Origin of the sequence: Bacillus sp. SDLI1, from assembly GCF_001553895.1 — a bacterium.
Lineage (GTDB): Bacteria > Bacillota > Bacilli > Bacillales > Bacillaceae > Bacillus > Bacillus siamensis.
In genome coordinates this window covers 2,752,607-2,810,277 of the sequence record NZ_CP013950.1, presented here as the reverse complement: position 1 = coordinate 2,810,277, position 57,671 = coordinate 2,752,607, and the positions used below count along the sequence as shown (strand labels likewise).

The 57,671-nt window shown below is 46.9% G+C and carries 59 protein-coding genes (2 of these 59 running past the window's edge); 9 read left to right on the top strand and 50 right to left on the bottom strand.

All coding sequences use genetic code 11. The features are described 5' to 3' along the window. The 8 genes in view from hisIE to AUL54_RS13520 are tightly spaced (each overlapping or abutting the next) and all read right to left on the bottom strand, a layout consistent with a single transcriptional unit that may run on beyond the window. Positions 1–519, bottom strand: partial view of a bifunctional phosphoribosyl-AMP cyclohydrolase/phosphoribosyl-ATP diphosphatase HisIE gene (gene hisIE / locus AUL54_RS13555; protein WP_060964179.1) — the 5' portion only. Its footprint begins 102 nt before the window's first position; the window shows 519 of its 621 coding nt (coding positions 1–519); the start codon lies at positions 517–519; its stop codon lies beyond the left edge, outside the window. Next, positions 516–1,274 (bottom strand): imidazole glycerol phosphate synthase subunit HisF, encoded by a 759-nt coding sequence (hisF, locus tag AUL54_RS13550; RefSeq protein WP_060964178.1) that lies wholly within the window; start codon positions 1,272–1,274, stop codon positions 516–518. Before hisF ends, hisIE begins: the two co-directional genes overlap by 4 nt. Then, the gene (hisA, locus tag AUL54_RS13545) at positions 1,271–2,008 is read right to left on the bottom strand and encodes a 1-(5-phosphoribosyl)-5-[(5-phosphoribosylamino)methylideneamino]imidazole-4-carboxamide isomerase (protein WP_060964177.1); all 738 of its coding nucleotides are present in this window, start codon (positions 2,006–2,008) and stop codon (positions 1,271–1,273) included. The genes hisF and hisA overlap by 4 nt, the downstream gene beginning before the upstream one ends. Beyond that, the gene (gene hisH / locus AUL54_RS13540) at positions 2,005–2,643 is read right to left on the bottom strand and encodes an imidazole glycerol phosphate synthase subunit HisH (protein WP_060964176.1); all 639 of its coding nucleotides are present in this window, start codon (positions 2,641–2,643) and stop codon (positions 2,005–2,007) included. Before hisH ends, hisA begins: the two co-directional genes overlap by 4 nt. Then, the gene (hisB, locus tag AUL54_RS13535) at positions 2,644–3,228 is read right to left on the bottom strand and encodes an imidazoleglycerol-phosphate dehydratase HisB (protein WP_060964175.1); all 585 of its coding nucleotides are present in this window, start codon (positions 3,226–3,228) and stop codon (positions 2,644–2,646) included. Next, the gene (gene hisD, locus AUL54_RS13530; RefSeq protein ID WP_060964174.1) at positions 3,225–4,508 is read right to left on the bottom strand and encodes a histidinol dehydrogenase; all 1,284 of its coding nucleotides are present in this window, start codon (positions 4,506–4,508) and stop codon (positions 3,225–3,227) included. Before hisD ends, hisB begins: the two co-directional genes overlap by 4 nt. Beyond that, complete coding sequence (hisG, locus tag AUL54_RS13525; protein ID WP_045925879.1) at positions 4,505–5,146, bottom strand: ATP phosphoribosyltransferase; 642 nt, start codon at positions 5,144–5,146, stop codon at positions 4,505–4,507. The genes hisD and hisG overlap by 4 nt, the downstream gene beginning before the upstream one ends. Then, positions 5,139–6,311: an ATP phosphoribosyltransferase regulatory subunit gene (locus tag AUL54_RS13520; protein WP_060964173.1), complete on the bottom strand. Its 1,173-nt coding sequence runs from the start codon at positions 6,309–6,311 to the stop codon at positions 5,139–5,141. Before AUL54_RS13520 ends, hisG begins: the two co-directional genes overlap by 8 nt. Before the next feature lie 240 nt (positions 6,312–6,551). Between AUL54_RS13520 and AUL54_RS13515 the strand changes: the two genes are divergently transcribed. After that, complete coding sequence (locus tag AUL54_RS13515; RefSeq protein WP_060964172.1) at positions 6,552–7,277, top strand: C39 family peptidase; 726 nt, start codon at positions 6,552–6,554, stop codon at positions 7,275–7,277. A 16-nt stretch (positions 7,278–7,293) separates the two neighbouring features. Here the strand turns inward: AUL54_RS13515 and AUL54_RS13510 are convergent, their stop codons facing one another. The 4 genes from AUL54_RS13510 to hprK are packed head-to-tail and all read right to left on the bottom strand — an operon-like array spanning position 7,294 to position 10,254. Continuing rightward, positions 7,294–7,812: an acyltransferase gene (locus AUL54_RS13510; RefSeq protein WP_045925876.1), complete on the bottom strand. Its 519-nt coding sequence runs from the start codon at positions 7,810–7,812 to the stop codon at positions 7,294–7,296. A gap of 3 nt (positions 7,813–7,815) precedes the next feature. Then, the gene (gene ppaX, locus AUL54_RS13505) at positions 7,816–8,466 is read right to left on the bottom strand and encodes a pyrophosphatase PpaX (protein ID WP_060964171.1); all 651 of its coding nucleotides are present in this window, start codon (positions 8,464–8,466) and stop codon (positions 7,816–7,818) included. Positions 8,467–8,491: 25 nt separating this feature from the next. Beyond that, entirely contained in the window at positions 8,492–9,307 is an 816-nt protein-coding gene (lgt, locus tag AUL54_RS13500) for a prolipoprotein diacylglyceryl transferase (protein WP_016937807.1), read from the bottom strand. Between the two features lie 14 nt (positions 9,308–9,321). Then, positions 9,322–10,254 carry an HPr(Ser) kinase/phosphatase gene (gene hprK, locus AUL54_RS13495; RefSeq protein WP_013353746.1) on the bottom strand — a complete coding sequence of 311 codons (933 nt, stop codon included), beginning with the start codon at positions 10,252–10,254 and terminating at the stop codon, positions 9,322–9,324. 169 nt (positions 10,255–10,423) lie between these two features. On the opposite strand from hprK, the gene nagA reads away from it, so the two are divergent. Genes nagA through AUL54_RS13480 form a run of 3 tightly spaced genes read left to right on the top strand, consistent with a single transcriptional unit; the run spans position 10,424 to position 13,081 of the window. After that, positions 10,424–11,614, top strand: a complete 1,191-nt coding sequence (gene nagA / locus AUL54_RS13490; protein WP_060964170.1) for an N-acetylglucosamine-6-phosphate deacetylase — start codon at positions 10,424–10,426, stop codon at positions 11,612–11,614. After that, positions 11,611–12,336: a glucosamine-6-phosphate deaminase gene (gene nagB / locus AUL54_RS13485; protein WP_060965102.1), complete on the top strand. Its 726-nt coding sequence runs from the start codon at positions 11,611–11,613 to the stop codon at positions 12,334–12,336. The genes nagA and nagB overlap by 4 nt, the downstream gene beginning before the upstream one ends. A gap of 13 nt (positions 12,337–12,349) precedes the next feature. Further along, positions 12,350–13,081 carry a GntR family transcriptional regulator gene (locus tag AUL54_RS13480; RefSeq protein WP_060964169.1) on the top strand — a complete coding sequence of 244 codons (732 nt, stop codon included), beginning with the start codon at positions 12,350–12,352 and terminating at the stop codon, positions 13,079–13,081. Positions 13,082–13,214: 133 nt separating this feature from the next. On the opposite strand, the gene AUL54_RS13475 is transcribed toward AUL54_RS13480, so the two are convergent. The 6 genes from AUL54_RS13475 to AUL54_RS13450 form a co-directional block, all read right to left on the bottom strand. Continuing rightward, positions 13,215–13,790 carry a TetR/AcrR family transcriptional regulator gene (locus AUL54_RS13475; protein ID WP_060964168.1) on the bottom strand — a complete coding sequence of 192 codons (576 nt, stop codon included), beginning with the start codon at positions 13,788–13,790 and terminating at the stop codon, positions 13,215–13,217. Positions 13,791–13,955: 165 nt separating this feature from the next. Next, positions 13,956–17,825, bottom strand: a complete 3,870-nt coding sequence (locus tag AUL54_RS13470) for a metallophosphoesterase (protein WP_060964167.1) — start codon at positions 17,823–17,825, stop codon at positions 13,956–13,958. A gap of 93 nt (positions 17,826–17,918) precedes the next feature. Beyond that, positions 17,919–18,278, bottom strand: a complete 360-nt coding sequence (locus AUL54_RS13465) for a phage holin family protein (RefSeq protein ID WP_014418984.1) — start codon at positions 18,276–18,278, stop codon at positions 17,919–17,921. After that, positions 18,279–18,473, bottom strand: a complete 195-nt coding sequence (locus AUL54_RS13460; protein ID WP_003151448.1) for a PspC domain-containing protein — start codon at positions 18,471–18,473, stop codon at positions 18,279–18,281. A gap of 4 nt (positions 18,474–18,477) precedes the next feature. Beyond that, positions 18,478–19,575, bottom strand: coding sequence for a DUF4097 family beta strand repeat-containing protein (locus AUL54_RS13455; RefSeq protein WP_060964166.1), 1,098 nt, complete (start codon positions 19,573–19,575; stop codon positions 18,478–18,480). A gap of 25 nt (positions 19,576–19,600) precedes the next feature. Then, positions 19,601–19,927: a hypothetical protein gene (locus AUL54_RS13450; RefSeq protein WP_016937800.1), complete on the bottom strand. Its 327-nt coding sequence runs from the start codon at positions 19,925–19,927 to the stop codon at positions 19,601–19,603. Between the two features lie 200 nt (positions 19,928–20,127). Between AUL54_RS13450 and AUL54_RS13445 the strand changes: the two genes are divergently transcribed. Next, positions 20,128–20,367, top strand: coding sequence for a hypothetical protein (locus tag AUL54_RS13445; RefSeq protein ID WP_016937799.1), 240 nt, complete (start codon positions 20,128–20,130; stop codon positions 20,365–20,367). Between the two features lie 45 nt (positions 20,368–20,412). Here the strand turns inward: AUL54_RS13445 and uvrA are convergent, their stop codons facing one another. The 3 genes from uvrA to AUL54_RS13430 form a co-directional block, all read right to left on the bottom strand. Beyond that, positions 20,413–23,286 carry an excinuclease ABC subunit UvrA gene (uvrA, locus tag AUL54_RS13440; protein ID WP_060964165.1) on the bottom strand — a complete coding sequence of 958 codons (2,874 nt, stop codon included), beginning with the start codon at positions 23,284–23,286 and terminating at the stop codon, positions 20,413–20,415. Positions 23,287–23,293: 7 nt separating this feature from the next. Further along, the gene (gene uvrB / locus AUL54_RS13435; protein ID WP_049627486.1) at positions 23,294–25,279 is read right to left on the bottom strand and encodes an excinuclease ABC subunit UvrB; all 1,986 of its coding nucleotides are present in this window, start codon (positions 25,277–25,279) and stop codon (positions 23,294–23,296) included. A 174-nt stretch (positions 25,280–25,453) separates the two neighbouring features. Then, positions 25,454–25,690: a CsbA family protein gene (locus AUL54_RS13430; RefSeq protein ID WP_003151438.1), complete on the bottom strand. Its 237-nt coding sequence runs from the start codon at positions 25,688–25,690 to the stop codon at positions 25,454–25,456. A 298-nt stretch (positions 25,691–25,988) separates the two neighbouring features. Here AUL54_RS13430 and AUL54_RS13425 point away from each other — a divergent pair, with 298 nt between their 5' ends. From AUL54_RS13425 to AUL54_RS13415, 3 genes are all read left to right on the top strand, one after another. Then, positions 25,989–28,490: a PEP/pyruvate-binding domain-containing protein gene (locus AUL54_RS13425; protein ID WP_060964164.1), complete on the top strand. Its 2,502-nt coding sequence runs from the start codon at positions 25,989–25,991 to the stop codon at positions 28,488–28,490. 71 nt (positions 28,491–28,561) lie between these two features. Beyond that, positions 28,562–29,131 (top strand): TetR/AcrR family transcriptional regulator, encoded by a 570-nt coding sequence (locus AUL54_RS13420; RefSeq protein WP_060964163.1) that lies wholly within the window; start codon positions 28,562–28,564, stop codon positions 29,129–29,131. Positions 29,132–29,156: 25 nt separating this feature from the next. Beyond that, positions 29,157–30,494 (top strand): MFS transporter, encoded by a 1,338-nt coding sequence (locus AUL54_RS13415; RefSeq protein ID WP_060964162.1) that lies wholly within the window; start codon positions 29,157–29,159, stop codon positions 30,492–30,494. Positions 30,495–30,594: 100 nt separating this feature from the next. Here AUL54_RS13415 and AUL54_RS13410 read toward each other — a convergent pair whose 3' ends face one another. From AUL54_RS13410 to ctpB, 4 genes are all read right to left on the bottom strand, one after another. After that, positions 30,595–31,662 carry a DUF3810 domain-containing protein gene (locus AUL54_RS13410; protein WP_060964161.1) on the bottom strand — a complete coding sequence of 356 codons (1,068 nt, stop codon included), beginning with the start codon at positions 31,660–31,662 and terminating at the stop codon, positions 30,595–30,597. Between the two features lie 290 nt (positions 31,663–31,952). Further along, entirely contained in the window at positions 31,953–33,149 is a 1,197-nt protein-coding gene (locus tag AUL54_RS13405; RefSeq protein WP_060964160.1) for a cell division topological determinant MinJ, read from the bottom strand. Positions 33,150–33,223: 74 nt separating this feature from the next. Next, positions 33,224–33,577, bottom strand: a complete 354-nt coding sequence (swrA, locus tag AUL54_RS13400) for a swarming motility protein SwrAA (protein WP_012118562.1) — start codon at positions 33,575–33,577, stop codon at positions 33,224–33,226. A gap of 374 nt (positions 33,578–33,951) precedes the next feature. Then, entirely contained in the window at positions 33,952–35,310 is a 1,359-nt protein-coding gene (ctpB, locus tag AUL54_RS13395) for a carboxy-terminal processing protease CtpB (RefSeq protein ID WP_420913150.1), read from the bottom strand. Between the two features lie 209 nt (positions 35,311–35,519). On the opposite strand from ctpB, the gene AUL54_RS13390 reads away from it, so the two are divergent. Further along, a complete protein-coding gene (locus AUL54_RS13390; protein ID WP_060964158.1) occupies positions 35,520–36,926 on the top strand; it encodes a right-handed parallel beta-helix repeat-containing protein in 1,407 nt (468 codons plus the stop codon). Between the two features lie 46 nt (positions 36,927–36,972). Here the strand turns inward: AUL54_RS13390 and ftsX are convergent, their stop codons facing one another. The 25 genes from ftsX to degU form a co-directional block, all read right to left on the bottom strand. Then, positions 36,973–37,863 carry a permease-like cell division protein FtsX gene (ftsX, locus tag AUL54_RS13385; protein WP_016937789.1) on the bottom strand — a complete coding sequence of 297 codons (891 nt, stop codon included), beginning with the start codon at positions 37,861–37,863 and terminating at the stop codon, positions 36,973–36,975. Then, complete coding sequence (gene ftsE / locus AUL54_RS13380; RefSeq protein WP_003151418.1) at positions 37,856–38,542, bottom strand: cell division ATP-binding protein FtsE; 687 nt, start codon at positions 38,540–38,542, stop codon at positions 37,856–37,858. Before ftsE ends, ftsX begins: the two co-directional genes overlap by 8 nt. Positions 38,543–38,760: 218 nt before the next feature. Next, complete coding sequence (gene cccB / locus AUL54_RS13375) at positions 38,761–39,102, bottom strand: cytochrome c551 (protein ID WP_016937788.1); 342 nt, start codon at positions 39,100–39,102, stop codon at positions 38,761–38,763. Positions 39,103–39,137: 35 nt separating this feature from the next. Then, complete coding sequence (locus AUL54_RS13370; RefSeq protein ID WP_060964157.1) at positions 39,138–39,986, bottom strand: YitT family protein; 849 nt, start codon at positions 39,984–39,986, stop codon at positions 39,138–39,140. Between the two features lie 169 nt (positions 39,987–40,155). Beyond that, positions 40,156–41,257, bottom strand: a protein-coding gene (gene prfB / locus AUL54_RS13365; RefSeq protein WP_101605363.1) for a peptide chain release factor 2 whose coding sequence is annotated in 2 segments (ribosomal slippage) — positions 40,156–41,184 and positions 41,186–41,257 — 1,101 coding nt in all. Because the reading frame shifts where the segments join, the coding sequence is not laid out codon by codon here. A gap of 74 nt (positions 41,258–41,331) precedes the next feature. After that, entirely contained in the window at positions 41,332–43,857 is a 2,526-nt protein-coding gene (gene secA, locus AUL54_RS13360; RefSeq protein WP_047475776.1) for a preprotein translocase subunit SecA, read from the bottom strand. A 165-nt stretch (positions 43,858–44,022) separates the two neighbouring features. Further along, complete coding sequence (gene hpf / locus AUL54_RS13355; protein ID WP_060964155.1) at positions 44,023–44,589, bottom strand: ribosome hibernation-promoting factor, HPF/YfiA family; 567 nt, start codon at positions 44,587–44,589, stop codon at positions 44,023–44,025. Between the two features lie 194 nt (positions 44,590–44,783). Next, complete coding sequence (locus tag AUL54_RS13350) at positions 44,784–45,161, bottom strand: DUF8042 domain-containing protein (protein WP_060964154.1); 378 nt, start codon at positions 45,159–45,161, stop codon at positions 44,784–44,786. 9 nt (positions 45,162–45,170) lie between these two features. Continuing rightward, the gene (gene fliT, locus AUL54_RS13345) at positions 45,171–45,515 is read right to left on the bottom strand and encodes a flagella biosynthesis regulatory protein FliT (RefSeq protein WP_060964153.1); all 345 of its coding nucleotides are present in this window, start codon (positions 45,513–45,515) and stop codon (positions 45,171–45,173) included. Beyond that, on the bottom strand, positions 45,515–45,916 hold the full coding sequence (gene fliS / locus AUL54_RS13340; RefSeq protein ID WP_045926616.1) for a flagellar export chaperone FliS: 402 nt from the start codon (positions 45,914–45,916) through the stop codon (positions 45,515–45,517). Before fliS ends, fliT begins: the two co-directional genes overlap by 1 nt. Before the next feature lie 18 nt (positions 45,917–45,934). Beyond that, entirely contained in the window at positions 45,935–47,455 is a 1,521-nt protein-coding gene (locus tag AUL54_RS13335) for a flagellar hook-associated protein 2 (RefSeq protein WP_060964152.1), read from the bottom strand. Positions 47,456–47,703: 248 nt separating this feature from the next. Beyond that, positions 47,704–48,699 carry a flagellin N-terminal helical domain-containing protein gene (locus tag AUL54_RS13330; protein ID WP_060964151.1) on the bottom strand — a complete coding sequence of 332 codons (996 nt, stop codon included), beginning with the start codon at positions 48,697–48,699 and terminating at the stop codon, positions 47,704–47,706. A gap of 144 nt (positions 48,700–48,843) precedes the next feature. Next, positions 48,844–49,068 (bottom strand): carbon storage regulator CsrA, encoded by a 225-nt coding sequence (gene csrA / locus AUL54_RS13325; RefSeq protein ID WP_003151402.1) that lies wholly within the window; start codon positions 49,066–49,068, stop codon positions 48,844–48,846. After that, complete coding sequence (fliW, locus tag AUL54_RS13320) at positions 49,062–49,493, bottom strand: flagellar assembly protein FliW (protein ID WP_016937778.1); 432 nt, start codon at positions 49,491–49,493, stop codon at positions 49,062–49,064. The genes csrA and fliW overlap by 7 nt, the downstream gene beginning before the upstream one ends. Positions 49,494–49,522: 29 nt before the next feature. After that, on the bottom strand, positions 49,523–50,092 hold the full coding sequence (locus AUL54_RS13315; protein ID WP_060964150.1) for a DUF6470 family protein: 570 nt from the start codon (positions 50,090–50,092) through the stop codon (positions 49,523–49,525). Between the two features lie 90 nt (positions 50,093–50,182). Further along, on the bottom strand, positions 50,183–51,100 hold the full coding sequence (flgL, locus tag AUL54_RS13310; protein WP_060964149.1) for a flagellar hook-associated protein FlgL: 918 nt from the start codon (positions 51,098–51,100) through the stop codon (positions 50,183–50,185). Positions 51,101–51,112: 12 nt separating this feature from the next. Then, positions 51,113–52,630 carry a flagellar hook-associated protein FlgK gene (gene flgK, locus AUL54_RS13305; RefSeq protein ID WP_060964148.1) on the bottom strand — a complete coding sequence of 506 codons (1,518 nt, stop codon included), beginning with the start codon at positions 52,628–52,630 and terminating at the stop codon, positions 51,113–51,115. Between the two features lie 15 nt (positions 52,631–52,645). Further along, a complete protein-coding gene (locus AUL54_RS13300; RefSeq protein ID WP_060964147.1) occupies positions 52,646–53,128 on the bottom strand; it encodes a flagellar protein FlgN in 483 nt (160 codons plus the stop codon). 14 nt (positions 53,129–53,142) lie between these two features. Then, positions 53,143–53,409: a flagellar biosynthesis anti-sigma factor FlgM gene (gene flgM, locus AUL54_RS13295; protein WP_016937773.1), complete on the bottom strand. Its 267-nt coding sequence runs from the start codon at positions 53,407–53,409 to the stop codon at positions 53,143–53,145. 69 nt (positions 53,410–53,478) lie between these two features. Continuing rightward, a complete protein-coding gene (locus AUL54_RS13290; protein ID WP_047475784.1) occupies positions 53,479–53,898 on the bottom strand; it encodes a TIGR03826 family flagellar region protein in 420 nt (139 codons plus the stop codon). Positions 53,899–53,971: 73 nt separating this feature from the next. Next, on the bottom strand, positions 53,972–54,661 hold the full coding sequence (locus tag AUL54_RS21970; protein WP_201025265.1) for a phosphoribosyltransferase family protein: 690 nt from the start codon (positions 54,659–54,661) through the stop codon (positions 53,972–53,974). 5 nt (positions 54,662–54,666) lie between these two features. Continuing rightward, on the bottom strand, positions 54,667–54,951 hold the full coding sequence (locus tag AUL54_RS13280) for a late competence protein ComFB (protein ID WP_016937770.1): 285 nt from the start codon (positions 54,949–54,951) through the stop codon (positions 54,667–54,669). 57 nt (positions 54,952–55,008) lie between these two features. Further along, positions 55,009–56,394 (bottom strand): ATP-dependent helicase ComFA, encoded by a 1,386-nt coding sequence (locus AUL54_RS13275; RefSeq protein WP_060964145.1) that lies wholly within the window; start codon positions 56,392–56,394, stop codon positions 55,009–55,011. Positions 56,395–56,501: 107 nt separating this feature from the next. Continuing rightward, the gene (locus tag AUL54_RS13270; RefSeq protein ID WP_060964144.1) at positions 56,502–57,350 is read right to left on the bottom strand and encodes a DegV family protein; all 849 of its coding nucleotides are present in this window, start codon (positions 57,348–57,350) and stop codon (positions 56,502–56,504) included. Between the two features lie 97 nt (positions 57,351–57,447). After that, on the bottom strand, positions 57,448–57,671 hold the final stretch of the coding sequence (degU, locus tag AUL54_RS13265; protein WP_003219701.1) for a two-component system response regulator DegU. Its footprint extends 466 nt past the window's final position; 224 of the gene's 690 nt are visible here — the last part of the coding sequence; its start codon lies beyond the right edge, outside the window; its stop codon occupies positions 57,448–57,450.

Sequence of the window (57,671 nt, the reverse complement as noted above, 5' to 3'; positions counted from 1 at the left end):
CGCTTCCCATTTTAATTCTTCATGGTCGCGGTTTTTCGCGGCGATGATCACCTCTGCGGCTTCTTCGCCGACTTTTTTGAGAATTTTATCGACACCTTCCCGAAACAGATACGTTGTGTAGGCTCCCTCAGGCATCTCCGCCTGCCGTTTGGCGATTACGCTTTCCAGTTCGTTTAAGATGCCGAAACGATCCTGCGCGTCCGCTTTTTCCGGAGAAAAGCAGCTGTAGCTTCCCTTATGGCATGCAGGTCCTGAAGGCTCCGCAAGCACGACAAGGGCATCTTGATCGCAATCATAGCGGATGGCTTTCACCTTTTGGGTATTCCCCGACGTCGCTCCTTTATGCCACAGCTCCCCGCGTGAACGGCTGTAAAACCAGGTTTCTTTCGTTTCTATCGTTTTTTCGTAGGATTCACGATTCATATAAGCCAGTGTCAGCACTTCTTTGCTTGCCGCATCCTGCACGATGGCGGGAATCAGTCCGGCCTCGTCAAACCGCAGTTCATCTGCCTGTTTCATCTCACATTCACCCCGTGTTTCTTCATATAATCTTTCACTTCTTTTATAGATGTCTCTTTGTAATGGAAAATGGAAGCTGCAAGTGCGGCGTCCGCTTCACCGATCGTGAAGGCTTCAAGCATATGGCGCGCGCTGCCGGCTCCCCCTGACGCAATGACAGGCACCGGGACGGCACGTGAGACAAGTTTTGTAAGCTTATGGTTAAAGCCTGTTTTCTCACCGTCAGCGTCCATGCTTGTCAGCAGGATTTCACCCGCTCCCCGTTTGACGGCTTCTTTTGCCCAAGCCGTGACTTCCCACTCGGTTTTCTTTCTGCCCCCGTGTGTGTACACTTTATAGCAATCCGAATCTTCGTCATACTTTGCGTCGATCGCCGCTACGATGCATTGCGAGCCGAAAAAATCCGCTCCTTCCGTAATCAGCTCGGGACGGAGGACGGCCGCTGTATTAACGGATACTTTATCAGCGCCTGCGCGAAGCATTCGTTTCATATCGCTTAATTGATTGATTCCGCCGCCGACCGTAAACGGAATCGCCAGTTTTGCCGCAACCTGCTCCACGACGTCAGTCATCGTCTTCCGGCCTTCATGAGAGGCGGAAATGTCGAGAAAAACAAGCTCGTCAGCGCCCTCCCTGTCATAGGCTTCGGCCAGTTCGACAGGATCGCCCGCATCCTTCAGACCGAGAAATTGAATGCCCTTGACGACGCGTCCTTCTTTCACATCGAGACACGGAATGATTCGTTTCGTGATCATGCGTCCTTCACCCCGCTGAGCGCTTCAGCCAATGAAAATTGTTTTGTATACAGCGCTTTTCCGATAATGGCTCCCGATACGCCGGCGTCTTTGCAGCGGGCCAGTGCTTTGAGGTCGGCGACTGAGCTGACACCGCCTGAGGCGATGACGTTTTTCCCCGTTGCTTTTGCGAGCTGAACGGTGCTTTCAATGTTCGGGCCTGACAGCATGCCGTCAGTCGCAATATCCGTGAAAATGAAGGTTTCCGCTCCTTCCTCCGCCAATTCACGGCCCAGATCGGACGCTCTTACCGAGGATGTTTCCAGCCACCCTTCCGTCGAGACATACCCGTTTCTCGCATCAAGGCCGATGGCGATTTTGCCGCCGTATTGTTTCAGCATGCTTTTCACAAACGCCGGATCGGAAACGGCCGAGCTGCCGAGAATGACGCGATCAGCGCCTTGTGATAAGTAGCCGTATACATCCGCTTCAGAACGAATCCCGCCGCCGATCTCAACTTTGACATCAAGCTGCCGGACGATGTCCAGAACATGCCTGTCGTTTACTTTCCTGCCCTCTTTCGCACCGTCAAGATCCACGAGATGAATCCATTCAGCACCTTCTTGTGCAAATTGCGCCGCCATGTCTAAAGGTGAGTCTCCGTAGATCGTTTCCTTGCCGTAATCACCTTGAATGAGGCGGACGCATTTGCCGTTTCTCATATCGATTGCCGGATATAATGTAAAAGCATTCATTTCTTCACCTTCTGTTCCGCTGCCATTTTTGTAAATTGCGTTAAGATCGCCATTCCGGCCGTGCCGCTTTTTTCCGGGTGAAACTGCGCTCCGAAGACATTGCGTTTCCCGACGACCGCAGGAACTCGAACGCCGTACTCAGCGCTTGCCAGCAGATCGCCTTCTTCCATCCCGTCTATATAATAGGAATGGACAAAGTAAACAAAGCCTTCTCCCGCTTCCGAAAGCAAAGGAGATGTTTGGTGAACCGTCAGCCGGTTCCAGCCCATATGCGGCACCTTCAGCTTATTTCCTTCGGCATCCCTGTCTTTGAGTCTCACTGCTTTTCCGGCTAATAAACCAAGTCCTTTTGCAGAGCCGTTTTCGCTGCTTTCTTCGAAAATGAGCTGCATGCCGAGGCAGATGCCGAGAAGCAGCTTCCCCTCATCAACCATGCGGCCAATGAATTGATCGAGGTTCGTGCTGCGTAAATTGTCCATGGCGTCACTGAATGATCCGACACCGGGGAGAATAAAAGCATCCGCTTTTTCGAGCTCTTCCGGCCGATCTGAAACGACATACGGGACGCCGACGCGTTCCAGCGCCTTCGACACGCTGAATAAATTGCCCATTCCGTAATCAATTACACCGATCATTTACAGCATCCCTTTCGTAGACGGTACACCTTTGACGCGCGGGTCAATGGATGACGCTTCGTCCAGCGCTCTGCCAAGCGCCTTAAACACGGCTTCTATCATATGATGGGTATTCGTGCCGTAATGAACGATGACGTGCAGATTCATTCTCGCTTCGAGCGCCAGTTTCCATAAGAATTCATGTACCAGCTCGGTATCAAACGTTCCGACTTTCGCTTGCGGAAATACAGCGCGCATCTCAAGGTGCGGCCGGTTGCTCAGGTCTACGGCGACTTGGGCGAGCGCTTCGTCCATCGGCACAAGCGCTGATCCGTACCGTTTGATTCCTTTTTTATCACCGAGCGCCTCCAAAAAAGCCTGCCCTAAGCAGATGCCGATATCTTCAGTCGTGTGGTGATCATCTATCTCCGTATCGCCCTTTGCGTCAACGGTTAAATCGAATTGTCCGTGCTTTGTAAACAAATTAAGCATATGAGTCATAAACGGCACATCCGTGCTGATATCGGCTTTTCCTTCTCCGTCAATACCGAAAGCCAGCTTAATATCCGTCTCATTTGTTTTTCTGGCGCGTTCCGCTTTTCTCATCGGTCATTTCCTCCGTTTCTCGCTTCAATCGATCTCGCGTGCGCTTCAAGCCCTTCCAGTCTCGCAAAGGCGGCAATGCTGTCCGCGTGGGTTTCAAATGCCTTCCGGCTGTATGAGATGATGCTCGATTTCTTTTGAAAATCCGTGACATTCAGCGGGCTTGAAAACCGCGCCGTCCCGTTTGTCGGCAGAACATGATTCGGTCCTGCAAAATAATCGCCGACCGGTTCAGCGCTGTATCGCCCTAAGAAAATCGCTCCCGCGTGCCTGATGCTTCCAAGCAAAGCCTCCGGCGAATGCGTCATGATTTCTAAATGCTCAGGCGCCAGCGCGTTCACCGTGTCCACCGCATCCTCCATCGTTTCCGCGATGTAAATATGGCCGTGATCCCTGATCGACGCTTCGGCAATTTCTTTACGCGGCAGCGTCTGAAGCTGTTTATCCACTTCATCTGATACCGCTTCGGCAAGCTTCCGTGAGTCGGTGACAAGCACGCTTGAGCTGAGCATATCGTGTTCGGCCTGAGAAAGCAGGTCAGCGGCAACTTCTTCGGGCGCCGCCGTATCGTCTGCCAGGACTGCGATTTCGCTTGGCCCGGCTATCATGTCAATATCCACATCACCGAAGACTTCGCGCTTCGCCAGCGCCACAAAAATATTGCCGGGACCTGTAATCTTATCAACAGGCTGTATCGTTTCGGTTCCGTAAGCGAGCGCGGCAATCGCCTGCGCGCCTCCCGCTTTGTAAATTTCCTTTATGCCGAGCTCAGACGCCGCCGCCAGAACGCCCGGCGAAAGGCGGCCGTCTTTTCCCGGCGGACTGACGAGAACGATCCGCCCCACTCCCGCAGCGAGAGCGGGGATGACATTCATCAAAACGGACGACGGATAAGCAGCCGTCCCGCCCGGCACATATACGCCCGCGGAATCAAGCGCCGTTATCTTCTGTCCGAGCATTGTGCCGTCTTTACGATGGTAAAACCAAGAGGATTGCAGCTGGCGCTCGTGATATTCTTTAATATTGGCGATTGCCTGCTTGATCACTTCCAGCAGCTGATCATCAAGCAGACGGTACGCCTCTGCGATTTCTTCTGCGCTCACCGCCAACCGGTCCAGGCTGATGCCGTCAAATGTTTTTGTATAGGCTAAAACGGCTTTGTCACCGTTTTTTCTGACGTCTTCAATAATCGCCCTGACGGTTTTCCGCTGCTCTTCGGTTCCGCTGTCAATGGAACGCTTCAGTGAAAAACGCTCGCTTTTTTTTATTGCGGTTATTTTCATTTTGCCGTTTCTCCTTCCACAACCCTGGCCAGCCTGGCAGCCATTTCGTCGATGACGTCATCCTTCATGCGGTAGCTGACCGGATTGACGATAAAACGCGATGTGATGTCACAAATGTGTTCTGATTCAACGAGTCCGTTTTCCTTTAATGTCCGCCCTGTTGATACGATATCCACGATTCTGTCAGCAAGCCCGATTAAAGGCGCCAGCTCAATGGAGCCGTTCAGCTTAATGATTTCCACCTGCTCGCCCTGCTCTCTGAAATAACTTGACGCAACATTGGGATATTTCGTCGCAATCCTCGGGGCGACACCGTTCCAATCCGCTCCCGGAAGCCCCGCAACGGCGAGATGGCATTTGCTGATATTCAGATCGAGCACCTCATACACGTCACGCTCTTCTTCAAGCATGACATCCTTTCCGGCAATACCGGCATCAGCGACGCCATGTTCGACATAAGTCGTGACGTCCATCGGCTTCGCTAAAATAAAGCGGAGATTTTCTTCAGGAACGTCGATGATCAGCTTTCTTGATTCCTCAAACTCCTCGGGCAGCCTGTATCCGGCCTGCCGCAGCAATCCGGCCGCTTCTTCGAATATCCGCCCTTTTGGCATTGCCATTGTGAGTACCTTACCCATTTTGCTCTTCCTTTCTGGCACCGATAAAGTATGTGACGTTTGTGAATGATTTTGTCATATGATCGATATTTTCAACGCCCGCCAAATCCTGCAGGACGACCTTTCTGCCTCTTGCCCTTTCTTCCTCTGCGAATAAAATGGCCTGCGCCCGCTGCTCCTTGCTGAAAATAACGGCGTCCGCCTCGCTTGTTTCTTCCTGGATGCCGAGCGCTTCAATCAGCCTGTCGATACGGAGTCCGAAGCCCGTGGCGGGAGCAGGGCTGCCGAAATGGCCGAGAAGATTGTTATAGCGGCCGCCGCTTCCGATGACAAACCCGACATTTGCCGCATACACTTCGAATAAAATTCCCGTGTAATAACTCATATGGCTGACCATGTTCAGATCAAGCCGGATATGCTCGGCACACCCGTAATCTTCAAGAATGTCCCATAGGTCTTCCAGCTCCTGAATCACGCTTTGCCCGGAGATGCCGATGATCTCCTCCGCTTTGGCGCAGATCTCTTTTCCGCCCCGCAATTCCAAAAGTCCGAGCAGCCGGCTTTTGTCTATTGAAGAAAGCGGAAGCGATTTGACATGTTCTCTGTACCCCACATAATTCTTTTCAAAGAGAAAGCGCCGCAGAACATCCGCCCGCTCGGCATTGCCCAGCACCTCGACAAACAGCTCATCTGCGAGCCCTGCATGGCCGATCGCGATTTTAAATCGGTGCAATCCCGCGTTTTTCAACGCGCCGGCCGCGAGTGCAATCACCTCAGCGTCCGCACTTGTTGATCCGTCGCCGATCAGCTCCGCGCCGACCTGTTCGAATTCGGCCGGACGTCCGCCTTCCCGTTCTTGAGCGCGGTAGACGCTTGCCGCGTATCCCGCTCTGAGCGGATGATTATTTTTGTGCAGCTTAGACGCCGCCACCCGGGCAATCGGTCCGGTCATGTCAGGCCGAAGCACAAGCGTTTTTCCGTCCTGGTCGAGAAGCTTAAACAGCTGCTGTTCTTCAATGGCTGACTGGACACCCACTGTTTCATAGAATTCTAGGGTCGGAGTCTCCATAAACTGATAACCCCATTTATCAATTAAATCCGTCAGTGTGGAACGGACTTTCTTCTTTGCTTCGTATAAACCGGGAAGCGTATCTCTCATGCCATGCGGTTTCTCAAACATAAACATTCCCTTTTGCACCTCCGCTTTGTCTGAAGGAAAATTCCGAATCCTTTAGTTCGCTAATATGATAATATGTTAGCAGATAAAAGAATGGATTGCAATGCCCAATGTCCGCCTATTCTTTCCCATATTGATGACTAAATCATGAACAAATCTGTAAACATAACAGAACCATCTAATCATATTGAGCAGAAGTGCTATAATACATAGAATAGCTTCAACAGAAACAAGGGAGAAGAATTGATAATGAAGACGCTTGGAACATTATGTGTGCTGATTCTGACAGCCGTCCTTGTCTATCTGGGATATAACATCTATACAAACGATATTCATTTGAATCTTTTCAATCAGCAGTCCGACGAGCCTGATGAGAGAACACCGTTAAAAGGGAGCGCGTCACCGCTGAATGTCGTTCTGTACAGACAGATGGATTCACCCAGACTGTACAATGGCTGTGAGGTGACAAGCCTTGCTATGATTTTGAACAATGCCGGATATCATGTATCAAAAAATACATTGGCGGATCGAATCAATAAAGTTCCGCTCACATACAGCAGCGGGCTGAAAGGAGATCCGAATGAAGGATTTGCCGGAGACATGGAAAACGGCCCGGGTTTAGGCGTTTATCATGAGCCGATTGTTAAACTGGCCAAAGAGTATGCGGGAAACAAAGTATACGACCTGACGGGAAAAGACATTTCTGCTGTGTACCGCCAGCTTGAAAAGGGACGGCCGGTCTGGGTGATTATCACCACTTCCTTTAAACCGGTTGATCAAATGCAGACTTGGAATACGCCGAACGGAAAGGTCGACATCACGTACAGCATGCACAGCGTAGCCGTCACCGGTTATGATCACGATTATGTATACGTCAATGACCCTTACGGCTATAAAAACAGAAAAACGGACCGGACTGAATTCGAAAAAGCCTGGAAGCAGATGGGCAGCCAGGCCATTGTAATCAAGTCATAAAAAAACCCCGCTGACGTTAATCAGCGGGGTTTTCCATTCGTTTTTTCATTTCTTCGTGCGTATAGATCAGCTTCATCGGATTTCCTCCGACAAACGCCCCGGCCGGGACATCTTTATGCACCAGCGTGCCGGCTGATACAACGGCTCCGCTCCCGATAGTGACGCCGGGCAGAATCGTTGTGTTTGCCCCGATCATTACCTCGTCACCGATTGTGACATCACCGGTCCGGTACTCATGTATTAAATATTCATGAGCCAAAATCGTCGTATTGTAGCCGATGATGCTGTTTTCTCCGACAGTGATTTTTTCAGGAAACATAATATCCGGCATCACCATCAGCGCGAAAGAGGTTTGTTTTCCGACATTCATTTTCAAAAAGGTTCGGTACAGCCAGTTCTTCACGCTTAGAAACGGCGTATACCTTGCGATCTGGATGATGATGAAGTTTTTCATCACCTTCAGAAAGGGAACCGTCTGATATACATGCCACAATGAATTTGCACCTGCAACCGGATGGCGGTCTGTTTTTCTCACGGATCACTTCACTCCGGTGATGTGCAATAAATCACTCATTTTCTCAAGCATATAATCGGGTTCATACGCGGAAAGCGCCTGTGCGCCTTTAATCGTCCACGCCACGCCGGCTGTTTTTGTGCCGGCGTTTTTGCCCGCCATGACATCGTGATAATTGTCACCGACCATCATGGCCTCCGACGGATCGCACCCAAGCCGGCTGAGCGCAAGCCGCACAGGTTCGGGATCAGGCTTCGGATGCTTTACATCATCAAGCGTGACGACAGTATCGAAAAACCGCCCGATGCCTGTCAGCTTCAATCCCATATTGACTGTATCCCTCAGCTTTGTGGTGACAATACCGAGCTGATAGCCCGCTTTTTTCAATTCATCGAGCGTTTCATAAACCGTTTCGTACTCCTTGACAAGCTCATCGTGCTTCTCATGATTGAATGCTCTGTACATGCTGATCATGTCATCGCACTTTTCGGCATCAATGCCTGAAAATGTTTCGTACAGAGGCGGGCCGATAAACGGAAGCACATCTTCCCGTTTATACTGTCCCGGGCAATAATGATCAAGCGTATGAAGATAAGAAGCGATAATCAGTTCATTCGTGTCAATCAGCGTGCCGTCGAGATCGAATAAAATGGCGGTTAAACGTTTATCAGTCATCTTATGTCCTTTCCGATTTCAGACGTCAGTCCGTATCTGCATACCGCTTATCGGCATACCCTTTAACGCGTCTGAAAACCATTAAAATAATCGCAAGAACAATCAGCACAATGGAAATGACCTGCGCGATTCGAAGCTGGCTCGTGAGCATCAGGCTGTCCGTGCGCATTCCTTCAATAAAGTATCTGCCGATCGAATACCAGATGATATACGTTAAGAACAGATTGCCCCTGCGCAGGTTCACGCGGCGGAGCAGAAGCAGAATCACGACACCCGCAAAGCTCCACAGCGATTCATATAGAAACGTCGGGTGATAATAATGTCCGTCTATGTACATCTGATTAATGATGAAATCCGGAAGGTGAAGACTTTCCAAAAATGAACGGCTGACCGCTTCGCCGTGAGCCTCCTGGTTGATAAAGTTTCCCCAGCGCCCGATGGCCTGACCGAGCAGAATACTCGGCGCGGCAATATCCGCCAGCTTCCAGAATGAGATCCCTCTTACTTTTGAAAAAACAACGCCTGTTGCGATCGCACCGATTAATCCGCCGTGAATCGCGATACCGCCTTTCCAAATTTTAATGATTTCCCCGGGGTGTTCCGAGTAATAGCTCCACTCGAAAAGCACATAGTATGCCCGGGCGCAAATGATTGCGATCGGGATGGCGAAAAGAACAAGATCAATAAAAATGTCCTTTTTCAGCCCTCGCTTTTCGCTCTCCCTCATGGCCATCCAAAGCCCTAATAATGCACCCGCGCCGATAATGATCCCGTACCAGTGCACGGATAAAGGTCCGAGCTGCAAGGCAATCGGATTGATCGGTGTTCCTGCTTCGTTCATATTATTGCCAACTCCTATTCGTCTTGTTCGCCGTCTTCAATGACATCCGCCAGCTTATTCGTAAATTGCTCGGCGGCATTTAAACCCATCCGCTTCAATCTGAAGTTCATCGCCGCAACTTCGATAATAACGGCGAGATTTCGCCCAGGGCGGACTGGAATGGTCAGTTTTGTAATTTCCGTATCAATGATTTTCATTTTTTCCTCTTCAAGTCCGAGACGGTCGTATTGCTTCCCTTGCTCCCAAAGCTCAAGGTCCATGACGATTGTAATTCTTTTATTGCTTCTGACGGCGCCCGCTCCGAACAGCGTCATGACATTTATAATGCCGAGACCCCTGATTTCAAGCAGATGCTCAATCAGATCAGGCGCATTCCCGACGAGCGTATCCTGATCCTCCTGCCGGATTTCGACGCAGTCATCCGCGACAAGACGATGGCCGCGTTTGACGAGCTCCAGGGCCGTTTCACTTTTACCGACGCCGCTTTTTCCCGTTATGAGCACACCGACGCCGTATATATCCACAAGCACGCCGTGAATGGCGGTTGTCGGCGCGAGACGGCTCTCAAGAAAATTCGTCAGCCGGCTTGACAGCCTGGTTGTTTTCAGAGGGGATCTTAGCACCGGCACGCCGTTTTTCTCGGATGCTTCTACAAGCTCCGGCGGGATCGGCATATCTCTGGAAAGGATGATAGCCGGCGTCACATCGGTGCACAGCGATTCCATCCGCTGTTTTTTATCCTCCTCAGGAAGCTGATCGAAAAATGACAGCTCCGTTTTTCCTAAAAGCTGCACCCGTTCTCTCGGGTAATATGTAAAATAACCGGCGATTTCAATACCGGGCCGTGATAAATCACTCATCGTAATCGGGCGGTTAATCCCTTCTTCTCCGCTGATCAATTCTAAATGGAACTGCTCCATTACGTCTTTGGTCCGAACCTTTGCCAAGATATGTTCCTCCTGTTCTGGGATGTTCCGAGCTTTGAACAGTTATATTTTATCACTTTACCGTCTGAACCAAAACAGATTTATACAATTCCGGCATAACTGGTCTAGATAACTAGTCTGAAAAAGAGTAAAATAAAACTAACAACTAACCAGAAAGGCGTGTTTTAAAGTGGCTGAAAGCTTGTTAATCAGCGGTGCGGACATCGTAACAGAAGAGGAAATCATCCGAAACGGATTTCTCGGCATAAAAGACGGCATCATTTCTTACGCGGGTCAAACAAGACCGCAAGAAACGTATGAGAAGGAATGGAAGGCGCCCGCGGGTTCGTATGCGCTTCCCGGAATGATAGATATCCATATTCACGGCGGTTACGGCGCGGATACAATGGATGCCGATCTCGCGGCTCTTGATACAATGTCCGCCCGGCTGCCCGAAGAAGGAACAACCGCTTTTCTAGCGACCACGATCACACAGCAGCACGAAAACATTGAAAAAGCGCTTAAAAACGCCAAGGAATGGACGGACTCCTCACCGCAGGCTCATAAAGGCGCTGAGTTGATCGGCATTCATTTAGAAGGACCGTTTGTCTCTCCGAAAAAAGCGGGAGCACAGCCGAAACAATGGATTACGCCGGCCGATGCCGGGCTCTTTCAGAAATGGGAGCGTCTCTCCGGAGGTCTGATTAAAATCGTGACGCTTGCACCGGAAGAAGATCCTGATTTCAGCCTGATCCGTTATTTAAAAGACCGGAACATCATCCCGTCAATGGGACACACAGACGCGGGAGCCGATCTTTTAGAAAAAGCGGCGGATGCCGGAGCACTGCATATGACACACCTCTTCAACGCCATGAGCTCCTTTCATCACCGTGAGCCGGGGGGCATCGGTACGGCGCTCGCCTGCGGCCGCATCACGGCGGAGCTGATCACTGACGGCATTCATTCTCATCCTTTGGCTGTAAAGCTTGCCTATTTGGCGAAAGGAAGCCAAAACCTGATCATGATTACAGACTCCATGCGGGCAAAAGGGCTTAAGGACGGAGAATACGAATTCGGCGGACAAAGAGTCACCGTTTGCGGAGACAAAGCGCTTCTTTCTGACGGGACGCTGGCCGGTTCCATTTTAAAAATGAATGAAGGCGCGGCGCTCATGCGCAGGTTTACGAACTGCTCATGGCTGGATATAGCTAATATGACAGCGGCAAATGCAGCCCGCCGGCTCGGCATTTTTGACCGTAAAGGAAGCCTTGCGGAAGGAAAAGACGCCGACATTGTTTTGACGGACGGACAGTGCGCCGTGCTGGCAACGATCTGCCGAGGAAACACCGCATATATCTCAGGAGGAGCTGATTGGACATGAACGTCATCACATGCAGACATTATGAAGAATTAAGTGAAAAAGCCGCAGAGATGATTGCTGAAACAGTTAAACAAAAGCCGGATGCCGTTCTCGGGCTTGCGACGGGAGGCACCCCTGAAGGCGTATACAAAGAGCTTGTGCGGATGCACCGCTCCGAGGGCCTGTCATTCCGGGATGTCACGACGATCAACCTTGATGAATACGCCGGGCTTTCTCCCGAGGACAAAAACAGCTATCATTATTATATGAATACACATTTTTTTGCACATATCGACAGCCGAAAGGACCGCCGCTTTCTCCCTGACGGACGGGCAGACGATCTTGAGGCTGAATGCGAACGCTATGACCGATTGATTCAAACACTCGGCGGAGCGGATATTCAGCTTTTAGGCATCGGACACAACGGCCATATCGGCTTTAATGAGCCCGGAACGCCATTTGAATCCCGAACCCATGTCGTTGAGCTGAATGAAGAGACAAGACGGGCGAATGCGCGGTACTTTCCGTCAATCGACCAAGTTCCTGAAAAAGCCGTGACAATGGGGATCAGGACGATCTTGTCCGGCAAACGGATTTTGATCATTGCATCTGGAAAAAGCAAGGCCCAAGCGGTGAAGCAGCTTCTGGACGGGCGCGTCACTGAAGCATTCCCCGCCTCCGCCCTGCACGAACACCCGGATGTGACGGTCTTGATTGATGAAGAGGCTGCGGGCGGCGATTGAAAGGATTTGACCTATGCAGATTGATAAACAATCTCCGATTCCGATTTACTTTCAGATTATGGAACAATTGAAAACCCAAATCAAAAACGGCGAGCTGAAAGCGGATGCGCTGCTTCCGTCTGAGCGGGAATACGCCGAACAATTCGGCATCAGCCGCATGACGGTGCGCCAGGCGCTTTCCAATTTGGTGAATGAAGGATTTTTATACAGACAGAAAGGCCGGGGAACGTTCGTCAGCAAACTGAAGATGGAGCAGCCGCTTCAAGGGCTGACAAGCTTCACTGAAGATATGAGAAGCCGGGGCATGAAGCCGGGGAGCAGACTTGCCGAATACCAGCTGATTCAGGCGACGGAAGAGTTATCTTCTATCCTTGGATGCGGCTGTCAGGCAACGCTTCATAAAATCATCCGCGTCCGGCTGGCGAATGATATCCCGATGGCGATCGAAGCCTCGTACATCCCGTTTGACAAGGCGGGGAAATTGGATGCCTCCCATTTTCAATCATCCATGTATGAGCACATCGAAGCGTACAATCAGATGCCGATCTCACGCGCCAAACAAGAGCTTGAACCGGGAACAGCTTCCGAGGAAGAAGCCGAACTGCTCGGGATCCAGCCCGGCGCGCCCGTCCTCTATATCAAGCGGACCACTTATCTGCAGGACGGCACTGCCTTTGAGCATGTCAAATCCGCCTACAGAGGCGACCGCTACACATTCGTGCATTATATGGACAGGGTGAAATGAAACATCTCCAACCGTTACGGGTTGGAGATGTTTTTTTGATCTGCCATTTTCAAATCAATTCTCTATGACTCTGTCAAAACGGAGAGGCTGGGGTTTAGGTATCTATTTTTATAAAGAAAAGAGTACTAAAATGCTACCCTCTGTTTTGGACAATATACGGAACCTGCTTTGAAATCAGCAGCAGCGGTTCTTTGTTTTTGTGAGCCAGTGAAAACATGATTGCGCCTTCAATCATCGAGTTGATTGTCATCCCAAGCTTCTCCGCTTCCTCTTGTTCAAACCCATGCTCAAGAAATTTTGCCGCAAACACATCCGTCCACTTCTTGAACACCTCAACACATGTGCATCTTAACGTTTCATTGATCAGAGCGGTCTCACCCGCCAGCAATCCAACCGGCACGCCCTCAATATTCTGAGGATCATTAAACTGTTCAGCCGTTACATGAATAAAGTGCTGAATGGCTTCTACAGGGTCCCCGAATTCAGACATACTATTCTGTATTTTCTTTGCAACGCATCTTCCCGTATGTCTGATTGCCGCAATGGCGAGTTCTTCTTTTCCGTTTGGAAAGTGATGATACACAGACCCTCTGGGTGCTCCGCTCTCTTTTATAATTTGATTCAAACCTGTCGCATGGTATCCCTGAATCTGAAAAAGATATGCAGAGGTTTGAATAATTCTTTCTTTTGTCCCGGTTTTACTGTTCATTATGTTTCCTCCTGCATTTAAGAAAACCAATCGATTTTAGTATAGAAAAGGGACATAAAAAAGTCAAAAGCACTTATTACAGCAGGGCGCCGCCATTTCCGTACAGAAAAAATCCTGCTGACCGTCAGATTCCGTTCTGAGCGATCAGCAGGCGGTATTTCACTGTTATGGGTTGGAGACATGCCTGAAATCAAGCTGATCCGGAGCTGGAGCATACGGTGTATTTCCCGTTTTGAACATCCAGATCGGTGATATTGTTTTGCAGTTGTACGGATCTTTGACGACGGTGTACCAGTAATAAACCGATTCCGGCTGCAGGCCGTCCCAGACCCACTCTGCGGTTTTTCCGCTTTTTACGTGTTTTTGATGACCGAGCAGTTCGTTCGTATAAACGTTGCATTCAAAATAATCGGTCGCTACCTTTTTCATTTTCGGCTGTAAATCCATTTGAGCTGAAAATTCGTCTTTATCAGCGAACAGATCGGTGTCATAGTAATTGATGTCATCCGTATACGGCGAGTAGGAGAACATGTGAACCTGATTGGCGGCCTGATCGAATTGCATGATGCGCATATAGCCTTGTCCCCCTTCAGGACCATCCTGATAGTCAGTCAGAATTTGATGAACGAGGCGGTCCGGTTTTCCGTCGCCGTCATCGTCAAGGGCATCGGTTTTTTTCATGGCATTATGGTAATGGCCGCTTAATACCATCGCCACATTGCGATTCGGCTTAACGACTTTTTGATAGATCGTCTCCCCGATCGGGCTTCGGTTTCCGCTCACAAGCAAATACTCATGAAAACATAATATGGCGGTTCGGTCCGGATATTGCTTAAGCACTTGATTGATCCAGTCAATCTCTTGATCCGCAATGCCCCAGCCCATATAAATCATAATAAAATCGTTCCCGCTTGCCGACAGCAGATCATAATGCCCGCGGTTATTTTTGTATGACCCGCCGTAATGCATGTTCTTTTCAAAACGGCGGCTTCCGAAGAAATCCCCGAAGGTTCGGTATGTGCCGTCTTTATGGCCGACGTCATGATTGCCGGCAAGCACTCCGTACGGAATCCCCGCCTTATCAAGTGTCCGCATGGAGTGATCGGCGTTTTTCCACTGTTTCATCACCATTGAATCATCGACGATATCGCCGGTATGAAAGACATATTTGATATTGTGCTTTTCCTTATTTTCTTTGATCCACTCCGTCATTTTGTCAAAAATGTTCGGGTGCCCTTGTGCGTAATACTGTGTATCGGACATCCAGACAAATGAGTAATTGCCTTTTGCCGGGATTTGATCCTGAACGATGACATTCATCTTTGAGTTTTTCACCGCATCCGCTGCGGACACGGCGGCTTTTAACGTAAACGGCTTTTTATTTTTGGCAAGGACGCTGTCCGCCTCCTGCCAGCGGCTTGTCCGGTAATTCCAAATATACATGGTTACCTTTCGGCCGGGCAGAGAGCTTCCTTTCCAGACCGCTTCGGCCAGGTCCGTTTCGTCAATAGACGGGTCAACGGTTACTTCAAATCGGTGATAAGGGAAACGTTCCTTGCTTTCTGACGAGACTGTTTTTCCGTCATTTGCCGAGATACGGTTCATTTCCGGCAGTGTAAACGGCATTTCATTTTCTTTTATGCCTTGCGGCGGTTCTGTTAATGAGGCGTGTTTATACACTTTCACGCTGCCCGGATTCCGCGCGGTGTAACGGAATCCCCGGTAAAATGATACATTCATTTCATCCTTCGTCGGATCCTTTACCCGGACGGACAGCTTCGCTTTATGGGCGCTAATGTTTTGATCGGCAAGCTCCGGCTGATCCGGCTCCTCCCGTTTGATATGGAAGGTGCGGACGGACGTTGTTTCATTTCCGGCAAGGTCTGCCGCAGTGATGGTAAGCGTATGCTTTCCGGGCTTAAGATCGGCTGATGACGTATGATGCGGGAGCGTGATGCTTTCTCCGTCCAAAAACGCTTTGACTTCTTCCACCTTGCTCCATTTATCACGGATGTCCGCTTTCAGCTCAAAGTTACCTTTCAATGTCGCGCCTTCTTTGATACCCGGAACAATTTTCGGGCCTGTATTGTCCACCCGCACAGACTGACTGAGCTGCTCCTCACCGTCGCTTACAAAAATCTGGTGATAGCCTTCAGAAAGCTTCGCCGTATTCCATGGCAAAAGCCGCGACGTAAATAAATGATCCGGCAGGCTGAATGAGAAGGTCATGCTCTGATTCGCCCGCTTGCCGTCACCGATAAACAGCTGCTCATCAGGATCCCGCTTCCCGTCTTTGATCAACGTTCCGTCTGAAAGCACCAGGCGGGCATTTTTCACGATAAAATCATCCCGATTCTCCCCCGTGTCATACGGAGAAACCTTTGAGCCCGCGCGGATGGATACTTTCTGCGTTTTGCCCCCTTTTTGCAGCAGACGTTCCGGAAGCAGAACCGAGTACGTTCTGTAGCGATGAGCCGGATCGTCAAAAATGTGCAGCACCTCGTTTTCCATCATGACGGTGTTTTTGAAATAAAGATTGGTTTTCCGGGCATCGAAGGCGAAATAGACCTCTTTTTCCAGCGCCGGCCGGGTCTCCTGCCGCTTGCCGTCAATCCACAGCCTGATCTTATCCGCGCCGGCGTCAGATGTGGCTTTGAGCAGATAGGTGCCCGATATCGTATCTTCCGGTTCAATGTTCATTCTGAGTCCGTGTGATTTACTCGTCTGTTCAATGTCAATCATCTTGACAGGTGTTTTTGCTTCATTTTCGCCGTCACCGGCTGCGATATAATACTCCAGCTGATCCTGGCCGAGCAGTTCCGGAGAATAAATAATGTGACGGTATAAGCTGTCGTTGCGGTCTTTTTCAGCCAGAATTCGTTTGAATGGTTTGTTCTCATTGGTTCTGTAATAAAACGCCGCTGTTTTGACAAGGTTTTTGTCCCGGATGTCCGCTTTTAATTCAATGCTTTCTGCCGGCCGGACCGGCTTTTTGTCTGTAAGGTCTTCAATGACCGGTTTTTCCTTATCCGGTTTGATCACTCTTTTCTGCTGAGGGATCTGCGCCTGAAAAACGGAGCCCGGTGACGGCTTATGTTCGCTTGTGGAGATCTTGAGCAATTCTCCCGTTCCGTTCAGCGGATATTTGTACAGCAAAGAAGTCAGCCGGCGGAATGCGTGTTTTCGGTAGTGCGCTGAGGCGATGGTTTTTCCGGTGTTTGCTGACAGCACCACCGTCCGCGGGCGGGCGTTGGACATTCCGTCCGTCCCTTCGATGACGGCGAGATGTTTTCCCTCCTTCAGGCGGGTTCCGTAATAGCGGTTGAAATCATCTGCCGTCAGTTCTGATGCGGCATGTCTCAGCCAAAACACATAAGCGCCGCCTGACGGAATGACAATATCTTCTTTCGGCCTCCATATCACATCTGATTCCGGCCCTTCCTTCGGGTAGCGGTAGCGGATATGATAATCCTTAAAGTGAATGGGTCTGTCCGTCGTGTTATACACCTCGATAAATTCATAGGCATCAGCGCCGTCTTCATTTTTCGTATCAACGGCAAGCTCCGTAATCATCAGCTCGGGAATATGATTCAAATCGGCTTGATAGCCGTCCAGCTTCAGCCGCTTTTTCTCCGATTCCGCCCGCTGTCTGCCGTTGGTGAAAACGAGGTAATATTCCAATTCTCCATTCCAAATATCCCGTTTTGAAACCTGGGCCGTAAACAGCCGGATTGCGCCTGGAGCGGGCTCCATCGGCACCATCTTATATCCCAGCTCATTGCTTTGTTTATAAAAAAGAAACGCCGAAAACGCTTGATAATCGGCATTCTGTACATGAGCCTGTATGAACAGGTTTCTTTTCATTTCCGCCTTTACTTCGATTTGGGGAGGATTCTCCAGAAGCGGTATGTAATGAGGCGGCTGTCCGAATTCCTGCTGATTCACCGGGATTTCCGATTCTTTGCGCGCCGCACCCGCAGAAGGACTCACACAAAGCAAACCAATCAGAAAAAAGAGCGTCATCACAAGTTTCATCTCATTACCTCCCTATGCATTATGTTGCGTCAGGAGGCCTCCGCTTATGTAACCGCACATAAAAAAGCTGCCCCCTCGGGGACAGCTCTTTTCTTATCCTTTTCTAAGCGGCTCCAATATGCCTTTTTGAATCAGCAAGTGGAAAACGGAAAGCACGACGGATGCCCAAATGGCGGTGCCGAACCCGTCAATCTGAAAGCTGTCTCCCATTAAGGCAGCGGTCATCATTAACGTAATGGCGTTGATGACAAACAGAAAAAGGCCGAGGGTCACAACCGTGACAGGCAATGTCAATATGACGATGATCGGTTTGATCAGCACATTTAACACAGAAAGAATCACACTGGCGATGACAGCCGCTCCGATACTGCTGATATGGACGGAATCAAAATATCCCGCGATAACGATTAATAATAAAGCATTTACTAAAATGCTGACTGCCCATTTGATCATTTATTTCAAATCTCCTTCTAAAGGTACAACAAAACACCAGATAATATATACAATCGGCACGATTCCGCTCGTGACAAGCGCTAATACAACGGTTATGATGCGCAAAAGCGACGCATCCATATTGATATACTCCGCCAAACCGCCGACGACACCGGCGATTTTACGGTTTTTTTCTGAACGGTAAAGTCTTTTCATCCAATCACCTCTGAGTATGCTTGAGCTTAATGGCTCCTGTTAACGATTCTGAGAAAATCGAGAGATGCTGATCATGGCCTTGATTTGATTCCAGCATCAGTTCTTTTTGAATGGTATCATTCTTTTCCTTTAAAATCTCCGCATCAATCAGCTCGTGGCTGAGAGAACCGAGATTGCTTTTGAGCTCCGCTTTCACCGCCGAGTCATCAGGCAGGGCGATTTCCACATTTCCGGTCGTCGTTTTTGTGTAGATGGAGCGGCAGTGCGGCGCTGTCACGGTAAGGATGATATTGCCGTTAAAGCTTTGGACGTCAATAGATTCACTCGATCCGCGCAAATCAATCAAGCCGTTAATCGTTTCCGCTTCGATCGCGCCGCATTGATGGCCGGCCAGCTTGATTTGTCCGTTAGCCGTTTCCGCCGACGCTTTCTCAGCCGTCAGATGAGAGAATGACAGGACGCCGTTTGTCGTTTTCGCCGAGAATTCTTTTACATGTAAATGTTCCCCTCTGATCGGTCCGTTAAACAGCTTCACTCTTATCTTATCGTACTCTTTCTGAGGAACATAAAGCGTGACATTGGTTTTCATCGTTTTCTTTTCCGTGCGGACAAAAAATTTATTGCCCTTCATTTCACACTCAATGTGCTGGAGGAATGCGGTGCGCGCCGCCTCCTGACTGTCCGCCCGGTACACTTTCGCCTGGCACTCCGCTCTGACATCTTCATCCGCCCACGGTACGATATTGACGCTGCCGTTTGCAATCTGCATATCAATGGCTGAGAATTCACTGTCTTTAAATTGAAAAATATGCTGCACGTCGTGTGCGTGGCCGAAATTCAGATCCAGATCCGCTTCCTTCACTTTTTTGACAGCCGAATCAATCCAATCGAACAGCTTAGCACCGAGCGACGGCTTTTGGCTTTCTTTTGTCCCGCTTTTGAAATCTTCCGCAGATTCCTGGACCTCCGTTGATAATGCGGTGATCTGCTCTTCTTTTTCTTTATATTCATGATCCAGTTTTTCAATGAGCGTCAAAGCTTCCTGCGCCGTCAGCCTGCCTTCTTCCACAAGCTTTAAAATCCGTTCTTTCTCCTGTTTCATATAAAACTCCTCCCCCCGACTTTTCTTACACCTGGCGTAATACCTTTATTCCCTGCACGATATTCCAAATGACCATTCCGATGAGGATCAGAAAATAAACAGCTGCTCCTGCTATCATAACAAAAACCGGAACCATACTCTCCCCCTGAGCCGTAATCGCTCCTCCGACAACACCGGCAATCACAATCAGCAATCCCGCAAACGGAATGATGTGAGAAATCAGGGCGCGCATGGCATGCCGCTTCGTCTCTTTTTCATCGACGACGAAGTAAGCCACAATCGGAAGAATAAGAGGCGCGAAAAACACGCTGAAATAACAGATGGATGCGATGATCGCTTGGTTTCGATTCAATAAAAACACTCCCTGTGCGGTAATGTAAAAGGCCCTTCATTATACATACGTATGACGAATGGGCGGGTTTCATTTTCATGCTAAAGGACATGCTTCGTTATACGTAATTTTTCATTTCAGAGATTTCACTATAGAATCTTTTCCCCTAACCGATTACAATATGTAACAAAGCCTGACCGTATGCAAGGAGGACATACCAAATGGAGAAAGATCCCGGAAACGACCAAGTAACGGAAGAAAGTCTGCGAAAATTGATTCGCGAACAGAAAAGAATGAACAGCGAAATGCTGGCTGAACTGGAACAGATCAAGGCGGCGCCTCTTCCCATTTCTCATGATATTCAATATATAAAAGTGCTGCTGGACAGCAGCAGCACTCATATTCTGCAGGATTTAATGCATTTAAGCAGACAGCTTCCCCAACAGAAGAAAAGCCTGTAGCACAACAGCCCAAAACCGATCGGTTTTGGGCTGTTCTTGTATCTGTTAAGTGGCTGCCGTTTCTTTTTCGGCCAGCAATGCTTTCATCCGTTTTTTATCACGTTCCATTACCGGTTTCAGATAGCGGCCCGTATATGATTCTTTCACTTCGACAATTTCTTCAGGCGTCCCGGAGGCTACGATCGTGCCGCCGCCCGCGCCGCCTTCAGGTCCGAGATCGACGATGTAGTCCGCCGTTTTAATGATATCGAGATTGTGTTCAATAACCAAAACGGTATCTCCGTTATCGACGAGTCTTTGAAGCACAACCAAAAGCCTTGCGATATCATCAACGTGGAGGCCTGTCGTCGGTTCGTCCAGAATATACAGTGTCCGGCCGGTGGAGCGCTTATGCAGTTCGGAAGCAAGCTTGACGCGCTGCGCTTCTCCGCCTGAGAGCGTCGTCGCAGGCTGGCCGAGCGTCACATACCCGAGTCCGACATCGGCAAGCGTTTGAAGCTTGCGTTTGATTTTCGGGATATTTTCAAAGAAAGACAGAGCATCTTCCACCGTCATATCCAGAACATCAGAAATGCTTTTTCCTTTGTATGTGACCTCAAGCGTTTCCCGGTTGTAACGTTTGCCGTGACACACTTCGCACGGGACGTACACGTCAGGAAGGAAATGCATCTCAATTTTGATGATGCCGTCGCCGCGGCAGGCTTCACAGCGCCCGCCTTTTACATTAAAGCTGAATCGGCCTTTTTTGTAGCCGCGCACCTTTGCTTCATTTGTCTGCGCGAACACATCGCGGATGTCATCAAACACACCCGTGTAAGTTGCCGGATTTGATCTCGGCGTCCGGCCGATCGGCGCCTGGTCGATATCGATCACCTTATCGAGATGGTCGAGGCCTTTGATCTCTTTATGGCTTCCCGGTTTCGCTTTGGCTTTATGGAGCTTTTGCGCAAGCGCCTTTTGCAGAATTTCATTCACAAGCGTGCTTTTTCCGGAACCGGATACCCCTGTCACCGCCGTAAAAGTGCCGAGCGGGAATTTGGCGTTCGCTTTTTTCAGGTTGTTTTCCGTGGCGCCTTTGATTTCAATGTATCGGCCGTCAGGTTTTCTTCTCTCAGGAGGCATCGGAATGAATTGAGCTCCTGATAAATAACGTCCGGTCAGAGAATCCGCATCATTCATCACTTCTTCAGGCGTGCCCGCCGATATGACGCGGCCGCCGTGAATGCCGGCGCCCGGTCCGATATCTATCAGATAATCGGCAGCCATCATCGTATCTTCATCATGCTCGACGACAATCAGTGTGTTGCCGAGATCTCTCATGTTTTTCAGCGCGCTGATCAGACGGTCATTGTCACGCTGGTGAAGGCCGATGGACGGCTCATCAAGAATATACAGGACGCCTGACAAACGGGAGCCGATCTGCGTCGCAAGCCTGATACGCTGGGCTTCGCCGCCTGACAGCGTTCCCGCCGCCCGGCTCAGCGTCAGATAATCAAGACCGACTTTATCTAAGAAACTGAGCCGTTCTACAATTTCTCTTAAAATTAAATCTGCAATCTGCATATCTTTCTCAGACAGCGTCAGGTTTTTGAAAAATTCCAGCGCATCGCCGACGGAAAGTTCGGTAATGGTTCCGATGTGGCGTCCGTTGACCAAAACGGCCAGCGCTTCTTTCTTCAGCCGGTAGCCTTTGCAGGTCGGGCACGGCTTCTGTGACATATATTGCTCCATCTGTTCACGGATATAATCGGAGCTTGTCTCTTTATACCGTCTCTCAATATTGCGCAGCACGCCTTCAAATTCAATTTCATTCTCCCGCACTTGTCCGAAATCATTCTCGTATTTAAAGTAGATCCGTTCATTGCCGCTGCCGTACAGCACTTTATCAAGCTGATGCTTCGGCAGGTCTTTGACCGGAGTCTCCATATCAATGCCGTAATGGCGGCAGACCGCCTGAAGCAGCTGCGGATAATATTGGGAACTGATCGGCGTCCACGGAGCGATGGCGTGTTCTTTTAATGAGAGCTCAGGATTTGGAATGACGAGCTCCGGGTCCACTTCCAGCTTCAAACCGAGACCGTCACAAGTCGGACAGGCGCCGAACGGGCTGTTAAACGAAAACAGCCGGGGCTCAAGCTCTCCGATGGAAAAACCGCAAATCGGGCAGGCGTGATGCTCGCTGAACATCAGCTCTTCCTGGCCGATGACATCTATCATGACACGGCCTTCCCCTAAGCGGAGGGCGGTTTCCAGTGAGTCGGAAAGCCGGGCGGCAACGCCTTCCTTGACGACAATCCGGTCAATGACTACTTCAATGGAATGCTTTTTGTTTTTTTCAAGTTCAATATCGTCGGAAAGCTCGGCCATTTCTCCGTCAATCCGCACCCTTACATACCCTTGCTTTCTGATTTGGTCAAGGACCTTAACATGGGCGCCTTTTCTGCCTGAGACCATCGGCGCAAGCACTTGAAGCTTCGTCCGCTCAGGATATTCAAGAATCCGGTCAACCATCTGTTCAATCGTTTGTGACGTAATTTCGATGCCGTGCTCCGGACAGTGCGGCTTACCGACTCTCGCGTATAAGAGCCGGAGATAATCATAAATCTCCGTTACCGTTCCGACGGTTGACCGCGGATTGCGGCTTGTCGTTTTCTGGTCAATGCTGATGGCCGGAGAAAGCCCTTCGATCGCATCAACGTCCGGCTTATCCATCTGCCCTAAAAATTGGCGTGCATAGGCAGAAAGCGATTCGACATACCGCCTCTGTCCTTCCGCGTAAATGGTGTCAAAAGCAAGGGATGATTTTCCCGATCCGGACAGGCCCGTCACGACGACGAGCTGATCCCGCGGAATCGTTACATCAATGTTTTTTAAATTGTGCGCCCTTGCCCCTTTCACCTCGATCCGGTCAATTGCCATGTGTTCATCATCCTTCCGCTTTTAGCTCTAACAGTAAATCACGAAGCTCTGCCGCCCGCTCGAAATCAAGCGCTCTGGCCGCTTCTTTCATTTCATGCTCCATTTGCTCAACGACTTTCTGGCGTTCTTTCTTCGTCAGCTTCGTCAGCTTAGGCGCGGCTTTTGTTTTGTATTCTTCTTTATCCTCAGCGGCCTGCGTCGCGCGGATCACATCGCGGATTTCCTTATTGATCGTTTGCGGCGTAATGCCGTGGATTTCGTTAAAATGCTCCTGCTGTTCCCGGCGGCGCTTCGTTTCATTCATCGCGATTTCCATCGAATTCGTGATTTTATCGGCATACATGATGACCCGGCCTTCTGCGTTTCTCGCTGCCCGTCCGATCGTCTGAATCAGCGAACGCTCAGAACGGAGGAAGCCTTCTTTATCCGCATCCAGAATGGCGACAAGCGACACTTCCGGAATATCAAGACCTTCTCTCAGCAGGTTGATGCCGACCAGCACATCATATTTTCCGAGCCGGAGGTCACGGATGATTTCAATCCGTTCAAGCGTCTTAATCTCGGAATGCAGATAATTGACCTTAATCCCGATTTCTTTCAGATAATCGGTCAGATCCTCTGACATTTTTTTCGTTAAAGTCGTTACGAGCACACGCTCATTCCGTTCTATCCTCGCCTGAATCTCGCCGATCAGATCATCAATCTGTCCTTCAATCGGCCGGACGTCAATGAGAGGGTCGAGCAGTCCCGTCGGCCTGATGATCTGTTCGATCATTTCCGGCGTATGCTCAATCTCATACGGTCCCGGAGTAGCCGACACGTACACGATATTGTGCATATGTTTCTCAAATTCCTCGAATCGGAGCGGACGGTTGTCAAGCGCTGACGGCAGGCGGAACCCATGATCGACAAGCACCTGTTTTCTTGCCTGGTCACCGTTGAACATGCCGCGCACCTGCGGAATCGTCACATGTGATTCATCAACGACGATCATAAAATCGTCCGGAAAATAATCAAGCAGCGTATACGGCGTAGAGCCCGGAGGACGGAGCGTCAAGTGTCTTGAATAGTTCTCAATGCCCGAACAGAAACCCATTTCCCGCATCATTTCAAGATCATATCTCGTCCGCTGCTCAAGCCGCTGCGCTTCAAGGAGCTTGCCGTTTTCGCGCATGACTTTCAAGCGCTCCTCAAGCTCCTGTTCAATGTTCAGAATCGCTTTTTCCATCTTTTCCGCCCGGGTGACGAAGTGGGAAGCCGGGAAAATCGCGACATGATCGCGGTCGCCGAGAATCTCTCCGGTCAAAGCGTCAACTTCTCTGATCCGCTCTATTTCGTCTCCGAAAAATTCCACTCTGATACAATGTTCGTCACGGGAAGCCGGGAAGATTTCCACAACGTCGCCGCGCACGCGGAACGTCCCCCGCTTAAAGTCGATATCATTGCGGGCATACTGGATATCCACAAGCTTTCTCAGCAGCTCGTTCCGCTCAATCTCCATTTCCGGTCTGAGCGACACGACCATCTCCCGGTATTCTTCAGGCGAACCGAGACCGTATATGCATGACACACTCGCAATGATAATGACATCTCTCCGTTCAAACAGAGAGGATGTCGCGGAGTGCCGCAGTTTATCAATTTCATCGTTAATACTTGCGTCTTTCTCTATAAATGTATCCGTTTGAGGCACATACGCCTCCGGCTGATAGTAATCGTAGTAGCTGACAAAATATTCGACAGCGTTGTTCGGAAAAAACTCCTTAAACTCGCTGTACAGCTGTCCGGCAAGGGTTTTGTTATGGGCAATGACCAATGTCGGCTTATTGACTTCTTTAATCAGATTGGACACGGTAAAGGTTTTGCCCGTCCCTGTCGCACCCAGGAGAGTCTGATGTTTTCTGCCTTCCTGTATGCCTTTGACAAGCTTCTCAATCGCTTGCGGCTGATCTCCCTGGGGCTGATATTTCGAGACTAACTCAAAACGATCTTTCACAAAAAAGCCTCCGTTTCTTTACGAAATCTTCCTATTGATATAGTAACACAATGACGGGCAAAATCACTAAAAATACGAACTAAAGTTCGATGGTTTGTTTTTACCAAGTCAATTTTTGTATAAAAAACCTGCTTTTATGGCGTAAAAGCAGGCTTCCATTTCATATTCACCATGTCAGGCATTGTCTTTCTTTTTGTCTGCTTCTTTTTTGGCCATGTACAGCCCGCCGGCTACCAGTGATACGACATCCAATCCAACGATGAAATACGTTTCGGTGTAACCTTTTAAATAGGATGCGAAAAGCAGTGCGGCTGTGAGAGCGATCGCCACATAATGGTTAAAAGTGACCCGCGTAAAAAGGACGACCAGCATAAAAGGGAAACATAATGCAAAAACGGCTTTTGTAATCACAAAAACCCTCCTCGGGAATTCTTCATCTCATCTGATTATAGTAAAAAATGAAGAATCGGACAATCGTTCCCCTGCTATCACAATACCCTTTTTCAGCAGTCTTCAATCATCTGTCAGAAAAAATGCGAATGTAAATCTATTGAACCATTAATGAAATGAACCAAATTGCCTTTCTTCAGCCGAAAGGAGGAGAAGGATTAGGTCTTTGTGTCTTTGACAGTTTCTTCCTCCCTCTTTACAATGTAATGATAGTGTTTACTATCATTTTCTTGGATGAAGAAAAAGGGGGTTATACCGCATGTATTCAGTACGATTTCAAAAAGCGGAAGAATCGAGCCGCTCAGCAGGCGCAAAAGGAATGAACCTGATTAAACTGACGAAAAACGGCCTGCCCGTTCCCGACGGTTTTGTCATTCAGACAAATGCCCTGACGCGTTTTATGGAAGATAACCTGCTTCAGGCAGATGAGGAAGAGATGGAGCGCGCCATTTTAAACGGCACGTTTTCAAAAGAGCTCCGCGATGAGCTGATTGCCTCTTTTTATGAATTGAGAGAATCATACGCCTCTGTTGCCGTACGTTCCTCGTCTGCGTCCGAAGATCTTGAAGGCGCTTCTTTCGCGGGCCAGTACGAAACCTATTTAAATATCAAAACAGAAGAAGAGTTTCTCGGAAAAGTGAAAGAATGCTGGGCTTCCTTCTTTTCGGCGCGGGTCAGCGGTTATAAAGAGAAAATGAACAATGACACTGCAGAACCGTTAATGGGTGTTGTCGTCCAAGGGCTGATCAATTCTGAGGTGTCAGGGGTCATTTTCAGCCGAAACCCCGTCACACATGATGACGGAGAACTGATGATCAGCGCGAGCTACGGTCTCGGAGAAGCAATCGTGTCCGGAAGCGTGACGCCCGACACATTTATCGTCAATAAAGACACATTCCGGATTGACAAAGAAATCGGCTTAAAAGAAATGTATATCGTTTCCCAAAAGGAAGGCGTGACCGAAAAAGAAACGTCCGCTGACATGAGAAACCGCTTCTGCCTCGATGACGAGAGCATCAAAGAGCTTGCCATGCTGACGATTAAGACGGAAGAACTGTACGGTTATCCCGTGGATCTCGAATTCGGATTTGCCGAAAATAAGCTGTATCTGCTTCAGGCCAGACCGATTACAACGATCGCGCAGGATCAGAAAGCGGCAGACGAAGAACGGGAATTTATCATGACGCCTCGGGACCAGAAAGATTTTTGGATCAATATGGAGTCCAATATAGAAGGCCCCATCAGCCCGTTATTCGCCTCTCTCATTGTGCCTGCTTTAGAATACGGCCTCAAAGAAGGCACGAAGACATTCCCTGTGATGGGCATCGAGATTGAGCGTGTCAAGCTCCACCAGGGCCATGTTTTTTCCAGACAGCATAAGACGGACGATAACCTGCCCGCAGAACAGTTAGAAGCGCTTTTTCCCGTTTTGGCTGACCGCATGTATGATATTATTCATGAAACCTTTCTGCCTTTTTATCAAAAGCTTGACGGACTGGCGCATAAGAATCATACACCGGAGACTGCCCTTGAGGCGTTCCGAAACCTGCAAGAATTTTATTTAAAAGGATATGAAGAACATTTCAACATTGTCTTTCCGCAGATTGCGTTAAATATGACACTGGAGTCCATGTACGGACAGGTTGAGAAAGACAACGCCTCCCTTCTGTATGAAATGCTGGCCGGCGTCATGAATAAATCACTGGAAACCGACAGACAGCTCTGGCTGCTTTCCGGACAAGTAAAAGACAATCCTGAACTGCTGCGCGTCTTTACAGCTTCCCAGGCCGGCGAGCTTCATCAGACGCTTCTGCAATCAGATGAAGGAAAACGCTTTCTTGAACAAGTTGGCGAATTTTTACAAGAATACGGCTGGAGATCAGTAAAAAGCCATGATCTGATCGAAGAAACGTGGGCGGAAAATCCTTATTTCGCTTTGGCTAACATTCAAAACTATGTCCGGAACGGCTACGATTTTGACAGTGAGTTTCATAAAACGATAGAAAAACGCAAACAGCTTTACGCCGCCTTCATGAATCGAATTGAAGATGACGGCTTCCGGGAGACGTTTGACCGTTATTATCAGTGGGCGTTATCTGCATCCGTCATCATAGATGATCACCATTTTTATATCGATGCGATGCTGGACGCCAAAGCGCGCCTTTGTCTCTTGAAAATCGGCGAGCTGCTGCAAAAACAAGGCGTGATCGATGACCGGGAGGATATGTGGTACTTATACAGCGATGAAGTCGAGAAAGCGCTGGTGACGCCTGTTCCGCTGAAGGAAAAAACCGCTGAACGGAAACAGCTTTTCCAGCAATATCAGCTGCTTGAAGCGCCCGCTTATCTCGGCACACCGACGCCCGAACAGCTGAAAGCCGCTGAGCAGGTTACAGGCTCCATCACAGAAGATGAAAAAAACACTGAACATCATATTTACGGACTTGCAGCGTCAAGCGGAATCGCAAGCGGCCCGGTGAAAGTCATTCGTGACGCAAGTGATTTTTCCCGTTTTTCATCAGGAGATGTGCTTGTCTGCAAAATGACGACACCGCTTTGGACCAGTCTGTTTCAGGATGCAAAGGCCGTCATTACGGATACGGGCGGCATCCTCTCACATGCGGCGATCATCGCAAGAGAATACGGGCTTCCCGCTGTTCTCGGCACACGTGTCGCGACTGACAGGCTCAATGACGGAGATATCGTCTCGGTAGACGGCACAAACGGACAGATTACGATAGTCAAACGCGCTTCATGCTAGGTTTCCCTCTTTATTGACGGGCAGGGCGGGTGTATACTTGTCCTGCCAGTATTTACGCGAGGTGAAACAAGTTGAGAACGACGAACAAGAGAATTCTTGACGCTGCGATGAATCTTATCATTCAAAAAGGATACCGCGCCGCGACAACAAAAGAAATCGCAGAAAAAGCGAATGTAAGCGAAGCTACGATTTTTCGTAATTTTAAAAACAAACAAGGACTAATGAAAGCCATGATTGAGCAGCACACGCCGGTTCCGGAAAGCGTGATCACCAAGGCGGAAGGCAATCTGTATGAGGATCTTCTTCATTTCGCCACGACCCTTTTGCAGCGATTGGAACAAAAAAAAGAGGTGTTCCGCATCTGCCTGCGCGAACCGGAATTATTCGAAGACGTCCTGCAGGATATTGTCGTATATCCGCAATCCGTAAAAAAGGATTTAATCGTTTACTTTAAGGAACTGACAAAGAAAAACAGGATAAGCCCCGGCAGCGAAGAAGCTAATGCAGACGTCTTTATGACGATGATTTTCGGTTATTTTATGCACCGGCTGCAGCTGGGGAAAAGAGTCATCACTCTTTCTGAAGAAACGATGCTGAAACATAGCACTGAGATTTTTATTAAAGGAATTATCAGCCGGTAATGTCCGGCTCCTAGGAGGATGAAGGATGAGTTCAAAGAAAGAATGGGCGCTGATCGTTTCGCTTTTGCTGGGAGCCATACTCGTTCCCATCAATTCGACGATGATCGCAGTCGCTCTTTCATCCATTTCCCGCTCATTCAGCGAATCAATTGCCAGCATCACATGGGTCGTGACGGTGTATTTAATTGTGATGGCCGTGACACAGCCCATTGCCGGCAAGCTCGGTGATATGTACGGAAATAAAAAAATGTATTTATGGGGTGTCGGCCTTTTTCTGATCGCTTCATTGGGGTGCGCCCTCTCGCCAAGTCTTTTTTTATTGATTTTCTTCCGGGCGCTTCAGGCTGCCGGCGGCGCTTTGCTTACGCCAAACAGCATCGCCATCATCCGCCATGTCGTGTCCGAAAAACGGCTTCCGAAAGTATTTGGTTTTTTCGGCCTCGGTGCCGGGCTGGGCGCGGCTCTCGGTCCGTTTATCGGGTCACTTTTAATCGAGAGTTTCAGCTGGCATTCTATTTTTTGGGTCAACATTCCGTTTCTGGCGATCGCACTCGGGACGGCATTTATCATGTTTCCTAAATATAAAGAAGAAACCTCTGACGCGCCGCTTGATATCATCGGGTCCGTTCTGCTTGCCGGGAGCATTGTATCTATTATTCTTCTGACGAAAAATGAAAGCTCTTTGGGCTATTGGGTGTACGCGCTGCTCATTCTTTTATTTGTTCCGTTATTTTTCAGGCGGGAGCTGCGTACGAAACATCCGATTATTGATTTTGACCTGTTTAAAAACACAACCTTTACAAGCGCCAATCTGTCCGTTCTGTTAAGCAATTTAATGATGTATGCCGTGTTATTGATGATGCCGCTCTTTATGACCGGCCACTTCAGCATGAATACGTCGCACAGCGGTATGGCTCTTTCAGTCTTTTCCATTTTTATGTCCGCCAGCAACTGGGGCGGAGCTCAGCTGCATCACAAATGGGGCGCGCGAAGAATGATTTTTCTGTCCTTCGGGCTGATGGCCGGAGCCAATCTTTTATTTCTGCTTTTGGTTAATTCCCATTCCGTCCCGTTCCTTATGGCATCGCTTATTGTAGGGGGCATCGCGTCCGGTGCGGGGCTGACGAGCATGCAGGTGTCTTCTCTGGCGACGGTAGAACCGGGCATGTCCGGTATCGCATCCGGGATTTTTTCCACCTTCCGTTATTTCGGAAGCATTATTTCTTCAGCACTGATCGGTTTAATCTCCGGATTTCACATTCTGTTTATGATATTGATCGGCGTATCTGTGATCGGCTTGTTCGTATCGCTTGGAATTAAGTCCGGCGAAACCGTTGATACGAAAAAAAGCCATTCGGCGTAAACAAAAAAAGGTTCCGTGAGCACCCGCTTTCCGGAACCTTTTTTCGTTTTCCTTCTTATTTTTCTCTCTCGAAGTGTCACCGCACTCCCCCGCTGTACATTTAATTGTACTTCTCTATCTCTCGCTGCTCTGCCAGCAACAAATTCACCATATCACTATAGCTATTCAAACCGTCTGTCTGATTATTTGCCTTCAGATATACATCATTTACATTTCTTGAAATACTTGAAATAACACCCTCATACTTATCCCGGTACTGCTCATTTTGTTCTATATCATGCTGCACCGCCTTGGACAGACTGGACATTATATCAGACGCCTGATCTGGATCCACTTTCTTTAGCTCAGATATAGAATAATCAAATGCTAGAAAAAAACCACTGTAAAGTATCATTGGATCATCCTGCTGCTTACATGCCAGATATGCTATAAAATTTGCCTCATCCTCATGCATGAAACCACTCTGATGTGCCAATTCATGTGCCATAGTAGCAGGCACCAAAAAAACTGGCACATTAACATTGATATTGGATTCATAAGTAAAAGGGACAAAAATACCATGTATCCCTGCATGCGACATTAGTTTTGACATCACCACTGGTTTTGGTGTTGAATATGAATGCTCCAAAACAGGATATTTCTTTGATAACATTTGCATCGAGAACACTGCGTGTTGTGCATAATAATCAAAAACCTCTGGTACATGAGCCAAAAGATCAGTATCCGCTAACTTTTCCCTTGCCAATTCCATTTCAACGGCAAGTGACTTACTCAATTTAACCAGTTCTTCCTTGCTGTAGTTCTCTTCTTTATATTCGGTATGAGACAAAAAAGAATATCTGTGATAGTTTATTCCACCCAAAATAGTATAACAAAAATATATCACGCTACAGATCGTAACGATTCCTAGAGCACCACGATAAACTACCATCCTACGTGCACCTTTACTCATGATGACCTTGCGCACATAATAAACGATATAAAATAGAAATAGTAACACAACCAACACGACGAGCCATTCACTAACAGAAAATGTGACCCAAGAAGGTACAAGTCCTACTGTTTTTGACAATAACGGATATACAGACCTACTGTATTTCTCCGCCCAATCCTGATGGTTCTGCGCGTATTTTGTCAGTATATAAGCTATAACTCCAAGTGAAATCAACGGTAATCTCTTAAGTAAAAGCTTTTTTACAATGTACTCCCCCTATCCAACATAACCATTATAATCAGTTATTCTTAGTATATATCCTGCTAAAGATTCATCTTCTAAAGGTTTTGGAGTTAGCAATAACCTTTCCAATAAGCCATACCTCTCCTTCATTTATTTTTTTATTATTTCAAAATAAAACAGCTAAGAAAATATAATTTTCTTAGCTGTTTTACTTTCTAGCTGATTTTGAAATCTAGTTTAGGAGTTCTTGAAACTATTCCGAATAATTATGAAAAATCACATTATAATGCTGTCATTTCTTCTTGCTCATGTTCATGTTCATCCTGAACGAATAAAATACCTAATTCATGATGTTCGCCTTCATAGGACGCGCGCTGATCAAACCGGAGCTCACCATTCAGGCCGATGATCTCCATTTTTACAAATGCGCGGTTTTTTTGAAGTGCTTCGTAAAAATCCGATACATGCTTCACGGGAATGCCGTTTACTTTCGTTATAATCTCACCGATCTTCAGCTCAAGATCTTCCGCGGGCGTATTCGGAATGATGCCGAGCACCATTAAGCCCTGATCCCGCTTAGAGAAATAAAACGGAGCCGCGTTATCGTTCAGCCGCTGTCTCAATGATAAGAACAGGCGTCCGAGCACCGCAATACAAGCGGCAGCACCGGCAAGCGGACTCCACCAAAGGGCCGCTGCCCCGAATGCGGTGACGATAATCCCGAGAATCATGACACGTTTCGCCGTTATCCGTATGCTGACTTCCGGAAGGGATCCCTGCACACGCTGTCCGAAGCCGGCGATATAAGGAATCCAGATCAAATGGAAAGAGCCGCCCGGCACGGTAAAGACAGGCCACCAAGAAAGGTGTGACTCAAGCCCGCTGCCCGGCACCAATAAGAAAAGCGGAAGCAGCCATGCGCGATTCGCCAATTGACGGCCGATGGGCAGACCTCTGCTGCTGACGACAAGCGCCGGAGATGTTTTCAGGTACGCTGAACGGTAAGCAGCCGCTCCCTCCGTGATGATCAAAAGGCCCATAAACACGGCCGCTGATGCCCAATTCACGCCGAATGCCTGCGGAAACCGATCCGCAAACGGCACTGTGTGGGTATACTGAAGGATAAACGCAATCAACATGCCGGCGCTGACAATATAAGCTGATGACAGCCAGTTCATACGGAACGTCAGCGATGCCAAAGCCGTCACAGCCGCAATTATGCCGAGAAGACCGAATGGAATCGAAATTCCCAGTCCAAAAAATAATATGGAGAGAAGAATACCCGGTATAAGCCCTTTTATGTATGTAAAGATAAGCTCGTCATACATATCTGCGATTTTTGTATGAAACGTATGGCGTTCACGTTTAATCCGCAAATATCCGCAGGCGAGACTTATGATGATAAAAAACCAAAACATCGGGTGCAAAAAAAACAGACCGATACTTTTCAGAAGTTCAATTCCCCATTGAACAGACATTGCTTTCACCGCCTCAAGCCAAACATTTTAATTCTATTGTACCAAATAATCATTGGCTTGAATATCTCAAACGTCTATCTCTCTTCCGTCATCCACAACGTCACATTTGAGAGAGAGAAATCTTTCAGATAGTGGTCGACTTCCACCTCGATTACACCGCTGATCAAAAGCATGGACCGTTTAATATCCGTCAGATTGATTCCTAAACGTTTATGGTTTTTCATTAAGTAGGTGAAATAATGCTTTGCACACTCCTCATTGATATCGTGAACACATTCAACATTTGTGTAATTGACCAGGTATCTGCTGAACAGCATAAGAAGACTTAGTGCTTTTGTTGATGAAAATGTAACGTCTTTTGTTCGGTCTTTTAGTTGTTCCACTAATTCATAATATTTTTTTTCACGCACAATACTTGCCCTCTTCAATTGTGAACCCCCATTTTTTTATCCAGATAAGCACGGGTGATTACAGCTGCCGTGCTGAAGCGCCGCAAACACTTCTGCTTTCAATACTGAAATGCAGCTGCCAAACTAAAAAACTGTTCTCTATTAGAACCTTCTTTTATTGTAAGAACTAAAACTGACTGAGGCAACTTTCAAAAGTTTCATTTTGAATACATATTAACTCGGCATAAAGTCTCTCTTCCCTATAAATATCGGGTAATGTTTGTCCTTTATAAATGTTTAAATGTGAAAATTTTTTTAATATCTTGTCAAAACCGTCATAATTATATGTCTTTTGGTTCATTTGTGAGACATGACAAAAGAAACAGGAGGCTTAAAAAAAGCCTCCTTTTCATTTATTTAACAAATAATGATTTTAACGCCATTTGCAGCTGTATATCATTTTTTTCGTCAGATTTCTTCTCATTCATCAGCTGATTCATTTTTTCCGCTGTTTGTTTGTCAATGACAGCTGTTTTATCAAGTTTGTACCGATCTTGGAACGCCATGACGGCTTTTTTCATTGTGCCGCTGAAATAGCCGTCCGCCCTGCCCGGGTCGAAACCCAAGCCTTTCAGCAGGATTTGTGCGTGTTTGACATCCGCGCTGTTCATATCAGGCTGAAGCGGCTGTTTCAGCTGAAGCGGTCCCGCCGCAAAATAATCCGGCTGGCTTACGGCGATTGTCGGAGTAATGCCTTTTTTGTGAATCCAATTGCCTTTCGGCGTCAGCCATTTGTAAAGCGTCAATTTAATGTTGCTGCCGTCTCCCATCGGCACGGCCTGCTGTACCGTTCCTTTACCGAAGGAGGTATCACCGACAACGTCATAATGCCCCGCTTCTTTCAGCGCGCCCGCAAGAATTTCGGAAGCGGAAGCGCTCCCTTTATCCGTAATGACATTAACGGGATACGGCTTCTTATGTTTTAAAGTTGAGAAATATTGTTTTTTATCTCCGTTGCGTTCCGCGATTTGGATATACGGCATGTCTTTTGTGACGAAATGCTTTAAAATCTGTTCGACGCTTTGAAGGTAGCCGCCGGGATTCCCTCTTACGTCAAGAACGAGTCCGTCAATCCCTTGTTTCTCAAGCTTTTTCAGCGCCGCGGCGAAGTCCTGAGCAGTATGCTCGGAAAATGTCGATATAGCGATGTAGCCGACATGATGCCCGCCTGATTCCTTACGTGAAGCAAATACGGTTTCCAGCGGGATTTCCGCTCTTTTAATCCGGAATGACAGCTGTTTTTCAGTGCCCGGACGATGTATTTTAATAGAAACCTTCGATCCTTTTTTCCCTCTGATTTTCAGCACAGCTTCATTTAAATCTTTCCCGTTCATTGACTCGCCATTTATACTGATGATTTCATCATTCGGCTTGAGGCCTGCCTTTTCAGCCGGAGATTGCTTAAACGGTGATACGATAATGATTTTATTCTCTTCCATACCGACTTCAGCGCCGATCCCTTCAAAAGATGAATCCAGAGAATCGGAAAACTGCTTGGCGGTCTGCTTGTCCATATAAACGGAATAAGGGTCGTTTAATGTAGACAGCATCCCCTGAATCGCTCCTTCAAGAAGCTTTTCTTTATCCACATTTTCCACATATTCGTTCGAGATCAGCTCATATGCTTTTTCGATTTTTTCCATTGCCTGGCTTCTTTCTGCTTCTGATGATTTCGGCTGTGCCGCCCCGGCAGTATGGGCTCCGCCGCACATGATGCTGACGGCCGCTATCGCTGCGATCATTTTCTGCTTCATCGTTTACCTCCTCTTAGTCCTTTTACGAAAACCTGGAGATAGTATGTGTAAACCGAAAAGAATTCATGTAACGGCAACAAAAAAACGGAACCAATAGATTGTTTCATATAAATGGGTAACGTATAATAATTTGTATGCAATTCATTAAATATACAGGAGAATGCGATATGAACATAAAATTGTCGATTTTATCCGCGGCGGTGCTGGCCGCAGGCATTACCGCCTTTGTCTGGCATAAAACAGAGGCCAATGAAAAATCACAGGCTGACGCTCTGTATGTTTCTCCCGCGGGAAACGATCAAAATGACGGAACGAAAGAAAAGCCGTTCCGCACATTGAAGCATGCGGCGGAAAAGGCCGAGGCCGGAACAACCGTATTGATTCGGGGAGGAACGTACGACGAAACATTTGAAGTAAAGCACAGCGGGACGGCGAAAAAGCCGATTACATTTCAGAACTATCAGAATGAGCATGTCGCCATCAGCGGCAAATCTGCGCCTAAAAGCGATTCTGAAACACCGTTAATTCAAATCCGCAATAAACAGTACATTACCATTCACGGCATTACGCTTGAAAACCTATCTGTCTCATCAGAAGATGCGACAGCCATGGGCATCTATGTCACCGGATCAAGCAGTCATATCGCCATTGACGGCAACCATATCCGGAATATTAAAACAACGGCTGATGAGGGAAATGCACACGGCATCGCGTTTTACGGCTCGGGCGCCATGAAGGATGTCAGCATCACAAATAACACGGTTGAAAAACTGACGCTCGGCGCAAGCGAAGCGGTCGTGCTGAACGGAAATGTTGACGGATTTAAGATCGCCGGCAATACCATCCGGGACAACAACAATATCGGGATTGACGTGATCGGCTATGAAGGAACTTCCAAGCAAAACGACTATGCGCGAAACGGCGTCATTGAAAACAATACGGTGAGCCATAACTCTTCTTACGGAAACCCCGCCTACGGCAATGAATACTCTGCTGGCGGTATATACGTTGACGGCGCAGAACATGTGGACATTAAGAAAAATACCGTTTACAACAATGACCTCGGCATTGAAGCCACTTCCGAGCATAAAGGAAAGTACGCACAAGATATACGGATTACGGATAACAAAGTGTACAACAATGCTTACACGGGTATTTCAATCGGGGGATATGACACAAAACGAGGCGGCACAATCAATTCCGTGATCGCTCACAATATCATGTACCGAAATGACACGAAGGACCTTGACGGCGGCCAGCTGCTGCTCCAGTACGATACAAAAGGGAACACCATCGAAAAGAACATCTTGACGGCAAGCGGTTCACGGATTTTTATCGCAAATGATTATACGAAAAACGAAGGCAATACTGTTAATCATAACGTCTATCACAAAGAAGCGGGAAAAGACGGCATTTGGAATTGGAAGAACAAAGAATATGATTCATTCGCAGCTTACAAAAAAGGAACGGCAAACGATTCAAATTCCATATATGCCGATCCGATGTACCGTGACGAATCGTCTTATGACTTTACATTAAAGCCGGGATCACCGGCCCTGCCCGTCATTCAATAACGGAACCATCAAAAAAAGCCAGTCTCACAAAGACTGGCTTTTGCATTTATACACGAAGGAATTTCCGGATGGAAGTCAAACTTCCCCATACTCCGATAACCGCGCCGATCAGAATGAGCACAAGTGATACTTGGAACACAAACGGACTGTACGGCAGGAGTGAAACAAATGAGCCCTGAACTTTCGGAGCCACCCAAGCGACCATTGACTGGTACGTGCTCAGCACGAGAGCGATCGGTATGACAGAACCGAATACCCCAAGCAGCAGCCCTTCAAGGAAAAACGGCCAGCGGATAAACCAGTTTGTCGCGCCGACAAGCTTCATGATTTCAATCTCTTTTCTTCTGGCGAAAATCGTGATTTTAATTGTATTTGAAATTAAGAACATCGCCGTGAACAGAAGGCCGATGATTAATGCGATCCCGATGTTGCGTGACACTCCGACGACCTTAAACAGACGGCTGACTTCTTCTTTCCCGTATGTCACTTTATACACATGATCCAGCTTCTCAATTTTTTTCGCGACTTTCGGCGTATCATGCGGATCTGTCGTTTTGACGATAAACGCGTTGTTCAGCGGGTTTTCCTGATCTTGCATTTTCATGGCCTTTCCGCTGTCGCCGAAGCTTTTGACCAATTGATCAAGCTCTTTATCTTTAGATGAAAACTCTACGCTTTGGATTCCCGAGATATCTTTAATCTCATTCTGCAGCGTATCCTGCGTTTTCTTATTTGACGTCAGATCGATTAATACTTTAATTTCCACTTCTTTTTCAGCATTTTTAGCCATGTTGTTTAAATTCAGCATAATGACTAAAAACACGCCGACCAAAATCAATGTAACGGTAACGGCGCTGATGGATGCAAATGTCATCCATGTGTTTCTTCCGAGAGATTTAAAACTCTCACGCAAATGGCGCCCGAGAATTTTAATCATAAGAACCATACTCCCCTCTTGACTCATCACGCACAATAATTCCGTCTTCGATTGCGATGACCCGTTTCTTCATGGTGTTTACTATTTCTTTATTGTGTGTCGCCATCACGACGGTCGTCCCACGGTTGTTAATCTCTTCCAGTGTCTTCATGACTTCCCATGATGTGACCGGATCAAGGTTGCCCGTCGGTTCGTCAGCTATAACGACGTCAGGATTGTTGACGATGGATCTTGCGATGGAAACACGCTGCTGTTCTCCTCCGGAAAGCTGGTCGGGAAACTGCCGCGCTTTATGCTTCAGCTGCACAAGGTCGAGCACTTCGAGCACGCGTTTTTTAATGACTGACTGCTGCTCTCCGATAACTTCAAGCGCAAACGCTACGTTTTCAAATACCGTCAATTTCGGAAGAAGTTTAAAATCCTGGAAAACAACACCTATTTTACGCCGCACGAAAGGAATCTCTTTTTCTTTCACAGCCGCGAGATCTTTATGATTAATCAATATTTGCCCTTTTGTCGGTTTTTCTTCTCTGTAAATCATTTTAATAAAAGTAGATTTACCGGCTCCGCTCGGTCCTACGACATATACAAATTCTCCGGGATGAATCATGACTGACAGCCCGTTAATCGCTTTTACACCGTTCGGATAGGATTTATATACTTCTTTCATCTCTATCATGAAATCACCTAATCTTTTATTTATGTCTTGCAGCCATAGAGTTCGCAAAAATACTGCGGTTTATGGCCGATCTACCAGGAAACAGATGAAAAATCTGAAAGTTCCTTTTCCTCAGTACACTTCATTATACGTCAAATTTAGACATATTACTATTACAGTTTCTTTTCATTCCCAGGCCGTGAAAAAACCTTGCCCCTATAACAGGCAAGGTTTTTCTGTTATTTTTTCTGTGACAGCCATTTTGCGATCTTCGCGGCTTCCTCATCATTTACAAGATGGCTCGGCATATTGCCCCGTCCGTTTTTAATGATGCTTTCAATCTTGGCTTCATCATACTTCCCGCCGACTTCTTGTAAATTCGGACCTCCGCCGCCTTCTAAATCTTTACCGTGACAGCCGATACAGCTTTGCTGATAAAGCTCTTCGCCCGCTGACGCAGATGCTTTCGATCCGCCTGAGCTGTCAGAGCTTTCTTTTTTCGATTCATTGGCTCCGCCGCATGCCGCCAGCAGGACGGACATGGTCAGAACCAGCGCCAATAGCGCCCATTTTGATTTCATATGTAAGATGCACCCCTTCGCTATTATAACCCTGTTTATGCGCGTTTGAAACCCTCGCCGAGCACCTCGCTTGCGTCTGCGACAATGACAAAGGCTGACTCATCAATTTGTTTGACGATTTGTTTCAGTTTTGTGAATTCGGTCTGGCCGACGACACACATTAAGATCGGCCGGTCATGTTCCGTATACCCGCCGACTGCGGAAATCTTCGTCACACCCCTGTCAATTTCCGTAAACACAGCCGACCTGACGGCTTCTTCATGCTGCGTAATGATTAAAGCCATTTTGGAGCGGTTGAACCCGACCTGCACGACATCAATCGTTTTGCTTGAAATAAATACCCCAAGCATCGCATACAGTCCCTGTTCCACTCCGAAAACGAGCATCGCGCTCAGCACAATTAATCCGTCCATGATGGCAAGGCACGTTCCCAGTGAAAGCCCCGTGTATTTGTGGATAATCTGCGCCGCCAGTGCCGTTCCCCCCGTGGAGCCTTTGCCGAGATACACGATACCGATCCCCGTGCCGATCCCGACGCCTCCGAAAATCGCCGCCAGCAGTTCATGGGTCGTCGCGGCAGGCAGGTCTCTCGTTAAAAAGACGGCAAGCGGCAGAACGATGGAACCGACAAGTGTCTTCATTCCGAATTTCCCGCCGAGAATGATCACGCCGGCGATAAACAAAGGGATGTTAATGATCCACTGCACGTAAGCCGGCTCAAAACCAAATGTCTCCAAAATGGTGCTGATCCCGCTTACTCCCCCCGCTGCTATACGGTTCGGCAGCAAAAATACGTTAAACACGACCCCTGTAATCGCCGCGCCGATCACGATATATATGTAATCTTTGATCAGACGGAGCGGCTTATTGTGATTCACATCCATGCAAAATCCTCCGTTCTCCGATTTTCTCTCGATAGCATTTTAAGTCTTCCCGGCTTAGAAGTAAATAACAGCCAAATACCGTATTAATTTGCTAAAGCGCTATTGTGAAAAATGGAAAAAGAGAACGGATAAAAAAACACACCATGCCAAAGGCAGGTGTGTTCCCGGATTAAGACAGTTTAGAGCGTAAGTAGGCATCAATGAAGATATCAATATCTCCGTCCATAACCGCCTGTACGTTCCCCATTTCCGTATTGGTCCGGTGGTCTTTCACCATGGAGTACGGATGGAATACGTAAGAGCGGATTTGGCTGCCCCAGCCGATTTCTTTCTGTTCGCCGCGGATTTCGTCAAGCTCCGCCTGCTGTTCTTCAATTCTGCGCTGGTACAGCTTCGCTTTGAGCATTTTCATCGCTCTGTCGCGGTTTTTGATTTGTGAACGTTCCGTCTGGCATGTAACGACTACATTTGTCGGCAGGTGGGTGATCCGAACGGCCGAATCAGTCGTGTTGACGTGCTGTCCGCCGGCACCGCTCGCCCGGTACGTATCAACTTTAATGTCTTCGGTACGAATATCAATGTCGATTTCTTCATTGAATTCAGGCATGACTTCACATGACACGAATGACGTGTGGCGGCGGCCAGATGAATCAAACGGAGAAATCCGCACGAGGCGGTGTACGCCTTTTTCCGCTTTTAAATAGCCGTATGCATTGTGGCCTTTAATGAGCAGTGTAACCGACTTAATTCCGGCTTCATCACCTGGCAGATAATCAAGCGTTTCAACTTTGAATCCGCGTCTTTCCGCCCAGCGGGTATACATTCTGAGCAGCATGGAACCCCAGTCTTGGGATTCTGTACCGCCTGCACCCGGGTGAAGTTCTAAAATCGCGTTATTTTTGTCATATGGTTCACTGAGCAGCAGCTGAAGCTCAAATTCATTCAATTCCTTCGTTAATGACTTCAGTTCTTTCTCAAGCTCCTGCTGAAGATCCGTATCGGGTTCTTCTTTTAAAAGATCATGTGTCATTTGGAGCTCTTCATGAGACTCGCTCAGCTGATGGTAGGAGTTCAAGTATTCCTTCAGACCGTTCGCTTCGTTGATGACAGTTTGGGCCTTCTGCTGGTCATTCCAGAATTCCGGTTCCGCCATCTTTTCATCTAATTCTGCAATGCGGGCTTCCTTTGATTCGAGGTCAAAGAGACCCCCTGAAGTCCGCTAAACGAGAAGCCATATTTTCGAGCTCTGCCCTGATTTCTGATAATTCCATTCCATTCACCTCATTAAAAGATCCGGGGCGCCATAAGACGCAGACCCGGTCATGTTCGATGCATACAGTCCTGACTATTCTGTCCGGCCGCAGCAATTTTTATATTTTTTTCCGCTTCCGCAATGGCAAGGTGCGTTGCGTCCGATATCTACGACTTTGCGTACCGGCGCTTTTTTCGCTTGTTTGGCCTCATCGCCGTCCTGCGGCTGGTGAGCCGTCGTTTGGCCCTGAACAACTTCTTCGCGTTCCAGATTGCTTTCAATCTCGGCCTTCATGACGAATTTCGCAACCTCGTCCTCAATGGACTCAATCATGTGCTCAAACATAGCGAAACCTTCCATTTGGTATTCACGCAGCGGATTTGTCTGCGCATAGGCGCGGAGGTGAATCCCTTGACGCAGCTGATCCATCGCATCAATATGATCCATCCATTTTGAATCGACGGCACGCAATACGATGACTTTTTCGAATTCACGCATCTGCTCTGTGCCGAAATTCTCTTCTTTTTCATTATATTTTGTCATGATGCGGTCCATGATCATCTCATGCATTTCATCCGGTTCTTTTCCGAAGATATCGCTCTTTTCAAGCGCGCCTTCATCAAGATACGTTGTATTCACGAGCTCCACGAGGCCGTCAAGATTCCATTCTTCCGGAAGCTCCTCTTTCGGCGTATAAGCGGCAATTGCACGCTCCAGTGAAGACTTGATCATGCCTTCCACAATGTCACGCAGGTTTTCAGAGTCAATGACTTCAAAACGCTGCTTATAAATGACTTCGCGCTGCTGACGGAGCACGTCGTCATATTGGAGAAGCTGTTTACGTGAATCGAAGTTGTTTCCTTCGACACGTTTTTGAGACGATTCCACGGCGCGTGACACCATTTTGCTCTGAATCGGCGTGGAGTCATCCATACCGAACCGGTCAAGCATCGCCATCGTCCGTTCAGCTCCGAAACGGCGCATCAATTCATCTTCCATTGAAAGATAAAATTGTGTGATACCTGGGTCTCCCTGACGCCCTGAACGTCCGCGGAGCTGGTTGTCAATCCGGCGGGATTCGTGGCGTTCCGTACCGACGACTGCAAGGCCGCCAAGCTCTTTTACGCCTTCACCGAGTTTAATGTCGGTTCCGCGTCCTGCCATGTTGGTTGCAATTGTGACAGCGCCTTTTTGTCCCGCTTCTTCAATGATCTGAGCTTCACGCTCATGGTTTTTCGCGTTCAGCACCTGATGCGGAATTCCTTTATTCTTCAGAAGTTTAGAAATCAATTCAGATGTTTCAACGGCAACCGTACCGACAAGAACGGGCTGTCCGGTCATGTAGCGCTGGGCGACATCCTCCGCCACCGCCTTGAATTTCCCTTCCATTGAGCGGTAGATCAAATCCGGACGGTCTTCACGGATGACCGGCTGGTTGGTCGGAATGGATACAACCTGCATGTTATAAATATTGCGGAATTCTTCCTCTTCCGTTTTTGCGGTACCGGTCATGCCGGCAAGCTTTTCATACATACGGAAATAGTTTTGGAACGTAATCGTCGCCAGAGTCATGCTTTCATTTTGAATCTCCAGGCCTTCTTTCGCTTCAATCGCCTGGTGAAGGCCTTCGCTGTAGCGGCGTCCTTTCATCAGACGGCCGGTGAAGGAATCGACGATGACGACCTGGCCGTCCTCAACAACATAATCCACGTCTTTCTGCATCGCCGCATGGGCTTTTAAAGCCTGGTTGATATGGTGATTCAACGCCACGTTTTTGACATCAAACAGGTTGTCGATGCCGAACGTTTTTTCAGCCTTCGTCATTCCTTCTTCCGTCAGCTGAACGCCCTTCGTTTTGACGTCATACGTATAATCCTGATCCTGCTTGAGTGTGCGGACAAATGCATTTGCCTGCACGTACAGTTTTGTGGACTTCTGAGCTTGTCCGGAAATAATCAATGGCGTTCTCGCTTCATCGACTAAAATGGAATCGACTTCATCAATAACGGCAAAATGAAGCGGGCGCTGCACCATTTGTTCTTTATAAAGCACCATGTTGTCACGCAAATAATCAAAGCCGAGTTCATTATTCGTTGAATATGTGATATCGGCCGCGTAAGCTTCGCGTTTTTCGTCTTTTGACAACGAATTCAGGTTCAGGCCGACTGTAAGCCCGAGAAACTCGAAAATTTCTCCCATTTGCTGGGCATCACGGCTTGCCAGATATTCGTTGACCGTTACGACGTGAACGCCTTTTCCCGTCAACGCGTTTAAATATACCGGAAGGGTGGACGTCAGCGTTTTCCCTTCCCCTGTTTTCATTTCGGCGATATTCCCCTCATGAAGGGCAAGACCCCCCATCAGCTGCACTTTAAACGGAAACATGCCGGTTACGCGGCGTGAAGCTTCACGAACGACGGCAAACGCTTCGACAAGAAGGTCATCCGTCGTTTCTCCTTTTTCAAGCCGCTCTTTAAATTCTGCCGTTTTTTGTTTAAGCGCATCGTCAGAGAGATTTTCATAATCTCCTTTTACAGCATCAATGTCATTCGCTATTTTTTCGTATTTGTTCAGCGCACGTTTGGTCGGATCAAACATTTTATTTAAAATCCCAAGCATCTATAACGCTCCTCTATGTTCACATGCAGATTTCGCATGGAATAAATGATAATTTTCTGTCCATGTATACCTCTCATTATCATAACATACCTTTTGCTATTTCCAAAGAATTTGCAGATAAAGAAAGAGAAAAACCTTCCGCGCGTTCACGGAAGGCTGGATGGTTTATTCAGTCGGTTCAATTAATCCGTATTTGCCGTCATTCCGGCGGTAAACGACATTTGTCAGATTCGTTTCCGCGTTGGTGAATACGAAGAAATTATGTCCGAGCATATTCATTTGGAGAATCGCTTCTTCATTATCCATCGGTTTTAAATTAAAACGTTTCTGACGGACAATTTCCGGGCTGTCATCTTCAATTTCGTCCTGAACCGCTACGTTTGTATCAGCTGCGCTTCCGTTCTCGAAGTAATGTTTCGGAAGACCCTGCTCGCGGAATTTTCGGTTGACTTTTGTTTTATGCTTTCGGATTTGACGTTCCAGCTTGTTTGTTGCGAGATCAATTGCATTGTACATATCCTCGTTATGCACTTCAGAACGAAGCGACAGATCAGTCATCGGAATGGTGACTTCAACTTTGGATTCCTTATCATTATAGAATTTTAAGTTGACGTTCACATCGGCATTGACGCTCTGCTCGAAATATCGTTCCAGCTTGCCGATTTTTCTTTCCACATGATCCTTTAACGCAGGTGTAACCTCAATGTTTTCTCCTCTGATATTGTAGTTCATCAAAGAACGCCTCCCTTTATCTAAGGATATGTAACTATTTCTCTTTTTCCCCTTCTGATCCCTGCTGAAACGTTAAAATAATGTGTAAATTCGGTGAACGATGACGAATGGTGTCGGCTTATATCCGCTGCTTCCGGCAGGATTATCAGTATATGCAGAAGACGCAGGCAAAAGACCTGCCGCTTGCAGCAGGTCTAGTGAAGAACATACGGTTTGATGCAGTCGTGCGTCTGCTCCATCCACACCTTATAATGCGGCAGAAAGATGGTTTTTAAAAACTCCTGAAATGGAGCGGACGGGAAATCATAATCATTTAACATGCTGAAATCCTGAAAAATCTCGTCAAATGACCGAATCGCCGTCTCCACGCATTGGCACTCAACGATAGACAAGAGAAGCGCATGAGAGGAATCGAGATGAAAAAAAGCCTGAATCAAATCGTTGTAAATCCGTTCGCCCTCCGTCTTAAAAAAATCATCCTGCGTATCCAATAGGTAGCAAAGCCCCTCATCAATGGTAAAAAGAAGCTGGTAGTATGCTGACACCAAATGGTAATCGTTCAAACTTCTCAAAACACTCACCTATTTGCGTTTGTCGTAATAACGGCCGTCACTTGTCGTTTGATGATACGGATTAAAATACGTATTATGGTACACCCGTTTTTTCTTGAGAGTTTTTATTTCATTTCGGATGCCATCCTGGAGCCGTTTCACTTCTCCGGTAATCAAGCGGTCCATCGCGGCCACCTGCTGAAGCAGCGTTTTTTCTTCTTCGGAAAAAGGCGGCTTTATGCCCGCAAGCATCTCTTCCCTTTTCTCCGTAAATGCCGTGAAGCTGCTGATGAGGCCGTCGCTTTCCGGGGCATCCTTCAGTGCAGCGTGCATGTTCTTCGTTTCGTTATACAAAGAAAGGACATTGCTGTTCATCAGGCAAGGCCGCCCGCGCCATGGCTGTTTTTCCGTTCGCTCTGCATGGCTTGTTTCCACGTATCGCGAAATTCAGTAACAAGCTTTTCCGCTTCATCTAACAATCCTTCATTATTCTGCACGTTCGCTTCAATCAGGCGGCGGCGGATGTAATCATAGATTGATGACATTTGTTCAGAAATCTCAATCTCCCGGTTTAACGTGATGCTGAGCTCTTGAATGATGTTTTGCGCCTTTACGATATTTTCATTTTTGGCTTCAGGGTTGTTTTGCTTCATCGCCTGCCTTGCCAGCTTAATGAATCGCAGGCAGCCGTTATAAAGCATAAGGGTCAGCTCTTCCGGAGCGGCTGTAAAGACGGATGTCTGCTGATAAGCAGCAAAAGGATTATTTATTGCCATTTTGTGAAACCTCCAAGATTATGATGTTGAAGATCCTAACATTGACGTGAGATATGAAGATTGGCTGTTCAATTTCTCCAATGCCGTATCCAACGCGCTGAACTTTTTATAATATCTCGTCTCGATGTCATCCAGCTTTGTTTTCATATTCGTAATATTTGTTTCTACTTCGTTCAGGCTTTTTCCGATGGCAAAGCTGGTTGATACCGAGCTTTCCGTACCGGCCTGTTTTGAAATTTGAGTCTGCATTTTGTTTAATGTGTCTTTTAACCTCCGGGCAATCCCCTGTTCTTCGGGGTTTTTGGTTTTCGCTGTATCAGGGCTGTCCGCATTAAACAGCTTAGCCACGAGAGACGGATTCTCGGTAATTTTCTGTTTCAGTTTTGCTTCATCTTTAATGACTAGCTTTCCTTGATCGGTGTAGTTATCAGACGTTTCGATTCCGAAATCCGTGAGCTGATATTTTTTTCCGTCAATCGTAACCGTCGAGTACAGATCCAGCCGCATCTCCGCCAAACCGTTCTGCAGGGTGCTGTCGCTCCGTAATAAACCGCTTTTGGCTTTTGCCTCCCACTGCTCAACCTGCTTATCGGTCATTGATTCTTTTTGTTCATCGGTTAACGGCGTATAATCACGGTATTTGGATTCTGACACCTTCGCGTTTACGCTTTTAATTAACGTGTTGTATTTATCAACGAAATCTTTAATGTTGTTAAAAATGCCGTCCGTATCAGTCGTGCTGTTGATCGTAACCGTTTTATTGCTTTCCGTCACGCTGTTCAGCGTATATTTGATGCCGTTGATCGTAAAGTTATTTGACGTTTTGGTCATTTCAAGCCCGTTGAACGTAAACTTCGCGTTTTTCCCTTCGGCATTGGCCGTAAGTTCATTCGTTGTATCATCAACGGCAAAACCGAGCTGATCTTTCAGGAAGCTTCTAGTTGCGTCATCACCTGCGGCAAGGGCAAACCCTTCTCCCGTTTTATTGGAAGTAAACGCGATCGTATCCACATAATCCGTGCCGTTGGAGATTTTCTCTTTTAAAGCCGTCACCCCGAGGCCCGAGCTGTTCAGTTTGGTGACCACATCATCAATCGTATCGGTTGCGGCGATCGTGACGTTTACCTCTGTCGGCTTCGTTTCACCCGGATTTGTGACATTGAATTTCAATGTTTGGCTCTGGCCTGAGGTGAAATGAATGACGCCTGAAGATTTATATGTCGTCGGCGTGGCCAGCTGCTGAACAGACATGCTCGTTGAAATATTTTGCTCAGCACTGACGGCCGTCGCGCTGACACTGGAATCCGAACTTGTTACTGTTTTTTTATTCCAGTTTGTGGACATCAGCATATTATTAAATGTAGTGGAATACATGTCGGCAATCTGGGTATTCATTTCCCGATAAGCATCGCGCTTCCATTCAAGCGTCTGCTTTTGCTGGTTTAATTTATTAAGCGGCTGCTTTTCGGCATCCATCATTTTTTTCACCAGAGAATCTACATCAAGACCGGAATTAAGGCCTGTGATTCTTGTGACCATATGTACCCTCTCCTTTTCGGCGTTTAGTCGTAGACGGCTCTATGACAACAGTGAGTTTCCGACTGTTTATCATATCACAGCTCCATAAATGTATGATCTTATTCTTATATCGGTCAGATTAAAAGGTTTTCAATAATTTAACTGCAAATTATAACGTTTCATTTTGTCAATAGTGTTCTTTGGCATGATGAGGGGAGATAGCTGAAGGAATAAAAAAAAGACCCTGGAGAACCAGGATCTTTCCGTCATTAACCTTTAAGCAATTGAAGAACTTGCTGAGGCTGTTGGTTAGCTTGCGCAAGCATAGCTTGAGAAGCCTGAGTAAGGATATTGTTTTTCGTGTACTCCATCATCTCAGAAGCCATGTCTACGTCACGGATACGTGATTCAGCAGAAGTCAGGTTCTCAGAAGAAGTACCAAGGTTGTTGATTGTGTGCTCTAAACGATTTTGAACCGCACCAAGTTTAGCGCGCTCGCTAGATACTGTGTCGATAGCTGTTTTGATTGTTGTAAGAGCTGAAGACGCAGCTTTAGCTGAAGATGAGATGTCGATACCTTTAGATAATTTTTCGCCTTCTGCTATTTTTTCCGTTCCTACAATAGTACCTTTATCATCATAATAACCGGCTTTTTTTGTAACTTTACCGTCTGTTACTTCTTCATCTGCCCAAGTAGCGGTGCTATTTCCATCACCTGATTTAAGTGTTCCATCAGCTTGAGCTGTATAAGTCGTACCAACTTTCAAGCTTTCAGAGTCCATTTTATTGATAGACAGGCTCATTGTTTGGCCTTCGTTAGCTCCGATTTGGAACGTAAGATCTTTTGCAGTTCCGTCAAGAAGTTTCTTCGTGTTGAACTCAGTGTCAGTAGAAATTCTTGTTACTTCAGATGATAATTGGTCCATCTCTTTTTGAAGCTCAGAACGGTCTGAATCTGTGTTTGTATCGTTCGCCGCTTGTGTAGCAAGCTCGCTCATACGCTGAAGAATGCTGTGAGTTTCGTTCAATGCACCCTCAGATGTTTGGATAAGAGAGATTCCGTCTTGAGCATTTTTAGACGCCATGTCTAAACCGCGGATTTGGGAACGCATTTTTTCAGAGATCGCAAGACCCGCAGCGTCATCACCAGCGCGGTTGATGCGAAGACCTGAAGATAATTTTTCCATGTTTTTTGCAGCAGAACTTGAACCTGCATTCAGCTGACGGCTAGTGTTAAGAGCCGCGATATTGTGGTTGATTCTCATTTTGTATTTCCTCCTTGAATTGTTTTTCGCACGTCCTTGTGCATTTGCGCAGCATCATTTTTGAAGAAAATTTTTCCTCTCATTGGCTACACTATATATATCGGACGGCCGCTTCTATTGTTTATATTGAAAATAAAAAAATCCTCACTTTTTTTGTGAGGATAAATTAAGTAATAAATCAGTATTAAAAGATACAGCTCTGTTATTCTCTTCCAGGATGGACAAGTATATTTCCTTCCGATGAATATCCACGTGCTGCGGCGCTTCAATTCCCAGCTTCACTTGCTCTCCTTCGATGGCAATCACCTTGATTTCAATATCCGGCCCGATTTGAATGGACTCATTCACTTTTCTCGAGAGAACTAGCATGATCCTCCTCCTATCAAATGTTTTGTTTCATAGGAAGCATCATGTAAAATGATTTGTTTCGCCTTCATTTCCTTTTTATTGACGATAATCGGCGCTTTTAAATTGGCGGTCGTGTTTTCAAAAGGCTCTTCCAGCGTTAAAATCGCCATCACTTCGACGTCCTCTATATCTTCAATGTGCAAAAGCTCCAGCGTCGATTGGTCAATGTCAAATTCGTATCCTTTAAAGAAAATAAACGGACTGGCGACAATAAAGGCGATATGCTCCTGTTTGACAGACTGCAGCGCCAAAAACGGTGAATCTTCCGACAAAGGAAGAACAACAAATTGAGTCTCGTCATTAAATCCCGGCAGCCCGTTTTCAAATGAGATAATCTGCCCTTCGTCTATTCTGATTTCTCCGTGATATTTTGTTTTAATAATCATGCTTCACAATCCTTTACCACTTTCATCTTTTATTCTGTATTACCGTCGTCAACCGAAATCGTCACTTTAGGGTCTTGCATCATATCAATCTGAACTCTCCCCGGTGTGTAATTCCATACCGGTTTATGGGCGGTGGCTTCAATTGAAGGTTTGCGGGCTTCAATATCAACCGTAAGCATTGAAGGAATGCAGTCAATGTCAACGAGAAACTGCGCAGGCAGAAAGTCGCTGAATTCGCCGAATGGATCGGGCGGACTGACATCCGCTGCCTGACGAGCCATCACATTGCCGGTTTTCTTTTCGATAGCCGCCATTTCCTTCCCTTCTCTGACTGTTTTCGCAATAAACTCACTGCATGCTTGCGCACCTTTCTGGGCGGCTTCAGCGTTCAGCTTCTCAAATGATTTCAGATTTAAGTTCTCCCACGCCCTCGTCTGATCAATCGTCAGTTTGGCCGGCGTGCTTTCAATGTTCAGCTCTGCCGGCGGCTGCTCGATTTCCAGGTCAGCGGGCGGCTGTTCCATCTCGATTTCTTCCTTCTGAAAGGTTATACCGATTTTAGCAGGCACACTGTCAATAATCAATCTCGGCATCTGCATAGAGACCCCTCCTCTTTAGAGTGTTCTAGTAAAAAAAGCGATCTCCCTGTTGTGAGTCGCTTTTTTTATATATAGAAGACGTTTCATCTATTATTTCAGGAAGTCGATCAGTGACGGCTGAATGATATTCGCATTTACTGACAGCGCAGCTTTATGAACCGTCTGCTGAGATAAATAATCAACAATCACATCTTCCATTTCTACATCTTCATTATCTGACAATACTTTTTCAGCGGTAGCAGCTTGAGATTCCAACCTTGTCTTAATGAGTTCCAAACGGTTTGTTCGGGCGCCGATATTGGATTTTTCAGCATTCATTTTGTCAGTAAAACCGTCGATGTCTGACAGAATTTGATTTGAATCTGCTTCAGAGAGCGTACCTTTGCTTAAAGAAGCTTCTAATGAGTTGAGAAATTCAAATACATTATCTCCATTTTGAGCGACGCCCCCGAAAGCTGAATTCGGGTCAGAATTCACTTTCAGCACTGCCCCGTTCGAAATGTTGATGTTAACATCCGAAGCACTCGTGTAATTTTCATAGTTGTACGTATACGTGCCGTCGGCATTTTCAGTGATCGGCGGGACATCTGAATTTGTTCCGTTAAACAGGTAACGCCCGTTCACCTGAGTATTCGCGACAGAAACGAGCTGCTTTTTCAGCTGGCCGATTTCTGTACCGATGGCTTTTAATTCCGTTTCACCGTTCGAATCACTTTTTGCCTTAATCATCAAGTCCCGGATTTTCCCCATAATATCCGTTTCTGAGTTTACGCTGGATTCCGAGTTTTCCAGCCATGTGAAACCTTGCGAAACATTCCGCTGATACTGGTTGACCTGCGCAAGCTGAGTACGGTACTGCATTCCCTTCATTGCGACGACCGGATCATCAGAAGCTTTGGTGATTTTTTTCCCCGTAGACACTTGCTGCTGAAGCCGATCGAGCTTGTCATAACTTGAGCCGATAAATCGAAGAGAATTTTTTGCGATCATCCCTTGAGTTACTCTCATTTACTTATCTCCTTATCTTCCTCCGGTGCCCATACCGTTAATAATTTTATCGAATATTTGATCCTGCATCGTTATGATTCGCGCAGCGGCATTATAAGCGTGCTGAAACTGAATCATATTTGTCATTTCTTCATCTAATGACACGGCGCTGACTGATTGTCTCCGCTGATCGGCCGAAAGGGTGTTGCTTTCAGAGTTGTTCATAAGATTGGCCGCTTTTTGTGAATTAACGCCCAGCTTGCCGATAAGGGATTCATAAAAGTCATTAATTGTAGTGGTTTCACCGTTAATTGTCAGCTTGCTGTTCTGCACGGCTGCCAGGTTTGTCGCGTTTGTGCCGTCACTTTTTTCTCCGTTTAACGACGCTGCGATATTGTCGGTAGACGCAAGGACTTTGTCACTGACTTTTATTTTCGCTGCCGCCCCTTTTACCGGCACCGCTTCATCCCCGCTGAAATCAAAAAATGCTGCGCCCTGTTCGCCTGTATAGGTCTTTCCTTTTTCGTGAACTGCATTAAACGCGTCAGCAAAGGAGAGCGCCATATTATCAAGAGCAGTCATCATTTCAGGATAAAGGCCCTTTTCTTCTCCATTTGACATATAGCCGTATGACTCAATAAGACCTAAAAGTGATCCTTTGCCGGTAAATGCATCCGCATTAACCGCATTGCTGCCGACGGATACGCTTGACACAAGACCGCTGTCCTGGTCGTAGTTGATTTTCATTTCTGAAACCGTTTTTGTATTACCATCAAGCAGTGTTCCGAGAGAATTGTTGTTTCCGTTCAGCAATTCCACGTTGACCGTGCCTTCAGCAGTCGCCAAGGCATGTCCGCCCGACTTATTATATGAAACTTTTATATTTGCCATAGAAGATAGTTGGTCAATCAATCTGTCTCTTTGGTCATATAAATCATTAGGAAGCATACCGCTCGGCTCAACTGCCGCTATTTGAGTATTAAGGTCATTCAGCTGATTTAAAATTGAATTGGCCTGATCCGCTGTGTTATCCAGGTTCTTTTTAATATCCCCCTGAATGTTAGTCAAAGAGCTTGATATATAGTTAAAACTCTCGACAAGAGATTTCCCCTGCTCCTGCAAGACTGAGCGCGCTCCCGTATTTTCCGGGTTCGTCGCCAGGTCCTGAAGGGCATTCCAAAACGAACTGAATGATCCGTTTAATCCGTTATCATCAAGCTCTTTCATGACGCCTTCCATTTGCGACAATGAATTGGAACGGGCTGTATAGTAGCCTAATTTTGTATTTTCAGTTCTGTACTGATAGTCTAAAAAACTGTCTCTGACACGCTCCACTGAACCGGCTTTGACCCCGGTTCCGATTTGGCCGGCCGTCAGCTCACTGTTTTTTGATACAGCGGGGTAAGGACTCGTCGATTGTAATGTGACGCGCTGCCTTGTATATCCTTCTGTATTTGCATTTGCAACGTTATTTGAAACTGTGCTCAATGCAGTCTGCTGCGCACTCAGTGCACGTCTTGCTGTTTCGAGCCCCATAAATGTCGATGGCATTGAAAATCCTCCGTTCTAAGCTTTTGAATCGAATAATGTCAAACGGCTGACAGGCTGGCGCGCCGCTTGCGGCTCTTTATAATTCATATTCTCTTTTTCATCCGGCATGATCATATCGAATGCCCCTGAGATGAATTGCAAAGCCTGAATCGTGAGCTGCTTATTCATCTCATTCACTTCTTTCAGACGGTTAAGAAGCGCAGATAAAGAGTGAAATAATCCTTCAAGCTCCTGTTTTTCACTGCCTGAAGCTCTTGAGATACATGCAGCAATTGTGTTATCTTCACCGCGGCTGAGAAACTGGGAAGTTAACTTGATTCGCTCTTCCTCAGTCTGCCCGATTGCCTGAATATACTTTTGCTCTTTGGTCAATATGTTGGAAAGCTCTTTTGTTTTACCTGCTTTCAGCGCTTCCGTTTTCTCCTCAGACAGCGTGAGCAGATGTTCATGCAGTGCGCAAAGTCGCTTCAGTTGATCGATAATTGGCTTTGCTGACATTGGCTTTCTCCTTTTTATTGCTTTTTATAGAAATTCATTATTTTTTCAGCGATGCTGTTTGAATCTATTTTATATGTTCCGCTCTCTATATCCGCTTTTAGCTGAGCGATTTTTTCCTGACGTGTTTTAGTGACCGCATCTGACGCATTTTGAAGCTCTTTTGCATGAGAAGAAATTTCCACTTTGTCTTTCGGCTTTGCAGCCTCTTTTTGTACGGCTTGCTTTTCGTAATTTTTTTGGTATGGATTAACGGATTGTGTTCCGTACTGATTGATTTTCATTGGATTCCTCTCGCTTTCTGTTCGCAGTCTAATTCTTTTATCGACTGCGTTATCAGTTAGTTTAGGGAATCAGGTGTTTTTGGTATTATAGGCATAGTATGTGTCTTTAGTACCATTTTTCTCTTTGAATTCAGCAGCTGTTTTTTGGTTCATATGATCTAATTGCGACTCGATATCAGTCTGACAGGACTTGCAGAATTTCCCTGTCCTGATCGGATTTCCGCACCTTTCGCAAGGGTATGCCAAATTCGGAAGATGGCTGATTTGAATCCTTTTTTGTTTGATAAACTTGAGGATCAGCTCTTCTTCCACACCTGTTTCCTCAGTAATCTGCTGCATCGTCGACTGTCTGTTGATCTGCTTTCTTAAAAATTTATAGACGGTTTCAAATGCTTTTTCTTCTTCTTTAATACATGCCTGGCATACGGTCTGCAGGTTCGTTTTAAAAAATAAAGCATTGCATTTTGGACAATTTGCCAATTCACCCATCGTTTTAACTCCTATTCCTTCATTTATCTGCCTTATATTTCTATCAATTATATCGGCAGAAAAAATGAATGATTTAGCTCCTGATTAAAGTAAAAGAGGAGACCGATAACGCTTTGCCTGCTGTCAGCAGAGCTTCGGCAGCTTGATGCAGTGTGGCGCCCGTCGTATAAATATCGTCTATTAAAATGACGTTCATACCTTCGGCGGAGTTTTCAGCAGCTGAAAACTTTTTTTCTGCGGAGAGCCTTTCTGTTTTGCTTTTTTTGGATTGTTTTTCATTGTTCAGTCGGATGAGGGGGTAAATGACGGGCATTCCGAGCAGAGAGGCCAGCAGCTCGGATTGATTGAATCCGCGTTCCGCCAGCCGTTCGCCGCTCAGCGGAATAGGGACGAGGGTATGTGTATTTGACGGGTACGCCGCTTTATAGCCGGCAGCAAAATCACGTTCAAATGCTTGAATGATTTTCGCATCACCCCGAAATTTAAACCGGGTCAATGCATCCTTCATCGCATCATTATACAAATATACCGAACGGTTCTGCCGCAGTAAAAAGCGCTTTTCCGTTTTTGATTCCCGCGATATGCAATCAGCGCATTTTTCATTTGACTCCTGAGACCTTCCGCACAAACAGCATACGGGACCTTCAATTTTTTCGAATTGATTGCTGCATGCGCTGCATACCTCTTGTTCCGGTGCAAGGGAAAATAGAGATCTCCAGGTCAGTGAACTTGAAATTGGTGAATCACACAATAAACAATTCAGAGATATTACGCTCCTTCCCGATTTTCACAGAACTCGCTTGGTTTAACTGAAACAATCGCGGCTGATTCAGCCAGAATGACAAGCAGCGCCGTATTTTTCTGTTTATCAACCATCTCTGCTTTTGCATAAGCAACTTTCTTTTTATCAGTAACATATGCCGGTTCAGCCCGGTTTAATGAAAGAGCCAGTACATCATTTTTGCATACGCGGCATGTGCATTTCATATGAAGCTGAGGCATATGGCGGTCGAGAAGTTCCCTTAATATGATTTCTTTAGAATTGACAAGCATGTTGACAGCTCCTCATAGGAAAGTATGAGTATACTGTATCACGTTTTCTGAAATTAACTAGTCCAACAATTTACTTTTTTGTGCCAATTTGTTCATATGTTCTATATGTTTTTTTGCTTTTTTCATTCCGTTTGTCATTCCGAAATGAAACATGACGACATCACCGCTGAAATGTTTATAGTGCCTTCCCGTTCTGCCTGCGATCTGCACGAGCGCGCTCTCAGTAAAGATAGGTGCTTCCGCGCCGAGGACACATGTCTGAACTTTGGATACGGTAACTCCTCTTTCTAAAATCGTAGTTGTTACCAGCAGATCAAGCCGGCCGTCTCTGAACCGTTTCACTTTATCCTTTCTGAATGTGTCTTCCGCATGTACGCCTTCTGCGCGGATATTTAATTTCTGAAAATAATCCGTTGTCTTTTTCAATACGTGTACAGACGGAACGAATAAGAAAACCGGCAGCCGTGATTGAAGTTTTTGCCGGACCCAATCCGTTACTGAGTGCGGCAGTTTTCCTTTCTCAAGCTTCTTCTTCCAATTGCCGCACCATAAAAAACGCGGCTCCGGGAGAGGTTTTCGATGATATCTGGCCGGTATGCGGACGCTTTTCAGCAAACCGGCTTCAGCCTTCTTTTTTAATGCGTCTGAAGGAGTTGCCGTTACATAAACAAGGGCGCTGTTGTTCTTTCTGGCTTTATCAACCGCGAATCTTAATGTCTCATCGGCTGAAAAAGGAAATGCATCCACTTCATCTATTATCATGACATCAAAAATGTCCCGATATCGCATCAGCTGGTGAGCGGTTGAGATCATTAGCGGAGTTAAACTGCCTTTGTCTTCACTGCTGCCGTACAGAGCTGAAACTTCAACATTCTCAAATGCTTTTTTCAGTCTCGGCAGAAGTTCAAGCACGACATCTGTACGCGGAGTCGCGACACAGACCCGCAATCCGTGATTCAGTGCAAACTCTATACCCGGAAACAGCATCTCTGTTTTCCCTGATCCGCAAACCGCCCACACTAACAGTTCTTGTTTCTCTTTTATCGCTTTTATAAGCGCGCCGGCCGCCTGCTTCTGTCCGTCTGTCAGTGTTCCTTCCCAAGCAAGCTTTACAGGCTCCCAGCTGCTTTCTGAGGTTTGATTCCAAGAATATAATGACGTCAGTTCATCAGCCCTTCCCATTACGACACAGGCACGGCAATAGGTAATATGTCTTTTGGCAGAAGGCGCCCAGAATGCGGCAAAGCAGGCTTGGTCAGACTGGCCGCATCGGCGGCAGGCGTAACGGTTTTTCCTGCGGATAACAGACGGCTCGGCCGTTATATGTTCTTTTTCTATAAAAGAATTGATACGCTGATCTGAAAACGGTATCTCAGATCTCAACAAATGCCTGCCGTAAAAGAAATCCCTCACCTCTGAAAATTCTGAAGCATCTTCGGACATTTCTCTGCCTCCTTTCTGCTCAAAGTATGCCTGCCGGGAATTTTTTTGTCGAATCCCGAAAATTAAAAAACAAAAAAATCTCCGCCCTTGAAAACGGAGATTTCCACTTAGTTTTTAAAGCACCAGCCGATTCCGATGGCGCCTTCGCCCAAATGCGTTCCGATCACGGCACCGAAATAGCTGTTATAGAATTCGACATGAGGGTATTTACCGCTTAATTCTTGAATAATATCCGCGGCTTCTTCCTCCCTGTTTGCATGAATGACAGCTGCCCGCATCGGGATTCCTTTACTTGCATCCTCGCCAAACAGCTCGAAAATTCTAGAAATCGCTTTTTTGCGTGTCCGAATCTTCTCAAAAGGAACAATTAGCTTATTGTCAAAATGAAGAATAGGCTTTACCTTTAACAGACCGCCGATAAAAGCCTGAGCACTGCTTAGGCGCCCGCCCCTCTGCAGATGTGATAAATCATCAACCATAAAGTATGCACGGACTGTTTTCTTCATTTCTTCCAGCTCTTTTAAAATCTCTTTCGGAGAGTCAACACCGTCTTTAATAAGCTGTGCAGCTTTTAATGCATAAAAACCTTGTGCCAAACAGCTGATCTCTGAATCAAACGGATAAACTTCGATATTATCAACCATAGCGTTTGCCGAAGCGGCGCTGTTATAAGTTCCGCTGATTCCGCTGGACAAGTGTATGCTTATGACCGCATCATATGTTTTGCCCAGTTCTTCGTACAATGCGATCAATTCACCGAAAGAAGGCTGTGACGTAGTCGGCAGCTCATCATGATTTTTTACTTCTTTATAAAAGCTTCTCCAGTCGAGCTCTGTTTCTTCGCGGAATGTTTTTTCACCGAAAACCACTTGAAGAGGAATCATATGAATATGATGTTCATCTCTCATCTCTTTCGGAATATATGCTGTACTGTCTGTTACAACTGCAATATTCATCACTTTACCTGCCTTATTAAGTACTTAATAAGTATTTTAATAGATATGAAGCTGTAAAAAAAGACTTGCCTATTATGGCAAGTCTTCTCATACATGACTAACGCATCTCTACCCAGCCGTTTTTAATGGCTACGACAACAGCTTGTGTCCGGTCGTTAACGTTCATTTTCTGCAAAATATTACTCACGTGGTTTTTCACTGTTTTCTCACTGATAAACAATGATTCACCGATTCCGCGGTTGCTTTTTCCGTCTGCAAGCATTTGCAGCACTTCACATTCCCGTCTCGTTAATATATGTAATGGTCTCCGAATTTCCGGAT

What these genes read in the sequence shown, in the direction of transcription:
- fliS (WP_045926616.1), bottom strand. Translation starts at nt 45,916, where the DNA reads ATGGCAATAAATAATCCTTTTGCTGCTTATCAGCAGACATCCGTCTTT.
- hisB (WP_060964175.1), bottom strand. Translation starts at nt 3,228, where the DNA reads ATGAGAAAAGCGGAACGCGCCAGAAAAACAAATGAGACGGATATTAAG.
- nagB (WP_060965102.1), top strand. Translation starts at nt 11,611, where the DNA reads ATGAACGTCATCACATGCAGACATTATGAAGAATTAAGTGAAAAAGCC.
- AUL54_RS13405 (WP_060964160.1), bottom strand. Translation starts at nt 33,149, where the DNA reads ATGTCTGTTCAATGGGGAATTGAACTTCTGAAAAGTATCGGTCTGTTT.
- AUL54_RS13465 (WP_014418984.1), bottom strand. Translation starts at nt 18,278, where the DNA reads ATGATCAAATGGGCAGTCAGCATTTTAGTAAATGCTTTATTATTAATC.
- AUL54_RS13415 (WP_060964162.1), top strand. Translation starts at nt 29,157, where the DNA reads ATGAGTTCAAAGAAAGAATGGGCGCTGATCGTTTCGCTTTTGCTGGGA.
- AUL54_RS13480 (WP_060964169.1), top strand. Translation starts at nt 12,350, where the DNA reads ATGCAGATTGATAAACAATCTCCGATTCCGATTTACTTTCAGATTATG.
- AUL54_RS13330 (WP_060964151.1), bottom strand. Translation starts at nt 48,699, where the DNA reads ATGAGAATCAACCACAATATCGCGGCTCTTAACACTAGCCGTCAGCTG.
- lgt (WP_016937807.1), bottom strand. Translation starts at nt 9,307, where the DNA reads ATGAACGAAGCAGGAACACCGATCAATCCGATTGCCTTGCAGCTCGGA.
- AUL54_RS13455 (WP_060964166.1), bottom strand. Translation starts at nt 19,575, where the DNA reads ATGAAACAGGAGAAAGAACGGATTTTAAAGCTTGTGGAAGAAGGCAGG.
- AUL54_RS13515 (WP_060964172.1), top strand. Translation starts at nt 6,552, where the DNA reads ATGAAGACGCTTGGAACATTATGTGTGCTGATTCTGACAGCCGTCCTT.
- AUL54_RS13275 (WP_060964145.1), bottom strand. Translation starts at nt 56,394, where the DNA reads ATGTCCGAAGATGCTTCAGAATTTTCAGAGGTGAGGGATTTCTTTTAC.
- AUL54_RS13335 (WP_060964152.1), bottom strand. Translation starts at nt 47,455, where the DNA reads ATGGTCACAAGAATCACAGGCCTTAATTCCGGTCTTGATGTAGATTCT.
- flgK (WP_060964148.1), bottom strand. Translation starts at nt 52,630, where the DNA reads ATGCCATCGACATTTATGGGGCTCGAAACAGCAAGACGTGCACTGAGT.
- fliT (WP_060964153.1), bottom strand. Translation starts at nt 45,515, where the DNA reads ATGAACAGCAATGTCCTTTCTTTGTATAACGAAACGAAGAACATGCAC.
- AUL54_RS13370 (WP_060964157.1), bottom strand. Translation starts at nt 39,986, where the DNA reads ATGGATGTGAATCACAATAAGCCGCTCCGTCTGATCAAAGATTACATA.
- AUL54_RS13425 (WP_060964164.1), top strand. Translation starts at nt 25,989, where the DNA reads ATGTATTCAGTACGATTTCAAAAAGCGGAAGAATCGAGCCGCTCAGCA.
- ctpB (WP_420913150.1), bottom strand. Translation starts at nt 35,310, where the DNA reads ATGTGCGGCGGAGCCCATACTGCCGGGGCGGCACAGCCGAAATCATCA.
- hisD (WP_060964174.1), bottom strand. Translation starts at nt 4,508, where the DNA reads ATGAAAATAACCGCAATAAAAAAAAGCGAGCGTTTTTCACTGAAGCGT.
- hpf (WP_060964155.1), bottom strand. Translation starts at nt 44,589, where the DNA reads ATGAACTACAATATCAGAGGAGAAAACATTGAGGTTACACCTGCGTTA.
- hisF (WP_060964178.1), bottom strand. Translation starts at nt 1,274, where the DNA reads ATGATCACGAAACGAATCATTCCGTGTCTCGATGTGAAAGAAGGACGC.
- ppaX (WP_060964171.1), bottom strand. Translation starts at nt 8,466, where the DNA reads ATGACTGATAAACGTTTAACCGCCATTTTATTCGATCTCGACGGCACG.
- AUL54_RS13280 (WP_016937770.1), bottom strand. Translation starts at nt 54,951, where the DNA reads ATGCTTGTCAATTCTAAAGAAATCATATTAAGGGAACTTCTCGACCGC.
- ftsX (WP_016937789.1), bottom strand. Translation starts at nt 37,863, where the DNA reads ATGATTAAAATTCTCGGGCGCCATTTGCGTGAGAGTTTTAAATCTCTC.
- hisH (WP_060964176.1), bottom strand. Translation starts at nt 2,643, where the DNA reads ATGATCGGTGTAATTGATTACGGAATGGGCAATTTATTCAGCGTGTCG.
- csrA (WP_003151402.1), bottom strand. Translation starts at nt 49,068, where the DNA reads ATGCTAGTTCTCTCGAGAAAAGTGAATGAGTCCATTCAAATCGGGCCG.
- AUL54_RS13300 (WP_060964147.1), bottom strand. Translation starts at nt 53,128, where the DNA reads ATGTCAGCAAAGCCAATTATCGATCAACTGAAGCGACTTTGCGCACTG.
- AUL54_RS13270 (WP_060964144.1), bottom strand. Translation starts at nt 57,350, where the DNA reads ATGAATATTGCAGTTGTAACAGACAGTACAGCATATATTCCGAAAGAG.
- AUL54_RS13290 (WP_047475784.1), bottom strand. Translation starts at nt 53,898, where the DNA reads ATGGGTGAATTGGCAAATTGTCCAAAATGCAATGCTTTATTTTTTAAA.
- AUL54_RS13520 (WP_060964173.1), bottom strand. Translation starts at nt 6,311, where the DNA reads ATGTTTATGTTTGAGAAACCGCATGGCATGAGAGATACGCTTCCCGGT.
- flgM (WP_016937773.1), bottom strand. Translation starts at nt 53,409, where the DNA reads ATGAAAATCAATCAGTACGGAACACAATCCGTTAATCCATACCAAAAA.
- AUL54_RS13445 (WP_016937799.1), top strand. Translation starts at nt 20,128, where the DNA reads ATGGAGAAAGATCCCGGAAACGACCAAGTAACGGAAGAAAGTCTGCGA.
- hisG (WP_045925879.1), bottom strand. Translation starts at nt 5,146, where the DNA reads ATGGGTAAGGTACTCACAATGGCAATGCCAAAAGGGCGGATATTCGAA.
- AUL54_RS13315 (WP_060964150.1), bottom strand. Translation starts at nt 50,092, where the DNA reads ATGCAGATGCCGAGATTGATTATTGACAGTGTGCCTGCTAAAATCGGT.
- ftsE (WP_003151418.1), bottom strand. Translation starts at nt 38,542, where the DNA reads ATGATAGAGATGAAAGAAGTATATAAATCCTATCCGAACGGTGTAAAA.
- AUL54_RS13460 (WP_003151448.1), bottom strand. Translation starts at nt 18,473, where the DNA reads ATGAAAAGACTTTACCGTTCAGAAAAAAACCGTAAAATCGCCGGTGTC.
- AUL54_RS13470 (WP_060964167.1), bottom strand. Translation starts at nt 17,825, where the DNA reads ATGAAACTTGTGATGACGCTCTTTTTTCTGATTGGTTTGCTTTGTGTG.
- cccB (WP_016937788.1), bottom strand. Translation starts at nt 39,102, where the DNA reads ATGAAATCAAAATGGGCGCTATTGGCGCTGGTTCTGACCATGTCCGTC.
- uvrA (WP_060964165.1), bottom strand. Translation starts at nt 23,286, where the DNA reads ATGGCAATTGACCGGATCGAGGTGAAAGGGGCAAGGGCGCACAATTTA.
- fliW (WP_016937778.1), bottom strand. Translation starts at nt 49,493, where the DNA reads ATGATTATTAAAACAAAATATCACGGAGAAATCAGAATAGACGAAGGG.
- AUL54_RS13390 (WP_060964158.1), top strand. Translation starts at nt 35,520, where the DNA reads ATGAACATAAAATTGTCGATTTTATCCGCGGCGGTGCTGGCCGCAGGC.
- hisA (WP_060964177.1), bottom strand. Translation starts at nt 2,008, where the DNA reads ATGAATGCTTTTACATTATATCCGGCAATCGATATGAGAAACGGCAAA.
- AUL54_RS13475 (WP_060964168.1), bottom strand. Translation starts at nt 13,790, where the DNA reads ATGAACAGTAAAACCGGGACAAAAGAAAGAATTATTCAAACCTCTGCA.
- flgL (WP_060964149.1), bottom strand. Translation starts at nt 51,100, where the DNA reads ATGAGAGTAACTCAAGGGATGATCGCAAAAAATTCTCTTCGATTTATC.
- secA (WP_047475776.1), bottom strand. Translation starts at nt 43,857, where the DNA reads ATGCTTGGGATTTTAAATAAAATGTTTGATCCGACCAAACGTGCGCTG.